Raw genomic sequence first — 57,671 nt, forward strand, 5'->3', positions numbered from 1 at the left:
GGTCAGGATTTACAAAAAGCCCCACGCTAACCACAAAGGGTGGAACTTCAGCCAAAAGATCAGCAGCTTGCTCAGGAGTCACTGACCTGGGGCTGGGTGGATAAAACACAAAACCCAGCGCATCCGCTCCGGCCTTAACTGCAGCTTGAACGTCGTCACGGCGAGTCAGACCGCAAATCTTAACACGGGTTCTTGCCTGGACAGGGCAGGAAGTCAAATCAGACATCAGTAGAAATATCCTGGGAAGAATGAACCCGAGATTGGCTACGGGTTAAATCAGTACGGTGCCATTCGGGCAAGAATTCCGGATAGGGCGCATCCAGTTCTTCATCTGCCAACAGGCTTATAAAATTAGGCCCCAAACGCTCACAGGGCAAGCCAAAATGCTCAGGATAGAGGGCAGCAACAAAGTACAAGCCCGCTGCCGGTGCAGTAATACCAGCTTGAGCTCTTTCCTTACTGGCCAGAAGCTCATTTATCCACTCGATAGGCTTTTCATGGCGGCCTATTTTTATCAGTGTACCAACAATATTGCGCACCATGTGGTGTAAAAAAGCATTGGCCTGAATATCAATAATCAAGAGTTCACCGCGACGCAGCACCTTGATAAAGTGCATATGCCGCCAAGCAATTCGAGATTGGCAGCGAATAGAGCGAAAAGCTGAAAAATCTTTTTCGCCAATGAGAAGTTGAGCGGCCTCATGCATTCGCTCAGCGTTCAAAGGCTGGTTCCACCAGGTAAGCTGACCATCCAGAATCGACGGTCGGGTTCTGTGGTTGTAAATAATATAGCGATAACGACGGGCAATCGCCGAGTGACGGGCATGGAAGTTTGCAGGAACGGGTCTTGCCCAGCGAACCCGTAATGCAGGCGGCAAGCTGGAGTTGATGCCCAATGTCCAGGCTCTTTCCGGCAAAGCAGCTTGGGTATCGAAATGCACAACCATTCCGCTAGCATGTACACCCGCATCCGTTCGACCTGCACACATCACCGAGATGGGCTCTTTGGCCAAACGACTTAAAGCTTTTTCAAGCAGGGGTTGAAGACTGGGAATGCCCTCACTTTGAGTTTGCCAGCCACGAAACTGGCTACCTTCATATTCCACACCCAGTGCAATACGACCTGCCTGGGCATGGGTTTCATCAAAAACGGCAAAAGGATCAAGCAACGCCATATCAGCCAGCTAAAGACCCCAGCATTTGCTTGGCAGTTGCCTGTTGATCAGCATCACCTTCAGCAATAACTTTTTCCAGGATTTCCTGCGCACCCTGCTTATCACCCATTTCGATGTAAGCAGTTGCTAAATCCAACTGGGTGTTCAGGTCTTCTTCGTTGCCAAAGTCCAGATCATCACCTAAGTCAGCCAAATCATCCAAGCTGCTGAAATCGTCATCCAGTGGCATATCGCTGACCTGAGGTTCCAAGAGCTCATCGTCGCTCAACTCCAAGTCATCCAGCTCTGCAAGATCACCCAGGTCATCCCAGTCTTCTTCTTTCTGAGCCGCTTTTTCCTCACCAATCAGTTCCGACAAATCACTGCTCAGTGCCGAAAGCTCTTCATCAACACCTGGGGCTCGCTGAATTTCCCGGTCACCAGCCAACTCTTCTTCAAAGTCGCCGGAGCCTTCTTCACTGATATCATCCAAAGCTGACATAAAATCATCAGCATCAGACTTGTAATCAACAGGTTCAAAATCCTGCAAATCAGTTTCATCACCGCCCAATTCCGTCTCATCCAGCGGCTTTTCAAGATCCAGCTCCAAATCCAGGTCTTCCAATTCATCATCAGCCACCTCTTCAAGGTCAGCTAAATCGTCAACCAGGTTTTCTTCAGGTTCGGGCTCCAGAGGCGGCTTTTCAGTCAGCACTTCGTCCAACTCTGCTTCCAGCTCATCCAGGTTACCCAAATCCAGCTCATCCAGATCTTTGGGGCCGTCTCTTGGGGCAGCTTCCTCGGAACCAAAAATATCGTCCAGTTCCAGATCAGCTAAGTCATCACCAGGCAACTCCAGCTCACCCAGGTCTTCAGCCTGAGCTTCCTCCTTCGCTGCTACCGAAGCGGCAGCGCCAGCTGTTGCTGCACCAGCAGCAGCTCCAGAAGCCTGTTTGATAAGCCCAGCCAGTTCTTCAGCTCTTTGCACGCTTGCTGCGGAGGGCTGTTGGGCTTTTAGCTGCTGGTGCTGCTGATTAAACGTATCCTCGTCATTTAGCTCAACCAAGACTTCCAGCAACTTAACTCTCAGGTCTTCACGTTCCGGGTTGGTAGCTAGAGCGTTTTGCAGGAAACCTGCTGCCTGCTCAAGACGACCATAAGCAATAAACATTTCTGCTTCCTGCAGAGGATCACGTTCAGCCTTGGCTTTCTTGTCACGAGGCTCTTTACTGCTGCTGGTTTCACCCATTTCTTCATCGAGCTCAGCCAGATCGTCAATTAGGTCTTCATCAAGTTCTAGGTCTTCGTAATCATCCAGGTCTTCAAGCTCACCCAACGGTTGGGCATTCAGATCACGGTTAAAGTCATCCGGGCGGGCATTACTATCCGTTAAGGAATGCAGCTCTTCCTCTCGACGACGGGCCTCTTCAATTTCAGCCTGTTCGCGTATCTGAGCAGCCAATTTACGTCTGGTCGAAACCAGAGCCAGCAACAACAGGATCAGCAAAAGAAGGATACTAATCAGGGCAGCCAGAATTAATGGCTGACGTTGCAATTCGGCCAACCAATCATCCAGAGTCGCCAGTTCTTGGCTTGCGGGCGCTGAAACCACTGGCTCGGCCACTGAGGGTGAGCCGGCAGTTACTTGGGCTTCCAGCTCTTCCAGCTGTTCATCTTTCAAACGCAATAGCTGTTGCAAAGTATCCAGCTGTTCCTGCATTTCCGAGAGACGGGTTGCCAACTCATCCTTTTCACGCTCAGCAACACTTAGAGCATCTTCACTCTGTTCGAGGCGAACTTCCAACTCCTCAATGAGTGCCTGCTGCTCATCAACCTCTTCCTGTTGACGCGCTGTTAATTGAAGGTCGCGTTCCGTTTCTATAGGTGCAGTTGCTTCCGGCTGCTCTGGCTGAGTTGTGCGGGGCTGTTGAAGTGCCGGTCTACTGGAAACCCAGGCTTGGTTTTGACGGCGGACTTCTTCTTCTGCTTGCTGGGCGGTGCGACTGCGCATCGCTGCTGCAGAGGGTATGGCCAGGGTGACCCCTGCTTCCATATCATTAATATTGCCACTTGGGAAAGCGCGCGGGTTGGCGTCGCGGATGGCCAGCATGGCTTGTTTGATGGTGATGTTGCGTGAAGGCCGGTTGCTTCTAGCAATGCTCCACAGGGTGTCAGTACGGCCTACCTGCACACGATTTTGAGCCGCACCCGTATGGGTTGAAGCCGTTGCGGTTGCCAACTCTTCGGCAGTTAAAGCAGCAGGCGTTGAATAGAGCCTTGAATCTTCCCATAAGGAGTCCAGGTGTCGATCAGCTGCAAAGCTCAGAGGAACCAGAGCAGCACCCGCAATCACCACTAAACCACGCCAAGAACGCATTTTTTTATACTTCCTCTGCATACCCTGCCCCATCTTGTTCTTTCTGCCTGAAGTCGACGCTTTCATTCCACTTTGTATGGATAAAGGGTTTTTAACAGTTTTTCAGCAGTTTGTCATCGTTGTTTGTACTTTTGTCAGTGAACAAACACACTTTGCATAAAAAATGGGCTGCAACCAGGCAGCCCATTACCTTTTTCATCCAAGTCAAGGGCTTATTGATGTAAAAGGATATGCAACATACGGCGTAGAGGTTCAGCCGCACCCCAAAGAAGCTGATCACCTACCGAGAAAGCAGATAGGTACTCAGGCCCCATATTCATCTTGCGTAAACGGCCAACGGGCACATTTAGCGTTCCCGTAACCACTGTTGGGCTGAGTTCGGCAATAGTGGTTTCCCTGTCATTAGGAATGACTTTTGACCATTGATTGTGCTCTTCAATAATTTCTTCAATTTCATCCAGGGGCACATCTTTCTTCAGCTTGATGGTAAAGGCTTGACTGTGGCAGCGCATAGCACCTATACGCACACAAATACCATCAATAGGAATAGGATTGTTATCCAACCCCAGAATCTTGTTGGTCTCTACTGAGCCCTTCCACTCTTCCTTGCTTTGGCGATTATCCAACTGCTTATCGATATAAGGAATCAGGCTGCCACCCAAGGGCACACCAAACTGGTCTGTTGGAAACTTGTCTGAACGCATGGCTTCAGCCACCTTGCGGTCTATATCCAGAATGGCTGAGGAAGGATCGGCCAGCTCACTGCTAACGCTATCACGTATTGCACCCATTTGGTTGAGCAGCTCACGCATATTCTGGGCACCCGCACCCGAAGCAGCCTGATAGGTCATGGATGTTGTCCATTCCACCAACTGCTGGTCAAACAGACCACCGAGCCCCATCAGCATCAGGCTGACCGTACAGTTACCACCCACAAAGGTTTTAACACCGGATTCCAGACCCTTATCGATCACATCGCGGTTCACAGGGTCAAGCACGATAATGCTGTCATCCGCCATGCGCAGGCTGGAAGCCGCATCGATCCAGTAACCTTTCCAACCGGCTTCACGCAAAGGACCATAGACTTCATTGGTATAGTCACCGCCCTGACAAGTCAGGATCACGTCCAGCTTTTTCAGGGCATCTAAATCAGTTGCACTTTGCAGAGGCTGACCATCAGGACCAGGTTTTCCCGCCTGAGAAGTAGTGAAGTAAACGGCTTCAAAAAGGTCAAAATCCTTTTCTTCTTGCATGCGTTGCATTAACACAGAGCCGACCATACCGCGCCAGCCGACCAGACCTACTGTTAACTTACTCATAGATACCTCAAATTCTGTTTATGGATTTACAGGGCTTTCAGCGCCTCTACAACAGCTGCTCCCATCTCCTGGGTCCCCACTTTACGCGTATCAGCAGATAGGATATCAGCAGTACGCAACCCCTGATCCAGAACCTTGCTGACAGCCTGTTCAATCTTGGTTGCCACCTCACCTTCTCCAAAAGAATAGCGCAATAACATGGCAACCGACAAAATAGTGGCAAGCGGATTGGCAACACCCAGCCCGGCAATATCGGGTGCCGAACCATGACAGGGCTCATACATACCCTTGGCATTTTCATCCAGGGAAGCAGAAGGCAACATACCAATAGAGCCGGTCAGCATCGCGGCCTCATCGGACAGAATATCACCAAACATATTGCCGGTAACAATAACATCAAACTGCTTGGGTGCACGCACCAGCTGCATAGCGGCATTATCGACGTACATGTGCGACAGCTCGACATCTGGGTAGTCCTTGGCAACCTCCTCCATAACCTCTTTCCAGAGCATGGTTACTTCAAGGACATTGGCTTTGTCTACCGAGCACACTTTCTTGTTACGCTTACGGGCCATTTCAAAAGCGACTTTACCGATACGGCGGATCTCGCTTTCCGAATAAACATAGGTGTTAAAACCTTCCCGCTCACCATTTTCCAACTCACGAATACCGCGTGGCTGACCAAAATAAATACCGCCGGTCAATTCGCGTACAATCATGATATCCAAACCAGAAACCACTTCCGGCTTCAGGCTGGAAGCATCCGCCAACTGTGGATAAAGAATCGCAGGACGCAAGTTCCCAAACAGCTTCAGCTCTTTACGCAGGCCCAAGAGACCACGCTCAGGACGCTTGGAAATATCCGGCAACTTATCCCACTTGGGACCACCGACAGCGCCCAACAAAATCGCATCAGCGGCTTTGGCTTTATCCAAAGTCTCTGGCGGCAAGGGCTCCCCCGTGGCATCAAAACCTGCACCACCAACCAAACCTTCATCCCAACTAATGTCCAGGCCAAACTGATCACGGCAAACTTCCAATACCTTCACCGCTTCGGCAGTAATTTCAGGCCCAATACCGTCACCGGGCAAAACCAGAATTTTTTTGCTCATCGTTTTTCTCTTTCAATAAAGTGTTCTTGTAGCAACCTGGAACCAGCGCTTACCAAGCTTGAACCTGTAAGTCGCGGCAAGATTGCCTGCGCCAGTGAGGCAGGATGCCGAGCGCAGGTGTCTGTTCAGGATAGAACAGCCACCTGATAAGCAGGCTGTCTTGCGTAAGCGACTCTCATTCTTTCAGGTTCAACTAAAAATCCAAGGCGTCTGTTCAGCCCGCTTCGCCTCATAGGCTTTAATCGCATCAGCATCTTTCAGCGTCAGGCCGATATCATCCAAGCCTTCAATCAAGCAGTGTTTGCGAAACGAGTCCATTTCAAAGCTCAACACCTCACCCGAAGGTGTGGTAACTGTTTGCGCAGGCAAGTCGACCAGCAGACGATAGCCTTCATTGGCTTCAACCTCTTGGAACAAGCGCTCAACTGTGGCTTCATCCAATTGAATCAACAAAAGGCCATTTTTAGGCGCATTATTAAAGAAGATATCGGCAAAACTTGGTGCAATCACAGCACGAAAGCCATAGTCGACCAGTGCCCAGGGGGCATGCTCACGCGAAGAACCACAACCAAAATTCTTCCGGGCCAAGAGGACCTCACTGCCCTGGTAACGCGGCTGGTTAAGAACAAAATCCTTGTTCACTGGCCGTTGGCTGCAATCCTGACCAGGAAAGCCTTCGTCTAGGTAGCGAAGCTCATCAAACAGGTTGGGGCCAAAACCAGTGCGCTTGATGGATTTTAAAAACTGCTTGGGAATGATCAGGTCGGTATCAACATTGGCGCGATCCAGCGGCGCAACCAGACCATTTAACTGGGTAAATTTTTGCATTGCTTTCTCCTGAAGAGAGCTATCTCAATGACTGGCTTTCAGCCGGTCATCTTGTTCGGAACGTTTGTCACATAAAGCGGCTTACGCCAGTCTCGGTGAGGATTACCTGAGTATCTCAAGTCGTGACAAGTGAGGCAGGAAGCCGAACGCTGGTGTCTGTTCAGGATAGAACAGCCACCAGGGTAACAGACACCTTGCAAAGCGACCTGCATCCAAGTCAGCCTCAGAAGTTTCTGACATCCACAAAATGACCGGCAATGGCAGCCGCTGCAGCCATGGCGGGGCTAACTAGGTGAGTACGGCCACCATAGCCCTGACGTCCTTCAAAATTTCGGTTGGAGGTGGACGCACAGTGTTCACCCTGTCCCAGTTTGTCGGCATTCATCGCCAAACACATGGAGCAGCCAGGTTCACGCCACTGGAAACCTGCTTCGATAAAAATCTTGTCCAGGCCTTCTTCTTCGGCCTGCTTTTTGACCAGACCCGAACCTGGCACCACTAAGGCTTCTTTCAAGCTGGCAGCCACCTTGCGACCTTTAGCCACTTCCGCCGCAGCACGCAGATCTTCAATGCGCGAGTTGGTGCAGGAGCCGATAAAGACCCGGTCCAGTTGAATATCGGTAATCGCTTGATTGGCCTTCAAACCCATGTATTCCAAAGCCCTTTCCCAGCTTTTACGCTGACTTTCATCAGCTGCCTGAGCAGGATCTGGTACCTTGCCTTTAATGGGCGCTACCATTTCGGGTGAAGTACCCCAGCTCACCTGAGGCTCAATGCTTGCAGCATCCAGCGTCACTACCTTGTCAAAAGCGGCATCAGCATCAGAATGCAGTGTCTTCCAGTAGGCAACCGCCTGCTCCCATTGCTCGCCTTTAGGTGCAAAGGGGCGTCCTTTAACATAATCTATCGTTGTTTGGTCACAGCCCACCAGACCAACACGGGCACCAGCCTCTATCGCCATGTTGCAGATGGTCATGCGTCCTTCCATAGAAAGGGAGGCAATCGCACTGCCTGCAAACTCCATGGCATAGCCTGTACCGCCAGCAGTTCCAATTTCACCAATCACTGCCAGAATAATATCCTTGGCAGTCACACCGGGTTGCAGTTCGCCATCCACCTGAATCAACAGGTTTTTCATTTTGCGTTGAATCAGGCACTGAGTGGCCAGTACGTGTTCAACCTCGGAAGTACCCACACCATGGGCCAAGGCTGCAAAAGCACCATGGGTTGCAGTATGTGAATCGCCACAAACCAGGGTCATGCCAGGCAGGGTCGCACCCTGTTCTGGGCCGATTACATGAACGATACCCTGACGGATATCATTGATTTTAAATTCGGTAATACCAAACTCATCACAGTTGTCATCCAGGGTTTGTACCTGAATACGTGAGGTTTCGTCTTCGATACCACTCACCCCTGCAGAGCGTTCCTTGAGGGTGGTTGGCACATTATGATCCGGGGTAGCCAGATTGGCATTCAAACGCCAAGGCTTGCGAGAAGCCAGGCGCAGGCCTTCAAAAGCCTGGGGTGAAGTGACTTCGTGCAATAATTGACGGTCGATATAAATCAGGGCAGTGCCATCGTCACGTTGCTTGACCAGATGTGCATCCCAGAGTTTGTCATACAAAGTTTGCGCCATGGTTTTTCTCCTCAAGGGCGAGCCTTTACTCGACTCTTGCGATCATCTTAATACCTATGGTTCAATAACACCAATTCATCGTTTTCATAAACAGGATAACTAGAAAGAATGGATGTTCAGTCTCTTCAAGCTTTTATTCAGGTTGCTGAAAAAAGCTCTTTTTCCAGGGCAGCCGAGGCCCTTTTTATTACCCAGCCAGCTGTCAGCAAGCGAATTGCCAGTCTTGAAGAACAACTCAATCAAAAACTTTTTGACCGCATAGGTCGCAGTATTACTTTAACCCAGGCTGGCTTTGCCCTCCTGCCTCGGGCGCGCAAATTACTGGTAGAACTGGAAGACACCCGACGCCTACTGGCTAACTTGAGTGGCGAAGTTCAGGGCCCCTTGATTCTGGCAACCAGCCACCATATTGGCCTGCATCGACTGCCTCCACTTCTTAAGAATTTCACCCAGCTTTATCCGCAGGTCAAACTGGACATGCGCTTTCAGGATTCTGAGCAGGCTTATTCTGGAGTCATTGCCGGGGAGCTGGAGCTGGCCATCGTTACACTAGCTCCGGTGCCCGACCCTTCATTAGTTGTGGTGCCTGTTTGGGAAGACCAGATGCGCTTTGTAGTTGCCAAAGGCCATCCATTAACCCGCCTGTCTGGTTTACAGCTGGATGACCTTACTCATCATGATGCAGTCTTGCCAGGCCAGCAAACTTTTACTCGCGGTATAGTTGAACAGGTGTTCAGAGAACAGGATTTAGGCCTGAATGTGACCCTGTCCACCAACTACATGGAAACCCTGAAAATGATGGTTTCAATTGGCCTGGGCTGGAGTTTACTACCCGAGACACTGATTGATGACAGCCTGGTGATATTAAATCTGGATCATCCGCCCATTACCCGGCCTCTCGGCTTTTTGTATCACCGGGAAAGAACCCTGTCCAATGCGGCCCGACGTATGATTCAGCTATTGGAAGCCGCCAAAAGCTGAGTAAACTTATCTTCAGCCATAGGACGGTAAAAATGAAAACCCTGAGCATGCTGACAACCCAACTTCATCAACTGCTCGGCTTGACCAAAGTCTTCGACCCCTTCTGCTACTAGGTCCAGGGACAGATCTTTGGCCAGCTGTATGATAGTGTTCACTATGCTCAGGCTGACACGATCCAGACTCATATCCTGAATAAAGGAGCGGTCGATTTTTAAAGTCGACAAGGGCAATTTGCGCAGATAAGAAAGACTGGAATAACCGGTACCAAAGTCATCCAGGGCAATCCTAAAACCCTTGGCCTGTAAACGGGCAAGACTTAAGAGTGCTCGCTTTTCATTCTTCATCAGACCCGTTTCAGTAATCTCCAATTCCAGCAGCTGTAGATCCAACTGGTAGCTAGCCAACAACTCTTCCAGCCATCCTGCAAAATCATCCTGCTCTAGCTGCTGTACCGAAATATTGACTGCAATCCTGGGCAAAGCCAAGCCCGCTTTACGCCAGGCAACCAGGGTTTCACAGGTTTTATGCATGACCCAACTGCCGATATCAACAATCAATCCTGAATCTTCTGCCAAGGGAATAAAGACTGAAGGGGAAATAGGCCCCATTTCCGGGTGAGTCCAGCGCAGCAGGGCTTCAGCACCAAAAACCTGGCCATTGCTCAAATCAACCTTGGGTTGAAAATTAAGGCTTAAACCACCACTACGAATTGCGGTTCGCAGTGCCTGCTCCAACTGCAGTTTGTCCCTGGCCTCCCGGCTCATTTTTTGGTCAAAGAAGCGAAATGTGTCCCGACCTGCTTTCTTAGCTTCCAAAAGAGCAGCCTGAGCATTGATCATTAATAAGTCAGCTGTATCTCCATCTTCCGGGAAAAAGGCTGCACCTATGGAGGGACTTAAAGTCACTCGATGCTCAACCAGATCAATTTCCTGCTGAAGCTGCTTTTTGATGTCGTCAGCCAGCTGACTGATATCATGGACAGACTGAAAATCTTCAACCAAAATCGCAAATTCATCGGCACCGATACGTACCAAGGTATCCTCATCACGCACCAGCTTAAGTAGCTTGCTACCTTGAACATGAATCAAACGGTCACAGTAGGTATGTCCAAGACTGTCATTAATTAGCTGAATATGCCCCAAATCCAGGGTCAATAAAGCCAGACGCTCCTGCTGTCTCCGGGCCTGACGAATTGCATGATTCAAGCGCTCGCCCAACAGGTAGCGATTACCTAACCCAGTCAGCGGGTCATGGTGGGCCAGATGCTGAATCTTGGCATCCTTGGCTCGCATTTCCGTCAGGTCATGAAAAATGGACACATAGTTTTCAATCACACCCCGAGAATTACGCACACAATTAATGGATAGCCACTGAAGATAAACACTCCCATCTTTGCGTCGATTCCAAACCTCTCCTTGCCAGCAATCCGCATCAGCAATGCTTTGCCAGATGGCATCATAAAAGGCTTGATCATGATGATTGGAGCGCAGCATCTTGGGTGTGCGACCCATAACCTCATCCGGCTGATAACCGGTAATTTCTGTAAAAGCTGAATTGACATGCTGAATCCGTGCATAGCCATCAGTCACGATTATACCCTCAATGGCATTATCAAAGGCTGTTTTGGCCAAGCGCCGCTGAGCTTCCAGCCGTTTGCTGCGGCTTAAATCATGACCAATTCCGGTAATCCATAAAGGAACCCCTTTTTCATTCTTATGCAGAATGATGGTCATGCGAACCGGCAGATCCTTACCATCCAGACTTCGAAACAGCAGTTCACCTTCCCAGCGACCTTCGCCGTTCATTAACGCTGGAAATACCTGCTGGTCTAACTGCTGGTAAACATCAGCATCATAAAAGTCTTTAACATGAAGCTTGGAACCTTCAATCTTCAAGTCTTCAGGAATAGCCAGCAGACGTCTTGCTGACGGATTGACAAAGAGCAGCTCCTGGTTGATATCAATGGTGAGAATCAGCTCTCCCGCTGCATCCAGGATGGCTTGCTGGCGACTTGAATTAACAAAACTCAAAAGTTAGGCCCACTTAGCAATTAACTTTAAGAAATCAAAGGGTAGGTTGTTTACAAAAAAATAACAAGCGCCTTTAAGAGCCAGAACCAGGCTTCCTTTTAGCAGCCGTTTCAGGACTATAAATACAAGCTCTACCCCGACCCGCATGTTTGGCTGCATACATAGCATCATCACTGCAGCTAATCAGGGTATCGGCATCTTCTCCATGTTCTGGATAAAAACTTATCCCAATACTGACACCCACTTGACGCTGAGTACCTTCCCGAAAAAGCAGCGGTTGGCTTACCACATTAATAATCGCATCAGCCAAGTCCAGCGCTTCGCTTTTTAGCCTATTGGAGCTTCTGCCGGTCATCAGGACAACAAACTCATCTCCGCCCAGACGCGCCAGAAGATCTTGGGCAGCCAGCTGTTTTTCCACTCTCTTAGCAATATCCTTAAGAACCCGATCACCTGCTTTATGTCCTAGTTCATCATTAATCGGTTTGAACTTATCCAAATCCATAAACAAAAGTGCCAGTGCCTTCCGATCTTGCTTAGCCTGAATAAGAGCTTTCTCCAAACTTTCCAGAAAAAGACTGCGGTTGGGCAAATCAGTTAACGCATCGTGGGTGGCTAGGTATTGGAGGTTGGCTTGATTTTCATGCTGTTCAGTCACATCAACCAAATAACCATACCAAACCTTGCCTTGGTCGTTGATGGTTTCAGGTGAAGCATGGAGTTCTATCCAGCGCACTCCCTTAATGGGATGACGGAAACGAAAAGAGGTTTTCAAGTCATCAAGATCTGATGATGAAATAGCCAGACTCTGTTTCAAGCCTGCCAGATCGTCAGCATGAACTGCGGAAAAAAAAGAAGACGCATCCTTTTTCAATTCATCCGCTTCCAGACCCAGTAAAGCAGAAAGCTTGGGGCCCGCCAAAGGAATGAGACTGGGCCCCTGTCCTTCCTGCCTTAATTCAAAAGGCACACCAGGCAGATGGCGCGTTAACTTATACCAGCGCTCACGGTAGCTTTCTTCAAGACGCCTTCTGGTTACTTTACGGGCAACTCCAAACAAATGAGTTAGAACCCCCTCCTGAATAACGGGGCTCAACAGCGTATTAATCCTATCCTGACTTTCAGCACCTTTTAAAGGAGTCCAGGTATCATATTCCTGCATTTCCTTGGTTTCTGCAGCCAGGCGGTAACGGGGCTCCAGTTCTTGTAACAAGGGTTCGGAAAAGCAGTCGGCAATTAAATGACCCAGCACTTCCTGCCGGGATACTTCCACTTGATCACAAAAAGCCTGATTGCATGCCAGAATCCGAAACTGCATTCCTGGCAAAACTTCCAGCAAAAACAGAGCATCACCAGCTTGCTCCCAAGCCTCTAGCCTTATATCAACTGTTTCTCCACTTGCCATAGCCTTTCCTTTTACGTCACTGCCCATTCAATGTTCTACCTTCAGTATAAGAAGGCAAGATATAGGACTGCAGTAAAGAAACGCTTTTTTATGCATCCATGACGCAGGAGTCAAAAATTTTCCCTTTACGTTAACGTAAACTTGCCCTAAAGTTCACCCATACTCAAAACACCTAAGAAAAACACAACCGCAGAGGGATGAATACCATGCAATCCATCTTCAAAGACATGAACTTCGGCCTGGACGATGAAATCAATATGCTGCGCGAACAGGTCAATGCCTTTGCCGCCGCTGAGATCGCACCCCGTGCCGCTGAAATTGATAAAAACAATGAATTCCCCAACGACCTTTGGAAGAAATTTGGTGACATGGGCCTTTTGGGCATAACCGTTCCTGAAGAGTTCGGTGGCTCCGGCATGGGCTATCTGGCTCACTCCATTGCCATGGAAGAAATCTCCCGCGCTTCAGCTTCAGTCGGCCTCTCCTACGGAGCCCACTCCAACCTCTGTGTGAATCAGATCAAAATCAACGGTAACCAGGCTCAAAAAGAAAAATACTTACCCAAGCTGTGTTCCGGTGAGCATATTGGTGCCCTGGCCATGTCTGAACCCAACGCCGGTTCCGATGTGGTCAGCATGAAACTGCGTGCCGACAAGAAAGGTGATAAGTACATCCTCAACGGCAACAAAATGTGGATCACCAACGGTCCGGATGCCAACACCTATGTGATCTATGCCAAAACTGACACCTCTGCTGGCTCCAAGGGCATTACCGCCTTTATCGTGGAGCGCGATTTCCCCGGTTTTTCCCGCCACCAGAAACTCGACAAACTGGGCATGCGCGGCTCCAACACCTGTGAGCTGGTCTTCCAAGATTGTGAAGTCCCCGAAGAGAATGTCCTCGGTGAAGTCGGCAAAGGCGTTCGCGTATTGATGAGCGGCCTGGATTATGAGCGCACTGTACTGGCCGCCGGCCCTATTGGCATCATGCAGGCCGCTATGGACATAGTGGTGCCCTATATCCACGAGCGCAAACAGTTCGACCAGTCCATCGGTGAATTCCAGCTAGTCCAAGGCAAGATTGCGGATATGTACTCCACCATGAGCGCCTGCCGCGCCTATCTTTATGCCGTAGCCCGTGCCTGTGATCGTGGCGAAACCAGCCGCAAAGATGCTGCTGGCGTGATTCTCTATTGTGCGGAAAAAGCCACCCAGGTTGCCTTGGATGCCATTCAGCTGCTGGGTGGTAATGGCTATATCAACGAATACGCTACCGGACGCCTGCTGCGTGATGCCAAGCTTTATGAAATCGGTGCCGGCACCAGCGAAATTCGCCGCATGTTGATTGGTCGCGAGATTTTTAACGAGTCGCGTTAAGAGCCTTAACAGATGCTCAACAGGCATTGATGGACTGGCAGGCATTATAAACCGGGAGACGCCCGTTCATTTGAACCTGGAAGGCTGTGGGTTGTGCTGAACAGGACCGTCTGCTGCCATGGAGGGCAGCAGCCGAGCCCTACAGGGAAGTATTTACGGGCGTGTCCGGTTCAGCATACCCCAGCCTATAAACGCTCTGAAGGCTGCAAGGCATTACTTCTCAGGACGCGTAAATACGTCCTTGTAAGCTCTGACTGCAACTTCCTGTTGCAGACAGCCTGAGAAGCAACACCTTGCATCCGCATCCAGTCGCCAGCTTGAACAGTTACTAACTAAGGATCACCAACATGAGTGTGATTAAATCGCAGATCAACACGCGCTCGCCGCAGTTTGCTGAAAAAGACGCGGCCATGCGCACCCTGATTGAGGATCTTCATCAGAAGCTCGATCAGGTGAAAGCCGGTGGCGGCGCCAAGGCTCAGGAACGTCATTTATCCCGTGGCAAACTGCTGCCGCGTGAGCGGATTGAACGCCTGCTGGATCAGGGCGCACCCTTCCTGGAGTTCTCTCAACTAGCCGCCTGGGAGGTTTATGACGACTTTGTCCCCAGCGCGGGTATTATCACCGGCATAGGCCGAGTGTCCGGGGTGGAATGCATTATCGTCGCCAATGATGCCACTACCAAGGGCGGTACCTATTATCCGCTGACGGTAAAAAAACACCTGCGCGCTCAGGAAATCGCCCGCAAGAATCGCCTGCCTTGTATCTACCTGGTCGATTCCGGTGGTGCCAACCTGCCCAATCAGGATGAAGTCTTCCCCGACCGGGATCACTTTGGCCGTATCTTCTATAACCAGGCCAATATGTCCGGCGAAGGCATTCCCCAGATTGCTTCGGTGATGGGTTCCTGTACCGCTGGCGGTGCCTATGTGCCCGCCATGGCCGATGAATCCATCATCGTTAAAGAGCAGGGCACCATCTTTCTCGCCGGGCCGCCTCTGGTTAAAGCCGCAACAGGTGAAGTAGTGACGGCTGAAGACTTGGGCGGTGCTGATGTGCATGCCAAGGTTTCCGGTGTGGCTGACCACTATGCACTGAATGATGAACATGCTTTGCAATTGGTACGCCGCTCTATTGCTCGCCTGAACTGGCGCAAGCAGGGTGAGCTGGATATCCAGCCTTCACGCCCACCGGCTTATGACCCGGAAGAGCTGTACGGCATTGTCGGTAATGATCTTCGCAAGCCCTATGATGTGCGTGAAGTCATTGCCCGGATTGTCGATGCTTCCGAATTCGATGAATTTAAGCGCTGGTATGGCGATACCCTGGTCACGGGGTTTGCCCGTATTCACGGCTACCCGGTGGGTATTGTTGCTAACAATGGCGTGCTCTTTTCTGAGTCCGCCCAAAAGGGTGCCCACTTTGTGGAGCTCTGCTGTCAGCGCGGCATTCCTCTGGTCTTCCTGCAAAATATCACCGGCTTTATGGTGGGTTCACGTTATGAACATGAAGGTATTGCCAAGCATGGGGCCAAGATGGTGACTGCCGTGGCCTGTGCCCAAGTACCCAAGTTCACAGTACTCATCGGTGGTAGCTTTGGTGCCGGTAACTACGGTATGTGTGGCCGCGCCTACGACCCCAATTTCATGTGGATGTGGCCCAATGCCCGCATCTCGGTGATGGGCGGTGAACAGGCCGCTAACGTACTGGCTCAGGTCAAACGTGAACAACATGACCGCAATGGCACTGACTGGGCACAAGAAGACGAAGAAGCCTTCAAGAAACCCGTCCGTGACATGTACGAGCACCAGGGCCATCCTTACTATGCCAGTGCACGCTTGTGGGATGACGGCATCCTCGATCCGGTACAAACCCGCGACACCCTGGGTCTGGCTATTTCCGCCTCCCTGAATGCGCCCATCAAGCCGACACGCTTCGGCGTCTTCCGGATGTAAGGAGAAATGTGATGAGTGAGCAGTCTTCAGAGAAACAGGTTTTACTGGAAATCGACAAACGTGGGGTCGCCTATCTGACCCTTAACAAACCCCAGGTGCATAATGCTTTTGACGATGCCCTAATTGCCGAGCTGCTCGACAACCTGGCTCAGGTGCGCTCGGCCCAGGCCCGAGTGCTGGTACTGGGCTCCAAAGGCAAAAGCTTCTCCGCCGGTGCTGACCTGGGCTGGATGAAACGCATGGCGGCCTACAGCGAAGAAGAAAATCGCCAGGACGCCCGCGAACTTGCGCGCCTGATGCACGAACTTGACACCCTCCCCTGCCCCACAGTGTGCCGTGTTCAGGGTGCAACCTATGGTGGGGCCGTGGGACTGGCTGCCTGTTGCGATATCGTCGTTGCCAGCGAAAAAGCCCGCTTCTGCCTGTCAGAAGTCAAAATCGGCCTCTCCCCTGCCGTGATCAGTCCCTATGTCGTGCGTGCACTTGGCGAAAGAGCCATGCGTCGCTACGCGCTGACTGCTGAAGTCATTACCGTACAAAATGCCAATCAACTCGGCCTGGTCAACGAAATTGCTGCTGAAGACGCCCTGGACGGTCAGGTGGAATACTTCGTCGAAACCCTACTGGCCAACAGCCCTCAAAGCGTCACCAAAACCAAACAACTGGTGGACTATGTCGCCGACCGCCCGGCTGACGAAACCACCCAGGACTACACCACCCGGCTCATCGCCGAAATACGCGTCTCGGAAGAAGGCCAGGAAGGACTGAGTGCCTTCTTTGAAAAACGCGCACCTGGGTGGCAGGAATAATGAGGCCTGTGGGAGCGCACTCTGTGCGCGATATTTATAGTGGGAGCGCAGTCCTGTGGGAGCGCAGTCCTGTGGGAGCGCAGTCCCCTGCGCGATCAAAATATCGCTTTCAGAGAAAGCTCCCACCTGTAGGAGCGCACTCTGTGCGCGATGATGATGACAAAGACAACTAGAAAAGAGAGGAACGCCTGATGTTCCGTAAAATCCTGATTGCCAACCGCGGCGAAATTGCCTGCCGCGTGATAAGAACCGCTCACCAACTGGGTATTCGTTGCGTAGCGGTCTACTCCGATGCCGACCGCCATGCCCTGCATGTCAAAATGGCTGATGAAGCCGTTAACCTAGGTGCTGCTGCCGCGAAGGACAGCTACCTAGTCATCGACAAGGTTATCGAAGCCGCCAAACAAACCGGTGCTGAGGCCATTCACCCTGGCTATGGCTTCCTTTCCGAAAACAGCCGCTTTGTTCAGGCCTGTGATGCTGCGGGTATCGTATTCATTGGCCCGCCTGTGGGTGCTATTGAAGCCATGGGTTCCAAATCCGCCGCCAAATCCATCATGGAAAAAGCCGGTGTGCCCCTGGTGCCCGGTTATCACGGTGATGACCAAAGTCCCGATCTGCTGAAAAAAGAAGCAGAAAAAATCGGCTACCCGGTTCTGCTCAAGGCTACAGCAGGCGGTGGCGGCAAGGGCATGCGTATTGTCGAAAAAGCCAGCGAATTTGACCAAGCCCTAGCCTCGGCCAAGCGTGAAGCCATCAACGGCTTTGGTGATGACACCATGCTGGTAGAAAAATACCTGGTTAAACCCCGCCATGTGGAATTTCAGGTCTTCTGTGACCAGCAAGGCAAGGGCGTCTACCTGTTTGAGCGGGACTGCTCGGTACAGCGTCGCCATCAAAAGGTCATTGAAGAAGCCCCAGCGCCTGGCATGAGCGAAGCCCTGCGCAAAAAAATGGGTGATGCTGCCCTCAAAGCTGCTCAGGCCATCGGTTATGTGGGTGCGGGCACGGTGGAATTCCTGCTGGATGTCGATGAAAGCTTCTTCTTTATGGAGATGAATACCCGTCTGCAGGTCGAACACCCGGTCACTGAAATGATCACCGGCGAAGACCTGGTAGAATGGCAGCTCAAGGTCGCGGCAGGACAACCTCTGCCCAAAAGCCAGGACCAACTCAGCATCAACGGCCATGCCTTTGAGGCCCGTATCTATGCTGAAGACCCGGACAAGGACTTCCTGCCCGCTACCGGCACCCTCAGCTACCTGCGCACCCCGGAAGAGAACCGCCATGTCCGCGTGGATACCGGTGTTCTGGAGGGCGATGAAGTCAGCATCTACTATGACCCCATGATCGCCAAGCTGATTGTCTGGGACAGCAACCGTGAAGCCGCCCTCAGCCGCCTGGCCCAGTCGCTGGCTGAATATCGCATTGCCGGGGTCACCACCAACACCCGTTTCCTGAAAAAACTGGCCGAAGCCGAGCCCTTCCAAAAAGCGGACCTGGACACCGGCTTTATCGAACGTCATGAAGCCCTGCTGTTTGAAGAGAAAGGCGGCAGCTATAGCCCCAACCTCTTGGCTTTGGCAGCCCTCTATGCCCTGCTCAAACTCGACCAGGAGCGCCAACAGGAAGCCGCCCATTCGCGTGATCCTTATTCACCCTGGCATGGTTTTGGGGGCTGGCGACTCAACAACAACCCCACCCTGAAACTGCGTTTTACCCTGCCAGAACAGGAAGAACCGCTGGAAATTCTGGTCGAAGCCAGTGATGCCACCGGCAGCAAGAATCTCTGGACAGTTCAGGTGGGTACTCACAAACTGCTGGTCGAAGGTCGCCTGACCAACGACCGCCTGGATGCCGTGGTCAATGGCCATCACCGTAGCGTGTATGTCGCTGACCTCAACAATCAGTTGACCCTCTTCACCGCCGATGAGCATTTCAGATGCCAGTGGCAAAGGCCTGACCTGGACAACCATGAATTTGAAGAAGCCAGCGCCAACCTGACGGCCCCCATGAACGGCTCGGTTGTCACCCTTTTGGTGGAACCCGGCCAGACTGTGAGCAAAGGCGATGCCCTGATGGTCATGGAAGCCATGAAAATGGAGCATACCCTCAGCGCCCCAGCCGATGGCGAAGTGGAAGAATTCTTCTTCGCTGCCGGCGACCTCGTCAGCCAGGGTGCCGAGTTACTGAAATTTGCGGCCACTGAGGAAGCTTGATTTCAAGATCTGTGGGAGCTCGCTCCGCGAGCGAGGTTTTCGATGATCGCCCAGGGACTGCGCTCCTACAGGAGCTTTCTGTGGGAGCTTTCTCCGAAAGCGATGAAATGCGATATTTTGATGACCGCGCTCCCACGGGGCTGTAAATATCGCGCATTGAATGCGCTCCTACAGTGGAATCCGGAGCTTTCTGTGGGAGCTCGCTCTGCGAGCGATAAGCCAATTTAAAAGCAGGAGAGAAAATGCCTTTTCCTAAACAGGTTCGTCTGGTTGAGGTGGGTGCTCGTGATGGTTTACAGAACGAGCCCAACCCGGTTGCTACTGAAACCAAGCTGGAGTTGATTGATCGCCTGGGCGCTGCCGGGGTGAATTATATCGAAGCCGCCAGTTTTGTATCGCCCAAATGGGTGCCACAGATGGGTGATGCCCGTGAGGTGATGACGGGTATTCAGCGCCGTGAAGGGATTACCTATGCCGCCTTAACACCCAACCTCAAGGGTCTGGAAGGCGCTCTGGAAACGGGTGTGCAGGAGGTTGCCGTTTTCGGTGCCGCTTCGGAAAGTTTCACCAAAAAGAATATCAACTGCACGATTGCCGAGTCTCTGGAGCGCTTTGCCCCCGTGATTGAAAAAGCCAGAGATGCAGGTATTCCAGTACGTGGCTATGTCTCTACGGTGCTGGGTTGCCCTTATGAAGGGGATATAGCGCCAGAAAAGGTGGCCGAAGTCAGCAAGACCCTGTTTGAGATGGGCTGCTATGAAATTTCCCTGGGCGACACTATCGGCGTGGGCACACCGCTCAAAGCCAAGCGAATGCTGGAAGTGGTCAGCCGCGATATCCCTATAGACAAGCTGGCCGCCCATTTTCACGACACCTACGGCCAGGCGCTGGCCAATCTTTATGCGGTGCTGGAAGAAGGCATCAGCATTATTGATTCTTCAGTGGCAGGGCTGGGGGGGTGCCCCTACGCTAAAGGCGCTTCAGGCAATGTCGCCAGTGAGGATGTGGTCTACCTGCTACACGGCCTGGGCATCCAGACCGGCATCGACCTGCAAAAACTGGCAGAAACAGGCCACTGGATTACCCAAAGCATCCAGCGACCCAACCGCTCCAAGGTAGGAACGGCACTGATGACGAAATAAATAAGAATCTGGCTCAGGGAAGAGCAAGCTTTAAAGGCGGTCTATCCAGTAATCCGGGTTACGATGTTGATGAGCCAAGGCAACAATCAATAAATGATCCGTTTCAATGGAATAAAGCACTTTAAAAGGAAACTTGTGCAGCAGGCATTTTCGAATTTCGCCTCGCTCACATGACCAGGCCTCTGGATAATCTGCAATGCGCTGAATAGCACTTTTCAACTCGGCACGAAACACTTTTCCCAAACCGGACAGCTCAAGCTCATAAAAGGCCTCAGCGTCCACTGATTCCTGTCTGGCCAGTTCCGTGAATAAAATGCGGGGCATCGTCTAGTCCTTGAACACATCTTCCATAGCAACAGCTTTCAATCGGCCTTCCCGATAAGCTTGTAAACGCTTTTCAGCTTCCCTGGCCCAGACATCACTTAATTCCAGGTCAGGACGATCCAGACTTTCGATCAAGCCTTCTATCACCGCAAATCTTTCGGGTGCTTTTAGCTTCAGTGCCTCGTCAAGAATTTCTTTGCTACCCATATTTCACCCCAATTTTACCCGGTCAGCTCAGTTTAGTTAATTTTACGCCAGGCAGCCAGCTCACCCCCGTTTTTTGCTTTTCCCACCCGGGTAGGGCTTTTTCCCGGATTTCTTGACCGCTGGCTTGCCTTTTTTATCCGGTCGGCGGTCTTGTCTTGGTGGTTGCGGTTTTTTACGTGGCGGTTTACTGGTTTTGCGAACCGAAGGCGCGGCCTGGGTGCTGGCTTCTTCGGTGGCGACAGAATCAGCAACCATCTGGTTGATCAGGGCCATTTCTTTTTTATTGAGCGGTCGCCACTGGCCCGGCTTAAGGTCGCCCAGAGTGATGTTCATAATGCGGGTGCGTTTCAGGCGGGTAACTTCATAACCCAGGTATTCAGTCATGCGGCGAATCTGGCGGTTCAAACCCTGAGTGAGAATGATATTGAAGCTTTTCGGCCCCAGTTGGCGTACACGGCAGGGCTGAGTCACGGTGCCAAGAATAGGCACACCAGAAGCCATCTTCTGCACAAAATCCGGGCCAAACGGCTTATCGACCGTAACCACATACTCCTTGTCATGGGCATTGCCAGCGCGCAGGATCTTGTTAACGATATCGCCATCGTTGGTAAGCAGAATCAGGCCTTCCGAAGGCTTGTCCAAACGCCCTATCGGAAAGATGCGGCTCTTCTTGTAGTTGACCGCATCAACGATATTCTCGGGCACTTCCGGGTCGGTAGTGCAGGTAATACCAACCGGTTTGTTATAGGCCAGATACACCGGAGCCGGCTTGGCTTTTAGCGGCTTGCCACGCACGGTAATTCGGTCTTCCGCGTTGACTCTCAACCCCATCTCCGCCACCCGGCCATTGACCTTGACCTGGCCTTCTTCGATCAGGCGATCGGCTTCCCGGCGTGAACAAATACCGGTTTCACTGATGAATTTATTCAGGCGGGTTGTTGAATCTTCAGCGTACATGGGTTGGAATTCCGGTCAAAAGTTGAAGGCGCCTATTGTGCCTGCAACCCTGACCGGAAAAAACCTTTCAAGACATGCAATCACACTTTATGCGTTGCAAAATACTCTTTGGTTAATTTGAAAACAACAGGGCTCAAGAGCACCAGAGCAATCAGGTTGGGCAAGGCCATCATGGCGTTCAGAGTATCCGCCAGCAACCAAATAAACTCTAGATTGACCAAAGCACCAACGGGAATCGCTAGTATCCAGAAAAGCCGATAGGGTTTTATGGCTTTAACACCAAAGAGATACTCAGCGCAGCGTTCGCCATAGAAAGACCAGCCCAGAATCGTGGTAAAGGCAAAAACGGCCAGAGCTATGGCAACAACATAGTTCCCCATACCCGGCAGAGCTGCACCAAAGGCCGCACTGGTCAGTGCTGCGCCAGAAATACCGCTGGTCCACACACCACTGGTAATAATCACCAAGCCAGTAATCGAACAAATGATCAGGGTATCAATAAAAGTACCCAGCATGGCAATCATACCCTGACGTATAGGGCTTTTGGTTTGAGCTGAAGCATGGGCAATAGGTGCAGAACCCAGGCCAGCTTCATTGGAAAAAATACCGCGGGCGACACCAAAACGTATCGCAGCCCAAACAGCAGCACCAGCAAAACCACCCTGAGCAGCTATGGGTGTGAAGGCATATTCAACAATCATGACAACAGCTGAAGGAATCGCTGACGCATTGATCGCTAAAACAACCAAGCCCACCAGTAGATAGGAAATCGCCATAAAGGGCACCAGAGCAGCAGCCACCCGTCCGATACGACGAATACCACCAATCAACACCATTCCCACCAAGACCATGATCACAACACCCGTCACAGCGGCAGGCAAGTTGAAGTTAGCTTCCAGCACATCAGCCACTGAGTTGGCTTGAACGGTATTACCAATACCAAAGGCCGCTATACCACCAAAAATGGCAAAAAGAGTGCCCAGCCAAGCCCACTTCGGCCCTAAGCCATTTTTGATGTAATACATGGGGCCGCCAACATGCCGACCATTTTCATCCACTTCACGAAAGTTAACGGCCAGAACGGCTTCAGAAAATTTTGTTGCCATCCCCACCAGAGCAGTAATCCACATCCAAAAAAGAGCGCCCGGACCACCCAGAAAAATTGCTGTTGCCACCCCAGCAATATTACCGGTACCTACGGTGGCAGAAAGTGCGGTCATGAGTGCCTGAAATGGAGGAATTTCACCAGAATCTGCTTCCCCTGATTTGGCTTGGGTGCCCTTGACCATCAGCTTGAAACCCTCTCCCAGCTTAAGGATCGGCATTAATTTCAAGCCCACAGAAAGAAACAAACCCACACCCAGAATAAGCACTAGCATCAAGGGGCCCCAGACCACCCCGTTGATACTGCTTACCAAAGACTCTATTGTTTCCATGTTCATCTCCTGTTTTTTATATCCAGAAGAATAAAAATATACTCCACAGGAGACTTTTTCACGTAAATTTTATTGTTTTTTGTATTTCTATTAGCTGCCTAACTTATTCAAGGGACCTGTTTCAGTTGCTTCCTCTTCTTCCGCTTCCTCTGGATCACAATCAGTGACAGCCCAAGGCTCTGCAGGCGCAGTTTTTCTTTCACCTTCGCGCGCTGCAAAGCGCTCACCTGCCAGAGCTCTTAACAAACCAAAGATCATTCCAACCACAATCACAGAAAAAGGCATAGCTGCAGTAATAACAGCCGATTGCAGGGTTTCGAGCCCGCCTGCTACCAGCAGCACACCCGTCAGCAGGGCCAGGAAAACACCCCAAAGGACACGATGCGCAGAGGGCGGATCAGCATCACCACCGGACAGGATGGTATTAATAACCAGGGTGCCAGCATTGGCTGAAGTAATCAGATAGGTGCCGATCAAGACTATCAGCAGGGTCGAGAAAACAGGTGTTAGTTGGCCAACCCCCATGCCTTCGACCGTGACAAACAGAGCTGTAGAAACATCTCTATCCACGGCTTCGACTACACCGCCGGGGCCAAACAACTCCTGATAAAGCGCCGTGCCACCAAAAAGGCCAATCCAGATAATGGTAATCCCTGTGGGTACCAGCAAGACACCCATAACAAATTCGCGGAAGGTACGACCGCGTGAAATCCGCGCAATAAACATCCCAACGAAGGGTGACCATGCCAGCCACCAGCCCCAGAAGAATACCGTCCAATCCGCTTGCCAGGAATCACCGTGGGTGACATTGGTATGAAAGGTCATACGCAGCAGGCTTTGAATATAGTCACCAGTCGCTTCGATGGTAACTCCAATCAGATACTGGGTTGGTCCCAACAGTAGCATAAAGGAAACAGCGGCAATACTTAGCCAGAAGTTCATTTCTGAAAGCAGGCGTACCCCTTTGGAAACCCCGGAAACAACCGAAGCCGTGGCGATTACCATAATTACCGCAATAACCGTTAACTGCAATTGCGTGGAGCTGGCCAGCCCAAATACCTGGCTTAACCCGGCATTCATTTGCTGCACACCCAACCCAAGCGTTGTTGCAATCCCAAAAACCGTACCGAAAACGGCCAGGAGATCAATAATATCCCCAAGGGGGCCGCGCACCTTCTCACCTAAAATTGGATAGAGTGCCGAGCGCACCGTCAGGGGTAAGTCATGGCGAAAAGCAAAGTAAGCCATCGTCAGGGCAACAAAGGAGAAGATCGCCCAGCCATTGATTCCCCAGTGAAAAAACGACAAGCGCATGGCGATAACCGCAGCATCCGCATCCGTCGTGCCTGGCATCACAAAAGGGTTATCCTGAAACTGCATGATAGGTTGGGCCACAGACCAGAACAAAATACCTACACCTGTACCCGCTGCAAAGAGCATGCTAACCCAAGAAAAGAAGGTAAACTCAGGTAATTCAGAGTCACCACCCAGGCGAACATTTTTATAACGGCCTGTGCCCAGCCAGATCATAAAGAACAGCAGGAAGGCCACCAGAATCACGTAATACCATTCCAGAAAAGGATTCAGAAAACCGCGCAGGGTTGAGATACCCGTTGCGCTCACTTCCGTATACAAGCTGCCCATAACAACCGTGACCAAAACCATAAGAATAGAAACCTTGGTCATCATGGCATTCATTCCCTTGAACAAACCTGAACTGGCCTGGTTATACATTGCTACTCCTTGTTAAGTTAGTGGCTTTCGGGAAACAATCATAGAGGTTCAGGAATAACAATGCCAATTCAACGCATTGATAAAAAAGCTAAACCTTACTTTCAAAATCAAATAGGCAGCCTTAGCAACTGCCTATTTCAACTACTGAAAAAGTGATCAGGATTTACCCGCAGTAAAGCCACCATCCACCATCAGATGAGCTCCTGTCACAAAACTGGCTTCATCGCTCACCAAAAACAAAAACGCATTGGCTACTTCTTCTGAACGACCCAAACGGCCCAGTGGATGCATACCGATTAGAAATTGCTTCAACTCATCATCCAAGGCTTCTAGCAACGGAGTATCGATGTAACCCGGGCCTATTGCATTCACACGAATACCTTTAGATGCATATTCCAACGCCAGGGTACGCGTCATATTGACCACCCCGCCTTTAGCAGCTGTATAGGCTGCTGTTTGCGACTGACCAAAAACACCCAGAATGGAGGCACAGTTAACGATACTGCCACTGTCCTGCTTTTCCATGATCTTCAAAGCAGCACGAGCTACCCGAAAAACCCCGGTCAGGTTAATCTGAAGGATCTTATCGAAATCTTCATCAGTGACCTCTGTAGAGGGGGCAAGGCCACCGATACCCGCATTATTAAACACACCATCGACACGACCGAGTTCCTGCTGCATCTTATTCAGCAAGGCATCCACTTCTGTGGTACTGGATACATCAGCTGGAATAAATAAGCAGCGACCTGAATGCTTGGCATCCAGTTCTTTAGCCAAGGCCTCACCTTTGCTAGTCGCCAAGTCCGACATCACCACGCTGGCCCCTTCCTCCAGACAGCGCTCCACGGATGCCAAACCAATACCACTTGCACCGCCAGTGATCAGAATTTTCTTATCTTGCAAACGCATGGTTTCACTCCTTATATAAGCAAACGTCTTTAGCTTATACCAAGTCATTAAAAACTTCAGGGTTATCCCCTGGGGATGCAAGCGAACCCCTGCTCGCCTATACTGGCTCAAGGATCACAATAAAATTCAAAATCACGCACTCAAGGAGCCCCCATGCGTCTTCTCATTTTTGCACTCTTTAGCTTGCTGGCTTTTACTGTTAACGCGGCCAACCTTAGCGAGAGTGATGTACAGCGCTGGATCGACACCCACCCGCAAATTCAAGCCTGGCTGGATCAGCATGAAGATCTTTTCCCTGAAGAAGCAGAAGATGATTTTAGCTTCAATATGGAGCAGATTTTTGCCGAAGGCATTCAACAACTCAGGGATGCAGGCCTCTACGATGAATTCAACAGCCAAGTTCAAAATGCAGGCTTTCGCAGCGTAGAACACTGGACTGAAACCACCCAGAGTATCACCCTCGCCTATATGGCCGTCGCCATGGAAGACAACCCCCACAGCCGCCAGATGGTTGAAATGCAATTAGAAGAAATACGCACCTCCCCCCATATCCCCGCTGACCAAAGAGACATGTACGAAGCCATGCTCAGCAGCTCACTGGAAATGATGGACATGGCAGAACAAGTCCCCACAGCCGACAAAAGAGCCGTAAGACCCCACATGAACCAACTTGATGGGCTTTTTGAAATGGCAGAGGATTATTAATCTTTAATTCAAACCGTCAAATACTGTTTAATCAGTTCATCACTTAGTTCTGCAATCTCCCCTTCAGCCAGGTTTTTGCCGCGATCCATGATGACAAAGCGGTCAGCAAATTTCCGGGCGAAGGGAAGCTTTTGTTCAACCAGAAGTACGGTGAGTTGGTCTTCTTCGATCAGTTGACGGATGACTTCCCCGATCTGTTGAACGATGTTGGGCTGGATGCCTTCGCCGGGTTCGTCGAGGATCAGTAGCCTGGGTTCCAGTACCAGGGCGCGGCCTATTGCTAACTGTTGTTGCTGGCCGCCAGAGAGGTCACCACCGCGGCGGTGGCGCATTTCCTTGAGTACGGGGAAAAGTTCGTAGATGCGTTCCGGGATTTTCTTTTGACCATCGCTGCGCGCTGCCAGGCCGGTGCGTAGGTTGTCTTCTACAGTCAGCAAAGGGAAAATCTGCCGTCCCTGGGGCACGTAGCCAATGCCCATGCGTGAACGGTCTTCCACCCGCTTGCGGGTTAATTCCGTTTCACCCTGGTAGAGCACTGAGCCATCCTTGATGGCAACCTCCCCCATAATCGCTTTCATCAGGGTGGTTTTACCCACCCCGTTGCGCCCCATGATGCAGGTACAGCGGCCCTTGGGGGCTTCCAGGGAGAGGTCTCTTAGGGTGTGGCTTTGTCCATAGTATTGGTTGAGCTGGTTGATCTTCAGCATCAGGCTTCTTCTCCAAGGTAAACTTCAATCACTTTCGGGTTGTTGGATACTTCGTCCATACTTCCCTCGGCCAAAACGCTGCCCTGATGCAACACCGTAACCTGGCGAGCAATCGAGCGCACAAAGCCCATATCATGCTCGACTACCACCACGGATTGCTTACCGGCCAGCCCCGTCAATAATTCAGCTGTGCGTTCCATTTCCTGTTCGGTCATCCCGGCGACGGGTTCATCCACCAGTAGCAGCCGTGGGCGTTGCATCAAAAGCATGCCAATTTCCAGCCACTGTTTTTGCCCATGCGAAAGGATTCCTGCTTCCTGGCGATGCAGTTCTTTCAGGCCAATCAATTCAAGCACTTCTTCAATCTGGGCACGAATATCGCCATTCATTTGTTCCAGCAAGGTGGGCAGCAGGCTTTTGTTGGTGGCACGGGCCAGTTCCAGATTCTGAAAAACGGTTAGGGCTTCAAAAACCGTAGGCTTCTGGAATTTACGGCCAATACCCAGGCTGGCAATTTCCGGTTCTGATTTTTCCAGCAGATTATGGCGACTGCCAAACCAGACGCTGCCTGCATCCGGGCGGGTTTTGCCGGTGATGATGTCCATCATGGTGGTTTTGCCCGCCCCATTGGGGCCAATAATGCAGCGCAGCTCACCATCGTCTATGGTCAGGTTGAGCTTGTTGATGGCCTGAAAACCATCGAAGCTGACACTGACATCTTCTAGATAGAGAATCGGGCCGTGACGCACATCAACGGGTGACTGCTGAGGAACCAGGAATTCAAAAACCCGATCCCGGTTCGCCATTTCCTTGAGCAGCTTCATGCAGGCACCTCCTCTTCTTTCTCTTTGGCTTGTTTACGCTGCTTCAGCAAACCAGCGATGCCTTTGGGCAGGAAAACAGTGACCAAAACAAAGAGGCCACCCAAAGCAAACAGCCAGGCATCCGGCATAACCCCGGTAAAATAGGTTTTGGCATAGTTGACCAGAAGCGCACCAATCACCGCACCATAGAGAGTTGCACGCCCACCCAGGGCCACCCAGAGCACGATTTCAATTGAAAAAAGAGGCGCAAACTCACTGGGGTTAATAATCCCGACCTGGGGGACATAAAGCGCTCCAGCCACCCCGGCCAGCATGGCGGAAACCACAAAAACGGAAAGCTGAACCCTTTCCACCCGATAACCCAGAAAGCGGGTTCGTGCTTCTGCATCACGGCTGGCGATACATACCCGCCCCAGCTTGCTGTTGACCAGTGCCCGGCAAATCACATAGCCCACGGCCAGGGCCACACCACTGATTAGAAAGAGCGCCAGCCGGGTTTCATCGGTACGCAAATCAAAGCCGAGAATATCCCGAAAATTGGTCATCCCATCACTGCCGCCAAAGCCCATTTCATTGCGGTAGAAAGCCAGCATCAGGGCAAAAGTCAGGGCCTGGGTCATAATCGACAGATAGACCCCGGTAACGCGAGAGCGAAAGGCCAAATAACCGAAAGCAAAGGCCAGTACACCGGGGACCAACATCACCATCAAGGCAGTGAACAGGAAGCTGTCTGAACCCAGCCAATACCAGGGTAAGGCATCCCAGTTCAGAAAGACCATAAAGTCTGGCAGTTCAGGGTGACCATAAACACCTCGATCCCCGATCTGGCGCATCAGGTACATGCCCATCACATAGCCACCCAAGGCAAAGAAAGCACCATGCCCCAGACTGAGAATACCCAGATAGCCCCAGACCAGATCCACGGCTACAGCCAACAGAGCATAGCTAAGGTACTTGCCAAACAGGTTGACCGTATAGGCAGATACATACAAAGGATGGTCTGCCGGAACTGCCAGGTGCAGCAGGGTGACCAGAATCATGGCCAGCAGCAGCACACCCAGAAAGATTCGTGTTGAGCGTTCGTATAAAGGTTGTGTCAGCCACATAAATTAATCTCCCGCTGCCCGGCCTTTCTGCGGAAAGAGTCCACGGGGGCGTTTCTGGATGAAAAGGATAATGAAGACCAGTACCAGGATTTTGGCGACGACCGCACCGGCCCAGGGTTCTATCACCTGATTGATAATGCCCAGCGACATACCCGCCACCAGGGTGCCCCAGAGATTACCGACCCCACCAAAGACCACCACCATGAAGGAATCAATAATGTAGGCCTGACCCAGATTGGGACCGACATTGGTCAGTTGTGATAAAGCCACACCGGCCAGACCGGCAACACCTGAACCCAGTCCGAAGGTCATCATGTCCACGCGGGTGGCCTTGATACCCATGGAACGCGCCATTGCCCGATTTTGAGTCACGGCACGCACTTCCAGGCCCAAACGCGTCCGGCGCAGGATATAAATCAACGCCATAAAGACCAGCAGGGCAAAGGCCATGATGTAAAGGCGGTTGAGAGTTAAAGACAGGGCATCATTAACAACCAGAGAACCACTCATCCATTCGGGTGTCACCACGGTACGGTTTTGTGGAGAAATTACGGTACGTACCAGCTGTTGTAGCATCAAGCTGATACCAAAGGTCGCCAGCAGGGTTTCCAGAGGGCGGCCTTTTAAAAACTGAATCACGCCTCTTTCCATGGCAATACCCACCAAACCCGAAACCATAAAACCGGCGGGTATCGATAACAGCAGTGCTAAACCCGGTTGACCTGGGAGAAGCTGCTGCATCGCCCAAGTGGTATAGGCACCCAACATGATCAACTCACCATGGGCCATATTGATTACACCCATAACCCCAAAGGTAATCGCCAAACCTATAGCGGCTAGAACCAGAACAGAGCCCATGGATAAACCAAAATAAAGCGTTTCTGCCGTACGATTCATTTTCAGGCGCTGCTCTATGGCACTCAGAGCGGCCTGGGCTTCTTGAGCCAAAAGTGGGTTTTCTTCCTGGGCCGCTGCACGACTCAGGGCAATGCGGGCATCGGTGTTCAGGCTGCCATGCAATTCAGCCACGGCATCCAATTCGCCCTGTTCCAATTGATAAATCGCCAGTGCCAGACTTAAACGTTGTTGAACACGGCGGTCGGTTTCCTGTTCGATATGCTCAGCCAGAAATTCAGCCAAAGCCTCATCCACCTCGCCCACCAGACGCTCAGCAGAAGCCCGGCGCAGACTAAGATCTTCGGAATAAAGGTCAGCCACAGCAATCAGGCTGCGAATTTGATTACGCAAGGAGTTGTTAATACTGATTCGATTCAATTCGCGGCGGGAGATTTCTCCCAGGTCTTCCTGGGTTAACGCATCTTCCACAGGCCAACTCCGGCCACGGTTATTCAGGACCACGACAAAACGACCCTCATGGGTTCTTTGCAGGCTGCCATCCAATAAGGCATTCAGCCAGTAGCGGGTTCGTGGGTCTTCACTGATCGCCAGTTCACTAATCGCTTCGCCCTTATCAGCAAAGGAACGAACATCCAAGGCTTCCAGCAAGGCACCCGCTCTGACATCTTCTTCTGCAATAGAGAGTGAGGGTAGCCAGGTAAGGAAGAGTAAGAGGCAGGCAAGCAAAGGCTTCATGGCCATATCCTTCATTCAAAAAATTCAAATTCAATGCAGCAGCTTTTGTTTACCCTTGTCGCTCCCGAGGTAGCGACAAGGATTCAGCTAGCCTGGGTATTATTCGCCCAGAGCTTCTGCAGCTTCTTCTGCTGCCCGGCTACCCCCACAACGACCGGTTTTGACGTTGTAGTTACCGCAGCTCATGGGAGCACGCCAGTCAGAAACCAGGTCACGTGAACCAGGCAGGAAGTCTGACCAGGCATCACCTGCAACTGTCCCTGGTGTTTCCCAGACGACATCAAACTGGCCATTATTCTGGATTTCACCAATCAGAACCGGCTTGGTGATGTGGTGGTTGGGCATCATTACCGCATAGCCACCGGTCAGGTTGGGTACGGTAACCCCATAGATGGCATCACGAACTTCATCAACATCCGTGGTTCCAGCTTTGCGTACTGCTTCCTTCCACATATTGAAGCCAATGTAATGGGCTTCCATGGGATCATTGGTGACCGCTTCTTCATCACCTGTGTAATCAATCCAGGCATCAATGAAGTCATAGTTGGCATCGGTATCGACACTCATGAAGTAGTTCCAGGCCGCCAGGTGGCCGACTAGAGGGCCGGTATCGATGCCGGACAATTCCTGCTCACCAACCGAGAAGGCAACAACGGGAATATCGGCTGCATCAATACCCTGGTTGCCCAGTTCACGGTAGAAGGGCACATTGGCATCACCATTGATGGTGGAAACCACTGCAGTTTTCTTGCCCTGGCTACCAAAGCGACGGATTTCAGCAACGATGTTTTGCCAATCCGAATGACCGAAAGGTGTGTAGTTGATCATGATGTCATCTTCTGCCACACCAAATTCTTCCTGAAGATAAGAGGCCAGGATACGATTGGTCGTGCGGGGGTAAACATAGTCCGTGCCGGCCAGCACCCAACGCTCAATACCGACTTGTTCATGCAGGTAGTTCACTGCAGGAATAGCCTGCTGGTTGGGAGCGGCACCCGTGTAGAAGACATTTTTGGACGACTCTTCACCTTCGTATTGCACTGGGTAGAAAAGCAAACCATTGAGTTCTTCAAACACCGGTAATACGGCTTTACGGGAAACAGAAGTCCAGTTACCGAAAACCACATCCACTTCATGTTGATCAAGAAGTTCACGAGCGCGCTCGGCAAACAGGGGCCAATTGGACGCTGGATCAACCACCACGGCTTCAAGCTCACGGCCCAGCAAACCGCCCTGGGCGTTTTGCTGCTCAACCAGCATTTCAATGGTGTCTTTCAGGACGGTTTCACTAATCGCCATGGTGCCAGACAAAGAGTGGAGAACGCCGACACGAATAGGATCTTGGGCAAAGGCCTGACTGCTACCCAGGGTTGCTAAGGTCAGTGCCGTACCCAGGCTGGTGGTGACGGCGAGTTTTTTGAGTTGATTCAATCGTTTCATCTTGTTGCTCCGCTTCAGCTGTTTTGGGAGAGATCATTAGAATCGTTGTTACTGGCATCCAAATGCCTGGCTCTTGCTTCCTGCAGCATATGTATTGTTATTTTTCTGACTTCATCCCGACTGACGGCAATATGTGCTGCCATCAGACGCTTGGCATGATCGGCACGATGGTGAGCAATGGCCTCTAAAATGGCGCCATGCTCCTCATAAGTGGCTTCAATACGGTAATCTTTGGTGAAATCCAGGCGACGAATAATGTGAATTCGTTCACTGATATCTCGGTGAATCTGGTGCATTTCCCGGTTACCTGCAGCGGCAACCAACTGGCTGTGAAATTCCCTATCTTTTTCACTGAGGCGTATATCGGTGATCCACTCACTGGCATCGGCTAACCAGAAATCACGTAGCTCCTGCAGGGGTTCAGGTGTTTCAGTCATTGCGCAAAGACGATCAATCGCCGCTTCCTCCAGTAGAATGCGCACGTCATACAGCTCTTCAAATACTTGAAAATCAAAAGGCTTGACCTGCCAGCCACTGCGAAAATGCACATCGACATACTGTTCCCGACGCAGGCGATAAAGGGCTTCGCGCACGGGAGTGCGGCTGGCCTGAAAACGCTCAGCAATATCGGCTTCACTGAAAAAGTCACCCGGCAGAAGCTCAAAGTTGAAGATCATGTCTTTGATCTGACCATAAATTCGATCCGCCAGATTTTCCCGGCGATTGTTTTTGGGGTTCTTGTTCAGGAAGTTTGCCGGGCTCATCAGACCAACTCCTCAGCCTGTGCTTTTGCCTTATCGGTATCAATGACCGCCAAAAGCTCGCCAGCCCTCACGGATTTACCGGGTTCGCAGCTGAAGGAATCCAGCTCTCCAGCAACCGGGGCCTTGATGGCGACTTCCATCTTCATGGCTTCCAGTACCAAGAGGGTTTCTCCGGCTGCAACCTGAGCGCCAGGTTCAACCAGCAGTTTCCAGACATTACCGGCAATTTCTCCTGTCACTGCGGTCAAGTTGGCAGCCAGGCCTTCACCCGTCTCCGGCTCTTCTGCCTGAGTAATTGCAGGGGGTGCAATATCTTCAGCCTTCCAACGACTGACTTCTTCAGTAAAGGCTGCTTGCTGGCGTTCCTTGAAAGCAGCAATGCTGCCCGCTTCTTCTTCCAGGAAATTCAGGTAGGCCTTCACATCAAAGGTTTCCTGCTCAATGCGGCATTCAAAACGTCCCTGACGGAAGTCTTCTCGCAGAGTATCCAGTTCTTCTTCGGTGACGGGGTAGTAGCAAACCTGGTCAAAGAAGCGCAGCAACCAGGGCGCATCAGGTGCGAACTGACGGTTTTTCAACCAGGTATTCCAGATCGGCAGAGTACGACCGACCAGTTGATAGCCACCGGGGGAGTCCATGCCGTAGATACACATGTACATGCCGCCAATACCAACGGTGCCCTCTGCGGTGTGGGTGCGGGCCGGATTATATTTGGAGCTGAGCAAGCGGTGACGGGGATCAACCGGAACAGCACAGGGCGCTCCCAGATAAACATCACCCAGGCCAAGAACCAGATAGCGCGCCGAATAAAGGGTTTTCTGAACATCCTCTCGGCTGACACCATTAATGCGGCTGATAAAATCAACGTTATTGGGTAGCCAGGGTGCATCCTCCTTAACTGTTTCCCGATAGCGTTGCACGGCTTCCAGAGTCGCTGTGTCTTCAAAAGCCATCGGCAGGTGCAGTACCCGAGTAGGCAGCTTCACCTCACGCGGATCTTCCAGGGTGGTTTCCAGCTTCAACAAGAGTTCAATCAAATCTTTTTGATGCAGTTGATGACCGTCATAACGAATTTGCAGAGAGCGCACCCCAGGGGCCAGCTCTTCAATACCTGGTAGTTGGCGACTTTTCAGTGCTTCCATTAGCAGATGCACTCGAATGCGGGTGGTCAAGTCCAGCAGGTTCTCGCCGTATTCCATCAAGATGTAGCTGTCTCCAGCCTGACGATAAACTACTTGGGGGCGCTCTTCAGTCGCAGGCAGGGTAGCCAGAACGCAGGGTGAGGCCTCAGCTGGGGTTGTTGCTTCGGGCTTCAGTGCCAGAGCAGCTGCTTGGCTGGCCGGCAACTCATGCCAAGCTGCAGGCGTTGGCTCTAGCTGATCGATAGCTGTTTGCCACTGACGATCCAGCTCCAGAGCCGTATCAAAACTTAAGGGCACAAAGCGAATTTTGTCGCCAGGCTTAACCTGACCTACCTTCCATAATTCAGCCTTGGCGATAGTCACTGGGCAGACAAAACCACCCAGGCTGGGGCCATCCTTCATCAAAATAACAGGGCTATCACCGGTAAAGTTGACCGCGCCTATGGCATATTCACAATCATGGACATTGGATGGATGCAGACCCGCTTCCCCACCATCACTTCTGGCCCATTCCAGAACCGGTCCCACCAGGCGCACACCCAGGCGGTTGGCGTTATAGTGAACTTCCCAGTCAGTGGCAAAAAAGGTTTCAAAAGAGTCCTGAGTAAAGAAATCCGGAGCGCCATGAGGACCAAGGAGCACACCAATCTGCCATTCCTGAGCATAGTTCGGCACTAGGCCTTGCGGTGCTTTAGCCGGTGCTTGCAGGGCCGGGGTTTCAGGTAGAATATCCAACTGGTCCCCAGCGCGAAGGGTGCGCCCACAAAAGCCACCAAACTGGCCCAGAGCAAAGGTGGAGCGACTGCCCAGATAAACGGGCACATCCAGACCACCGCGAATCGCCAGATAAGAGCGGCAGCCCTGTTTGCCCTGCCCCATATCCAAAACCTGGCCGGCCTTGACGGCCACAGCCTGCCAGCCGGGCAAAGGCTCACCATCCAGAGTGGCCGCATCACAGGCACCGGTAACCGCAATCAGGCTATCGACATTGAATTTCAGGTTGGGGCCAACCAGAGTCGCTTCCAGGCCAGCGGCATCTGCTGGATTGCCCACCAGACGATTAGCCAGGGCAAAAGCCTTGTCGTCCATCGGGCCAGAAGGAGGAACCCCGATATCCCAATACCCCAGGCGGCCCGGCAAGTCCTGAACACTGGTGTAGGTGCCAGGGCTGAGGATTTCCAGACTACGGCTGGTATAGCTGAAGCTGTCCAGTGCCTTGGTGGAAACCTCTCCTGCAGCAAAGGCTTCATCAGCCAAAACGGCTCTTAAATATTCCAGGTTGGTAGGAATACCATAAAAACGGGTGGCTTCCAGCGCTGCGCGCAAACGTGTCAGAGCCTGCTGGCGATCCTGCCCATAGGCAATGATTTTGGCAATCATCGGATCAAAGCCGGAGGAAACGTCACTGCCATTTTCGACACAGCCATCCACTCGGATGCCTTCCATGCCTTCAGGCAAAACCACTTCACTCAGGCTACCCGGACTGGGTTGAAAGTTTTTTAGTGGGTTTTCGGCATAAACCCGCACTTCCATGGCGGCACCCTCAGGGTCTATGGGCTGCAACGCTTGCAGATCGGCCTGACCCGCTGCGACAGCCAGCATCTGCTCAACCAGATCCAGGCCAGTGGTCAATTCAGTCACCGGATGCTCCACCTGCAAACGGGTATTCACTTCCAGAAAATAAAAGGCATCCTTGCTGGTGTCATAGATAAATTCGACGGTTCCCGCACTGCGATAATTGACGCTTTTACCCAGGCTGGTCGCGGCGGCAATCAGGGCATCACGTGTTGCTGTCGGCAGGCGAGGTGCTGGCGTTTCTTCAACCACCTTCTGATGGCGACGTTGCAGGGAGCAATCCCTTTCACCCAGGGCAATAACTTCACCCTGACCATCACCCAAGAGCTGCACTTCAACATGACGGGCCTGATCAATACAGTGCTCTACAAAAACACTGCCATCGTTAAAATACTGCTTGCCCAGACGAATAATGCGCTCATAGGCTTCACTCAATTCTTCGGCACTTTCACAGCGGGTCATGCCAATGCCCCCGCCCCCAGCGGTGCTTTTTAACATCACCGGGTAGCTTATTCTTTCTGCTTCTTCGAGCGCCTGAGCTTCACTTTGCAAAAGATCACTACCCGGCGTCAGAGGCACACCCGCGGCTTCAGCCAGGGCACGGGCCCGATGTTTCAGGCCAAAATCACGAATCTGCGCCGGTGTTGGGCCAATAAAAGTAATGCCTTCAAAGTCACAACGCTCGGCAAATTCAGCGCTTTCCGACAAGAAACCATAGCCAGGAAAAATGGCCTGGGCACCGGTGTTTTTAGCCGCAGCCAGAATCTTGTCCATATCCAGATAGGTTTCATCCGCGCGCTGCCCTTTTAAAGCTACAGCCACATCGGCATCACGCACATGCAGAGCGTTACGGTCATCTTCGGCATAAACGGCAACACTGCGAATACCCAAGCGTTTGAGGGTTCTTATCGCCCGACAGGCAATTTCACCCCGATTGGCAATCAGAACAGTAGAAAAATAGGGAGAGGTAGCAGCCTTCATGCGGAGGCCTCCTTTTGCTTATTGAGTTCAGCGATATAGGCGCGCCAGCCGCCCAGGTGGGTGATGTCGGTTGCACTCTGCAGAGCCAGGGGTTCACAAATAAAGCCTTTCACCACCCGACCATCTTTCAAGGTCAGATTGCCGATCCCTAGGGGCTGAGGAATCTCTTCAACAAAAGCACCGAAATGCGCCAGGGGAAGATCCCAGAGCTCCACCTTGATGGCAGCACCCTGATCAGCCACTTTCACCAAACCTGGTTTGGGCGGTGTGGTATTGGCCAGGGCATAAAGCCGATAATCCGCAGCGGTTTCGGTTGCTTCCACCAGGCGCGCATCCCGGCTGGTGAGCTGAAAGTTCAGAGGCATACCCGTCAGGTGGGCACCGACAACAGCTAGGCGAACAGCACCGGGCGCAGGTGGGCGAATTCTTTGTGAAGGGGTTGAGTACTCACGTTGGGTTGCACCCAAAGGCAAGGCTTGCTGGGCCTGCCAGCGCTGACCAAATTCAGCCAAAGCTCTATCTTGCCAAGCAGTTGCAATCAGGGTGATTCCAGCGGGCAAGCCGTCATCACGAAAACCTGCTGGCAAGGCCAGAGCACTCAAGTCAGCCAGGTTAGTGAAATTGGTGTAGGTACCAAACTGGCTGTTATAAACCAGAGGCTCCTTCTCCATTTCAGCCAGGGTTCTAATTGTTGGAGAAGTGGGCACCACCAGAGCATCCACCTCTGCCAGTTGCTGCTGAATCTGACGACTCAGTTCCTGGCGACGATACTCGGCAGCAAAATAGTCCAAAGCGGAAAAATCAACGCCCTGGGAAACTATCTTGTAAACGCTGGGATCAATAGCACTGGGGTCTTGATCCAATAGCGAGCCCAGTGCATGGGTTCTTTCAGCAACCCAGGGACCCTGGTAGAGCAGAGCAGCTAGTTCACTGAATGCAGAAAAATCAATTTCCACCAACTCAGCCAGGGTTTCCAGTTCAGCACGCGCTTTAGCAAAAGCTGTTTGCATCTGGCGATCACCAAAAAACTCCAGATTTGCAGGAATTGCCAGACGGGGACGTTCGGGTAGAGCAACAGGGGTGGTCTGGGGATGAGTGCGGGACCAGGGGTCACTGGCATCAGGTGTAGCGCCAGCCGCCAACTCAGCTACCTGTAAGGCATCTTCAACCGTCAAGGCGAAAACCGAAACACAGTCCAGAGTGCGGCAGGCCGGCACCACCCCGGAAGTCGACAACCAGCCTCGGGTGGGTTTCAGGCCGACAATATTATTAAAGCCCGCTGGCACCCGGCCTGAACCGGCGGTATCTGTGCCCAGAGCAAAGGGCACCAGACCACGAGCAACCACCGAAGCCGAACCGGAGCTGGAACCACCGGAGACATAATCAGGATTAAAGCTATTGGGAACCGCCCCATAGGGTGAACGGGTGCCCACTAGGCCAGTAGCAAATTGATCCAGATTGGTTTTGCCGATCAGGATGGCGCCGGCTTGCTTCAGCTCAGCCACCACCTGGGCATCCTTTTCCGCCTGATAACTAAAGGCTGGGCAGGCGGCGGTTGTCGGCCAGCCCTTGGCATCAATATTATCCTTAATGGCAAAAGGCACCCCCATCAAGGGAAGCGTTTCACCAGCTTGCTGACGCGCTTCAAGCTGCTGCCAGTCAGCTTCCAATCCTGACACTTCGGCCAGTGCAATCCAGGCTGTGTCTTTTTCCTGGTCCTTCTTTAAAACAGCTAACAAGGCTTGCAGTCGTTGCAAGCCCTGACCATCCTTTTGGGCTGCCTGCCAATCGGCTAAATTCCAGCCACTTGTTTGTAGGGGGTTGTGCATGGGTCATCACCTTGTGCTCTAACTTGTATACAAGACAGAGCACAAGAGATGCCAGCCACAGGAAATTCATTTTAATTCAGAAGGTTAAAGGAATTTATGCATGAAAATGCTATGCAAAAAAGAAGCGATAATGCACCAGCAGCTAGCAACCCAGGCTTGGGTTGCACCATAACGATTAAAGATGAAGATTCATCCAATCAGCTGCTATCACCAGAAAACTGAGCAAAGACTTCAGCTTCCGTCATAGTTTTGGTGGGGTTGGCAAAACGATAATGCGACGGCTTGTGATCGATGAAAATCTGGTCCGCAAACTCCCAGTCCTGCCCCTGATCCATCAAGCCAACCGGAAGCGCGTAAAAGGGTTGATCCTTCAAACGATAGAACAAATGCGTCCCGCAGTTTTTACAAAACCCCCGCTCAGCCCACTCGGATGAGGCATAGGTGGCAATCTGAGCTTCCCCTTCAAAACTGACCTGATCCTCACATTCCACAGCCATCATAGGTCCCCCACCCCATTTACGGCACAGACTGCAATGGCAGGCACCATAATGGTAGCTTTTTGGTGTTGCGCTTACCCGGACAGATCCACACAAGCACTGCCCACTGAGTGTTGGCTCACTATTCATGTTTGGTCTCCTTAGTTAATCAGGCTTTTTAGCTTAGCTCACTGTAAAACCAACTGCTGCTCAACCCCCACAGCCTGAGCAAAAGGGGTGCTATGGCTGACCAGAAGCAGGCTGCCCTTGAACTCGGCAAGCACCTGGGCCAACAGAGACTGGCTTTCCAAATCCAGATGATTGTCAGGTTCATCCAGCAAAATCAGTTGTGCTGATTCCGGCCCCATCAGGCAACAGGCAAGGGCCACTTTCAGGCGTTCACCGCCACTCAGATCACTGACCGGCAGTAAGGCCTGATCTCCCCTGAGTCTTAACCAGGCAAGTCGGTCTCTATAGTCTGCTTGAGTCCAGCCCGGATTCAGGCGCTGAAAGTTGGCCAGAGCAGTTTCTTCTCCATTCAGCAGGCTCAGCTTTTGATCTAGCAGCCGCAGGGAACCACGGCGCTGCACTTCACCGGACAGAGGTTCCAGCAGGCCACTGATAACTTCCAAAAGTGTTGATTTACCGCGACCATTGGCACCCTGCAACCACCAGCGTTCACCGCTTTGAATTTGCCAGTTCAGTGGCCTGAGTGCTGTGACTCTGGGTAAAAGAACCTCATTCAGTGCCAGCAGACAGCCACTAACCGGTTCAGGCTCCGTTAATGGAAAAGCCAGTGGCCTCTCGTGTCCCAGAAGCGCCTCAGCCCGTTGAAGGCATTGCTGTTCCTGGTTGATTGCAGCCTGGTGTTTTTGTGCAATTCGTCCACCCGTTGCTTCACTGCGTTCTTTACGGGCATCCAGCAATACCTTGGGCAGGTCACCCTTGCGTGCCTTGGCACGCCCTTTAGCCGCGCGCTGTTCGTGGCGCTCGCGTTCGGTTTGTAGTTGCTGCCGTTCTTTCTTTAAAGTCAGGCGCGCCTGGTTTTTGGTCTGACGAGCCTTTTCCAGCAGCTGCTTGCGAGCTTCCTGATAGTCAGCAAAACCCAGGCGATAAGGCTGTAACTGGCCGGCACGCAATTCCAACAAGTGTGTAAAGGTCGCCAGCAAGGCCTGATCATGGGTGATGACCAGAGTGCCTCCACTGCGTTGGCTGATCCAGTTTGCCAACCAATCGCGCCCGGCTTGATCCAAATGGTTGGTGGGCTCATCCAAAATCAAGTAACTCGACGGCAAACGTGCCAGTTTAAACAGGTGTAAACGAGTACGCTGACCACCACTCAAGGCACTGACCGGTGCATCCAGCAGGTCAACTCCCAACTGAAACTCGGCCAGCTCCACTTCCAGATCTTCTTGCAGCGTCCAGCGTTCTTCAAGAATCGAGAGATCATCCACCTGGCCTTTGCCACTGAGCAAACGCTGCAGAGCATTGAGTGCAGCATCCACTCCCAGGAAAGCAGCAACACTTTGATGATCCTCCTGCTCTGCAGCCTGTTGCGGCAAGAAGGCCACGGGCACCCGGCGCTCCAGGCTACCCTCTTGAGGCTTGCGCACACCCGCCAGGCATTCGGCCAGAAGGGTTTTGCCGGCACCATTGGGGCCAATCAAGGCCACTGGCTCTGAAGTCAGGTGAAGATCCAGCGCAGCAAAAACGGGGGGATGGGGTTCAAAAGCAAGGGTCAAACCCCTTGCGGAAATGCAGAAATCGGCCATAAACAACACCTCTGTAACACCAAAAAAAGAAAGGGGTTCAGAGTGCTGAAATCATTGGCATAACTCCTGATTGAAGAAAAGTCTTGGTGACGGAAAAGAAGCCTAGCAAAGTGAAGCAGGAATCGCAATCAAGTCAGAGAGCCATCAAAGCGATGGCCTCACGGGCTTTTTAAAATGCTGGCGGGCCTTTTCTGCCTTTTCACGAAAAGCACAGCCTTTGGCATGATCATTAATCAAACCCATGGCCTGCATAAAGGCATACACCGTTGTTGGACCAACGAACTTCCAGCCTTGCTTCTTCAAGGCTTTGGAGAGGGCAAGGGATTCTGGTGAAGTTGAAGCGGTTTGGGGTTCTGGCAGCATTTCGGCTTCAGGCTCATAGCTCCAGAAAAAAACCGCCAGGGAGCCTTCCTGTTCGACCAGCTCTTGTGCTCGCCTGGCATTGTTGATCACGGCTTCGATTTTGCCACGGTGGCGAACAATACCCTTATCCTGCAGCAAGCGTTCAACATCACTGGCATCGAATTCAGCCATCCGCTTGAAATCAAAGCCTGCAAAAGCCGCTCGGAAGCTGTCTCTTTTGGCCAGAATCGTGCGCCAGCTCAAGCCCGACTGAAAGCTTTCCAGACACAGCTTTTCAAATAGCCGAACATCATCGGCAACCGGGTAGCCCCATTCATTATCATGGTAGGGGAAAAATTCAGGAACACTGCCACACCAGCCGCAGCGCGGCTGACCATCAGGGCCTTTCACGATAGAAGTCATTAACAGTTCTCCTGAAAAAAACTTACTTTATTGGGGTAACAGTGAAATCGCGACCAGAAGCATAATACTTCCAATCAGCGTATCAAAAATACGCCAAGCACGAACCGATTGGAGCTTAGGACCCAAATAACCTCCAAAGAAGGCAAGAGAAAAAAACCATACAGCTGAAGCCAAGGCAGCACCCACTACAAAAACCTGCGCATAAGCCTGTTGGGCACCCACACTACCGATCAAAACCAGGGTATCAAGATAGACGTGAGGATTAAGCAGCGAAATAGCCATTGCCTGACCAGCCACTTGCCAACCTGTGGTCGTTACTGCCGATCCCTGAACAACCAAGCCACCAGTCCCCTGCCATGCCCTCCAAAAAGCTTGGACAGCCAACCAGCACAAGAGTGCAACTCCCAACCAGGTCATGATCGGCACCAAGCCAGGAATTAAGGCTTGTAAGGTATCAATACTATAGACGCCCAAAGTAATAAGTAGCGCATCCAGACTGCAACATACACCAGCGATTATCCAGGGATGCTCACCTCGCATACTCTTATTCAGTACCCAGGCATTTTGAGCACCTATCGCTACGATGAGCCCCAAGGCAATGCCAAAGCCTGTGAAGAAAGAAACCAACACCCTACCCACTCCATCCGCTCAATGAGCCATCAACTTAAGAGCTGGCAAGCCATTAATCCAACGAATAATTCTTATGATATATTAATTTGATTAATGTACCGGTGGAGCCCTTTGATGCTTGATTACCGATTATTGGAAGCTTTGGCAGCGGTTATCGAAACCGGAGGTTTTGAAAAGGCCGCCCAAAAACTGCACCTGACCCAATCTGCAGTAAGTCAGCGCCTGCAACAGCTTGAAAGAAGACTGGGACAACCCGTGGTTCTGCGTAGCTCACCACCTGTCGCAACACCACTGGGCCGACGCCTGAACAACCACTTGCAGCAGGTTAAGCAACTGGAGCTGGGATTGATTGAAGAAGCCCAGGATGAACCTCTCAAGGTGCGTTTAACTGTTAATGCAGATTCGATGGCAACCTGGCTGGCTGAAGGCTTGGCCGCCAGCTCCTTGAGTTCACAAATGGATTTTGATTTAGTCGTTGAAGACCAGGAAGTCGGGTTAAATCGTATGCGCAATGGTGAAGTCATGGCTTGCATCTGTGCCGATTCTCAGGCAGTGAATGGTGGCGCTGTGAGCCCTTTGGGGGTATTGCGCTATCGGGCCCTGGCCAGCCCTGACTTTGTCGAACGCCACCAAACCCGTCAGTACCCTCACCAGCTAGTCGAAGCGCCTTGCCTAATCTTCAACCAGGATGATCGCCTGCAGCACCGCTTTCTTGAAAAGCTCAAATTACCCGCTCCCAAGCGACAGCATCGCTGCCCTTCTTCAGAAGGTTTTGTACAAATGGCCTTAATGGGACTGGGCTATGGAATGCTACCCGAGATACAAGTCCAGGATGCCCTCAAGGAAGGCAAACTAATCGATGTTGCCGAAACCTTTCATTTGGATATTCCCCTCTACTGGCACTACTGGCAAACCGAAAGCGCTGCCTTGGCAGAACTTCGTAGAGCAGTTATTGAACATGCCAGCAAGGTATTAAACCCTGTTCATCCATATTCCAACAAGCCGGATGCCAGAAGCTGAGCAGTTTTAATTTGCTTGAATTAGTCGTAGGCATACTACTATTACTATAACTTTTAAAAAGAAGTCAATTTATATTATGGTTTTATATCTCTAGAAATAGAGAGTGGCTTTGCCATGCCACTGGACTTCGACACGAGTTTATAGCCACCTGATTCACCAGCTTGACCGAATGCTGAAAGAGTGGCCTGAAGAATAGGTATGGCTGATTTTAAAGCCCGCCCCAACAGCCATAGCGACCATTACAGTTTTTATACCAGCGAGTAAACTCTTTATGAGAAGCTGGTGCAGGTACTGCAGTGAAGAATACCCCGTTCCAAAATCATCAATTGAAATAATGATTTTCAAGTTATCCAGTTTGGCAAGCTCTCCCAGAGTACGCTCCATATCCAGCATTAACGCCCCCTCTGTAACCTCTAGTTCCAAGGTTTCACCCTGCAAATCATAAAAGGATGACTTGAGTTCAATACTATTTTCAAAAGAAATCACTACCAGAAAAAGCACTTAAAGTATTCCAATTCCTTAAATACCCAGATTTTATCAATTTCTCACTCCTGAGCTAGCAAAATTGTTCTGCTGTTTCCTGTTCATTAGATACTAAGCTAAGCAGCTTACAGTAAAATAGCAAGTCAAAAGCATCAAAAGATTTAAAATTTCTGGATACTTTTTAGCTTATTCTGATACATGGCTTTATCGGCCAGATTGACTAGCTGCTCTATATCAGCGGCATCATCAGGATAAATGGCATAACCCAGGCTGATACCGGGCGTAATTTGTTCACCTTCCCTTAAAAAAACCGGTTTAATCACTTTATCGAGGAGTTGCTGACAAAAATTGGCTGCCGCTTGGTGATCGTGAAGGCCAGGCAGTAGAATTATAAATTCATCGCCACCAATTCGTGCCAGCGTATCCCTTGGTGTGACACTGGCTTGCAGACGCCTCGCCAAAGCAATAAGGATGTCATCACCCGCCAGATGTCCCCAAGTGTCGTTAATTTGTTTGAATTGGTCCAAATCGGCAACGATCACAGTAAAGCTACTAGCCTCTTGATCTGCTTGTTTCTGAGCCTTAGTAAAGTGCAGTTCCAATAATTTACGGTTAGCCAAACCAGTCAGAGCATCATGGTTGGCTTGGTATTCCAAAAGCTGATGACTTTTTTGTAGCTCCTGGTTTGCTTTTTCAAGGGCTTCGGTTCTTTCAACCACTCGCCGTTCCAGATGACGCTCCTTTTCTTCCAAGGCTTCAACCATTTCCTGGCGCAGTTTAATGGATTGAGCCTGGGCTTCATCTCTGGCTTTTTGAATAGCATTGATACGATCAGCCAAAGCCAGAGCAAGCAGCAGCATCTCCAGCGCTGAGCCAACCAGCAATGCATTGGAGGTCAGAAAATTCGAAGGCAATACACCCAGGTTGTGCAGAGAAATAACCAGAACACCAGTTAACAATGCCACCCAGGCCAAGACAAAGTAACGAGCACCCGGCTGCCGGTAATAAAAGCTCACAGCCCCCATTACTAGGGCTGAGATCACAAACACCAGCGAAAGAAGATTAACAGCTACAGCGGCAAAATAATAAGACCAAAAAACAGCGGTAAGAAAAACAGTGGCATACCCAGCACTGATTAAGGGCATTAGCCAATTCAAACGCAGGCGCCGGGGCGTATCTCCCAAAAACCCCCGTACAAAAAGAGCTCCAAAAAAACCAGCCAGAGCAACCCCACCGGTTGGTGAAAGATTGGTTAAATAAGCATTGTCCGGCCAGAGAAATTGCCCAGAAAAACCAGCCAGCCCAGCCTGGCCAACTGCCAGAGCACTAATAAAAGCCACATAGGTTAAATACAAGGGGTCGCGCAAAGACAGATACAGAAAGAGGTTGTAAATTAACAGAGCAACCAGTAAGCCATAGTAGGCACTGAGAAGCGAGTAGCTGAGCTGATCTTGTTGCCAAAGTGCATCTGGCTGCCAGAGAGTGACGGGAACGCTGAGCGTACCTTCAGAGGCCACTCTTAGGTAAAGACTATAATCCTGCGAAGGTTGAAGTGCTAATTCAAAAACATGATGGCGATGCTGAAAGGGTTGCTCACTGAAAGGAAGCAGGTCACCTGATTGTTGCTCCTGGTAAACCTGATTATCTTCAGAGATGTACAAATCAACTCTATCCAGCGATGCATGAGCAACTTCCAGCAACCAACGTTCCGGCAAATCAGCAGGCGTAGAAAAGTGCAAGCGCAACCAGATTTCATCACGCGTTAAACCAAAATTGGTTCCTGCAACTGAGTCAGCTTGGGATGGCTGAAACGCCTGTTCAGCATCCAAAGCCCTTGCCTCCTCTAAAGTTAAAGGCTCACCCGAATGGCGATAAACTGAAAAGTGGCCGGATAAGGACTGTTGTTTTTGTGAGCTAATTATCAGGTTGGCAGCAGAAGCCTGATGAGCAAAGCTGATCAAAGAAAGCAACAGTAAAACCTTAGCGGTCAAAACCAGCCAGGTTAGGCAAAAAAAACAAGGTTTCAGTAGCTTGTGGGTTGGTTCCAAAACAGTCCCTGGTCCATTAGATTTAAATACAAGCAAGAAACGATATACTGCTACTCAATCCAATGTATTGCAACATTTAGTAACTAACTACAAACACTACAGCCTGGGTTCAAGAGCTCAGCCTGCCTCGCAGTGCCTTTATTTTGCCCCGTTGAGTTTTCTTATCAACTCGACGACGCTGGGAAGCTTTGGTCGGTTTCGTTGCACGGCGGGGTTTAACCGGTTTAGTTGCATCCTGAATCAGCTCTTTTAAGCGCTGCAAGGCATCTTCCTTGTTCAACTCCAAAGTGCGATAACTTTGCGCCTTTATAACAATCACACCTTCCTGAGTGATGCGCTGATCAGATAGCCTCAACAAACGCTCTTTATAGTAAGGAGGCAAGGATGAGCGCCGAACATCAAAGCGGAGATGCACCGCCGAGGCAACCTTATTAACATTTTGGCCACCTGCACCCTGGGCGCGAATAGGCTGGAATTCAATTTCCCAGTCAGCAATCTGAATATCGGGTGTAATTTCGAGCAAAGGAACCTCTAAGGGTGAGAAGAGCCATATAAAACTGAGCGAAAACCCGCCTATTACAGGCACTTGATTTAGCGGATTGTCAGACATTTTCAAGCCTTCCTCAACCTGAAGTAAAAACCCCTTCCCGCTTTTTCTTCTCCAAGACCTAGTCTGACCGGACCTTAACAGGATGTAACGAAAAATTAGACTTAAGTGGCGTAGCAATTGCTACGACTCTGAGCCTCTAGCTACCAGAAAAATATAGCCATCACTAGTACTGTCAGAATTGCCTTCAGGCTGGTTCATCATCAATCCATTTTATTTTGTTATCAATTTTTGTCATCTTTAGAAGTGCAGCTTGCCACATTGGACCAACTTTTCAAGACAACCATAAAAGTAAAAGGGATATTGACCACCACCAACTTGTTTTAATGCACTTTTCCCGCTTTCTGCTCAATCTCCTGCTGCAATGCCTTGCGCAAGCCCAAAGCAAAACCAAGTTCAGCAACAACGAACAAGGGACCAACAAATAGCCACCACGATCAGCGGTATGCCAGCATAATGAGTCCAGATATTGCGTTGATCACGATGATATAAAGCATACTGGCTTCAATGTTCAGTCAGGGTTTTCATTGTTTTTTTCTCCGATTGAATTCAAAGCAGGCAACTTCAGCTTTCTAAGCTGCTCAATAGTGGTAGTAGCGCCACCACACACAACCACCAAAATATTATTAAACTCATCAAGCTCTGGTATTTTTTCATAGATTGCTGCCAGGCTGGCACCACAAGCAGGCTCTACCAGTAGACGGTGGTCATCAAGAAAACGTTCGCAAGCAGTTAACGCGCTTTGATCTGAGACCAAAACACTCTGGATAGAATGCTTTTTGGACCAATCAAAAGCTTGCTCACAAACACGTTTGGCACCCAGTGAAGTAGCAACACTTGTTATTTGATCTAACTCCACAGTATGCCCAGCATTGAGAGCTGCATGAAAAGATGCTGCACCCATTGTTTCTACCGCGAACACTGGAATATCCTGCCACCCGTTACGGTACAGCCCTTCAATGACCCCGGACATCAGCCCACCACCACCAACGGAAAGTACAAGCGCGTCAGGTTTAAGGCCAAAGTGAAAAACCTCATCAATTAAAGTCGCGTGACCCTGCCAAAGCAAAGGGTCATCAAAGGGATGCAGAAAAGCATCAGATTCACGAATCAGAGATTGCGTATAAGCATTGGCTTCTTGCCAAGAAGAACCCTGAACGATGACCTCTGCTTTCTCCAGCTCCAAAAGCGCCTTGGCTCTCTCACTCGTTGTTTCAGGCACTACAACCACAACCGGAACACCAAGACGACGACCAGCATAAGCAACAGCCAAACCAGCATTTCCACCCGATGAAGAAATAAACCTTCGAGCACCTCGGGCCAAATAGGTTTCACAAGCAAGGCCAATGCCTCGAAGCTTAAATGAACCCGAAGGCTGCATTGCATCAAGCTTAAGCCACACTGATCGTCCAGAAGCAAAACTCATTGCTCGGGATTCAATCAGTGGCGTTTCTATGTGTAATGTCATAAAAATCTATAATTCCTACAGCCTACCAAGTTATAAAGAGCCACCTCACTTGGCTAATTGGTGACAGCGATATACCACTTGGGCTTAATGCGTCCGAAATCTTTACGGACATTTGATTTAAGTGCTTTCTTGGAATCCAGTACCAAGGCACCGGATGAATGGCGCACAAAAACAACCCAATGCCAGAAAGGCTTGCCACCCTCTAGCCTCCATTTAATAGCCAAAAGGGCTTTGTCAGGAAGCTGCTCCCAGGACTCAAACTCAGTTTCCTCAGAAGCAACTGAAACGCCCAACTCACCCAAGAGTTTGCGCACATATCCCGTATCTGACCAGAGAGCTTTATCTTCTGCATAGATACCCAAAGCTGCGGCTTTTTGCCTGGCTTCGTGGTAGGAAAGACCGGCAAGCACTGCACTGGCCGCAATTCCACAACCTGAAATTTCTTCTTGAATGACTGGATTCATAATTCAACCAATGACCAAACTGCGTTGCTGGAAATGAATAACCTACCTTTGGACACTTGTTTCTATTAACTCCATAAACACACGCCCCAGTTGAGCGATGGAAGCATTTCTATCCTCAAATGACGCCTCTGTTTCAGTGATATAGAAAGCCACAAATACCGGACTGCGCTCGGGTGGCCAAATCACCGCAGTAATCGATCTGGAACCATACCCACCCGCACCTGTTCGATCACCAATAATCCAGCCATCAGGTACGCTTGACCGGAACAAAGCATCTGCAACCTGGTTATCGATCAACCAAGTCTGCAATTGATTCCTGGATTCTGTTGATAACACTGCACCTAATAACAAGTGTTCAAGATTACTAACCATTGCCTTTGGCGTCGTTGTATCCCGCTCATCACCGGGTGTTGCCTGATTAAGTTCCGTTTCCCAGCGATCCAAGCGCGTCACACTATCGTCTAGCTGCCTGGCAAAGTTAGTAATACTTTCAGGCCCACCCAGGCGCTGTAAAATCAGGTTGGCTGCCGTATTATCGCTCGTTGTCATCGTAGCTTCGCAAAGTTCAAAAAGCGTTATGTCTCGAGTATCTGCATAATTCTCCAAAACTGGCGAATAGGTGACCAAATCAGCTGATGAAACACTGACACTCGTTGAAAGCTGCTCACTTCCTTCATCGACACGCTGCAACAGGGCTGCACATGCCAGTGTTTTGAAGGTGCTAGACAGTGCGAAACGTTGGTCAGCGTTGTACTCCCACTGCTTTCCCGTTTCTGTATCCTGTGCAAAAAAACCAATACGGGCATCAAGATTGCTTTCAATACGCTTAAGCTCAGCAAGCAGGCCATCATCTTCGGCCATCAAAAAAGAAGAAAAAATCGATAGGCAAAACAGTAAAACGAAACAGGATGCAGTTACCCTGTAATTCATGCATCTTCTCCTACTAGTGGTTTAATTATGCATCGGATTCTGACCAAACAGCATATTCATTTCCATTTGGATCAGTGAAGTGAAATCTTCGGCCACCTGGGAAAGAGAAGATATCCTGCACCACCTTGCCACCTGACTCAGTGACTTTCTCAGCCGTAGCTTCAAGTTCCGAGCTATAAAGAACGATGAGTGCACTCCCCCGTTCGGGTGTAGCTACTTTATCAGACTTGTAAAAGCCGCCATCTAATCCGGCATTTTGTATAGCTACATATTCGGGACCATAGTCGACAAAGGACCACCCAAAAGCCGAAGCAAAGAAGGTCTTCGTTACTTCAAGGTTTGTTGAGGGTATCTCGACGTAGTTGATTTTTCCTGTTTCTTTCATGACGTTCTCCGTAAGCAAAACGACCCACCGATCAAGTTGAAACAACACTGTGCTCTTTCAGATGTTAGTTAGCGGGTTGATTAAGCATTACTCTTAAGCGGTTATGCGGACGGCGCAACTGTCGCAGTGAAGCGGAGACAAGGTCGTCCGAGTGCCGTGTTTGGTTAAATTACTAGCGTTCACCCTCAAGGCCACGCCATACCCGGAGAATAATGATGACGCTGGTATGAACTGAATATCGAACGACGTATTTTCCGAAAACCATATCTCGAATAGAGTCAGGCATCGGTGCCATTTCAACTGGTGCGCCCATTTTGGGGTAGTCTGGAAGTAATTCGATTTTGCCAACCAGTTCGGTGGCAATCCTGGATGCTACCGACGGGCTGTGCACCGCAATAAACTCCCTGAGGCGTTTCAAATCATCAATGGCTTCGTCCGTGTAAACCAGTTTCACTTACCTGACCTCGGCGCATCCTGCTCGTTTTCAGTTCCCCAGCTATTAAGCCAACTGTGAACCACGCTGGCATCAACAACCTTGCCTCGGGCAGCAGACTCCATAGCCTCTAACGTTTGCTTCCACCGCTCTTGCTCAAGCTGCTGCTTTTCTATGTATTCCGACAAGGCCTGGTTGATCACCCAGCCTTTGCTCCGGTTCAACCTGCTGGCGATTGCTTCCAGATGCTGCTCGACGTCTGCTTGAAGACGAACTGTGGTGACGCCCATGGCTATACCCTCGAATTTAACGACTACAACGTATTACAGCATAGTCTACAAGGGTAGGCAAAAAATTTAACGCCCGGCTCATGCGCCTGCTTGTAGCCGATTGTCAAATCATTTTATGTACGCTATTCTGTACATGGACAACACCTCGTACAGGAGAGCCCTTATGGATGCCATCAGCTACACAGCCGCTAGAACCAACCTGGCAAAAACTATGGAACAGGTCTGTGAAGACCATTCCCCGGTGATCATCACCCGGAGCAAGGCGCAATCCGTGGTAATGATCTCGCTTGAGGACTACGAGGCGCTACAAGAAACTGCATATCTGCTGCGCGCACCAAAGAACGCCCGTCGTTTGCTGGAATCCGTTACCGAGTTGGAGCAAGGCGGCGGCCAAGAAAAGGAACTTCTTGAATGAAGCTCATCTTCTCCGAAAATGCCTGGGAAGATTATCTTTACTGGCAGAAAGCTGACAAAAAACTCCTGAACCGAATCAACAAGCTAATCAAGGAGACGAAACGCGAACCGTTCGACGGCATCGGTAAGCCGGAACCCCTCAAGCACAGCTTAGCTGGTTACTGGTCCCGCCGAATTAACGACGAGCACCGCATGGTCTACAAGGTCACAGATGACGCATTGCTCCTGGCCCAGCTCCGGTACCACTACTGATTTAACGGCAGTTTGATGGCTCATGATGCGTTCTTTCTGAGTTATCATTTGTGGCAGAATATTTTATATTAGGGACTTATTCGCATGTTCCCTAGGTAAAAATCTGCCATAGGTTCAATGGATTGCAAGGTAAAGAGCTTTCGTCATTGCCGTCCCCATTCCTTTCCACCCATTTCTACCAACCGAGACGCGGCTCGTCGAAAGGAAAAGACGAGCTCATTGGTCGCCGATAATTGTGCCAGTGACACGCCACTTCGACCCGTCGCCGACCACTCAAATTCTTCACCCTCTTTGGTGCGAATCATGGTCGTCGCAAAGGAACTCGAGTTTCCCCCCTTCTCACTGACAAACAATTCTTCATTTCCATCACTGCTTTCAACTTGCGCTTCAAACTCGACAAATAATTCATCAAGCGGGACTTTTGCCGCCAGCACCAAGCGGGTGCGAGATTCATAACACACGTCAATGAGGGTCACGAATCGTCGCGCTTCGTCGAGGTGATTGACGTCTAATTGCGGCACCCGGTCCATGATGAGGACCTGAAATCGGTCGCAGAGGGAAATATAATCAGCCGCGCCGAGTGGTTGGTAGCATAACTCGGAAAAGTCAAACCAGGCGCACCGGTCATTCAATCGGGCGACCTGGGCGGTGCGACCGAAGGATACGTGAATGGCCTCGGCCTCAGTTCTGGATGCAGTGCCACCAAATATTTCTTTCAACTGCGCCTGCATGTTGTTATCACTATTATTGTCGCCGTGAACATCCTTGTTTGACCAAAAATAGGATTGACCATCAGCTCGAGTTTCGAGTCGATAATCCTTGGCGGAATCCTCCATGGAGATAATGTCGAACCTGTGTTTTAACATGTCTATGAATGGCAAAAAGAGGGATCGGTTAATGCCTCCCTCATACAAGGCATCGGGGGAGCGATTCGAGGTGGCCACCACCACGACATTCCAATCCAATAATAATAAAAAAAGTCGTTTCAAAATCATGGCATCGGCAACGTCTGTTACTTGAAATTCATCGAAACAGAGGAGTTGGGCTTCCTGTGCCAATTGCTGCGCAATGATGGGTATCGCATCATCTTGTGGGTGCTTCTGTTTGTAGACAAAGATTCGATGATGGACATCTAGCATGAATTCATGAAAGTGGACGCGGCGTTTGGTAATTTTTACGTGTTTGAAACTGTGAGTGTCATTATTACAGCAAGAATCATCAGGAACATTAACCGACGCGTAAAAGAGATCCATTAGAAAGCTCTTGCCGACCCCGACCGGTCCATGAATGTACATGCCTCGCGGTGGTGGACCAAAAGACCACAAATGGAATTTCTTTCGAAGAAAGGACTGAGCGGATGCCAAGGATCGCCTCAGTAACAGTAACAGCGGACTGCTGCTTGTAGAGCTGCTCTCTGACGGTCTGCCGGTGCGCACGGGTACTGGTGGGAGCGAGGTAAGAGACTCGTGCAGGGCATCGAGTTTTGCCGCCAGAGCGACTTGCGCGTCATCTCGTCGCACCTCCTCCGCATCCACCTTGCGTTTATACGCCGCTGTCACGGGGCCTGTCGGGAGGGACCGCCGAGCAACGCGATGTTGTGCTGCCATATTCTTCATCACCGTCTTCATCATCAACATGATGAGTTTTTCAACATGGTAAGGAAAGTACGATCAAGTCCGCTTCTTCCCGCTTTTTTCGATTGTCTCAGGTCTAGGGACTTAATTCGCAATTTACCTCGTCGGTTTCCCCAGTATCTTCGAGGAGTTGCGAATGCGTATAAGAGACCCTTTCCTCCTCTCGGGTTTCCGAATCTAGTCAATCACACAAAAGCCCAGTCAGACCTTCCTCTTGCCAGGGTCGTTTACGTGTGAGTCGGCTAGCCACCGCATCATCTAATGCATCGAAATGCCTTAGGAGCAGTCGGTTCGTGCGAGGTGATAACACTAGATCTATTCCTCTATCTGTTTAACGAGCCTGTAGAAAAACTCATTTCCAGCCAGCTTTCTCTACCAACAGCTCGTGCTCTGTTGTTCATTTTCGATTGCCGGTTTTTGTCGGCAACTAACTTTTAATTCTGTATTTTCTGGCCTTTTCAGGCTTAGGCCTCTGTAAGCCAGCCGTGATAAGGCTTACAGCACCTGTTTCTGGGGCTGGCCCACAGCCCCTATTCTGCCGTTTTAGTGAACCAACTTGCCATAACCAGCGAGCTTTTCAATGTTGTGGATCAGGCAAAAGAGTTGCCACTGACCTTGTACCTTGGCCTTGCCTCTCAGACTGAAGCGATTCAGTCCTTTATTGGTGCCGATGTTGCCGAAAACCGGCTCTACAACCGACATACGATGGCTGTAAATTTGCTTGCCTCTAGGGCTATCCACACGGTGTTTCATCCAGTCGGTGTAGCTGGGTGGCCGTTTGTCATTTAAAGGGAAGCAGACCTGGCGTCCAGCACCTTTACGGTGGTCGGCTGCTGCCGGGTTTTTCATGCACAGGTGCTTTTTCTTGCAGTGCCGACATTGCAGCAGCTTGCCTTCAAAATAGGCTGTCAGTTGCCCCTGGTCGTTGGCTCTTGTACCCCGGTGGCTGATCTGGTTGCCAGCAGGACAGATGCAAGTCAGGTTGATGGGATCGAACTGGAACTCGCTGGCCGGGATGAGTTGTTTGGCTTTGGGTTTGCCGGGTGTCTGGTGGCGTTTGCCGTATTTGTCTTTCTGGTGAGCGAACTTTGGATCACGGCTTCTAAACTGGTTGTCAGGGATGTAGGCGTTGATGCCATTCTGGTGCAGGTATTTCATGTTGGCTTCGTTGGCAAAGCCGGTGTCAGCGGTAACGATGATGCCTTCTTTATAGAGGTTGTTGCTGAGCTTCAGGCGTTGATAACGGGCTTTAATTTTCTCAAGGATCGGCTGTAGGGTATGGTGCTCTTGCCCTTCCCCGAAGGCCTGGGCATCAATGATAATTTGATGCTTTTTGTCGACGGAAGCCACGCCGTTATAGCCCTGGATGGTGCCCTTGCTGGTCGTCATTTTGGCCGATTGGTTGTCGGTGATGTTGCTTTTGACTTCCTTGCCTCGTTTACTCTGCCCCTTCCTTGGGGTGTTGCTCTTTAGGAAGCGATCAACCTTTTCAGCGGCTTCGTTCAGGGTCAGGATGGTTTGAGCTTTACGGATGTCCTGATCCAGTTCTTCTTCACTCTCCCAGGTGTCTCGATCCTGATGTTCATTCAGATGGTGGCGAATCAGGCGTTTGAGTTTTTGGCGCTTTTGCTCAAGCTCTTTAAAGGTGCCTGACCATTCCTTGGCCGCATTAGAGCGCATTTTACAGCCATCAATGGCAAAGAGTTCATGGCCGAGTAAACCTTGCTGATCACAAACCAGCAGCACCTGCTCGAATAGGTCTTCAATGGCCTGCGGCTGGTTACTAATAAAATGAGCAATGGTGGTGAAATGCGGCACGGTATCGCACGACAGGGCTTTGAAGATGATGTTGGTTTCGCAGCACCACTGAATCTGTCGGCTGGAGGTGATGCCTTTGGAGTAGGCAAACAGGATGATTTTGAGAAGAATCGCCGGATCGTAAGCCGGTCGACCTTCTTTGTCATTCTTGTAAGGCTGGTGGAAAGCCGAGAGATCGAGCTTTTCAGAGATCAGGTAATGCAGAGCAAATTCGAAGGTGCCTGGTTGGATTTGTTCAAGATAGTTGATCACCACCATCGACATCTGGTTGTAATCGTAATGCTTAAATCGAGCCATCCCCATGCCCTCTTTACCGGAAAACCTGATCAAATCATAGTTCAGGAGGTTTTTCTACAGCCTGAACGCCGCGCACACGGGCGACAAAAACGCGCCAGCGGGTTTGGCGTCCCAGCGACCAACGGGAGCGAGTGATGCGCATTGTTAGGCCTATATTGGGTGCCGACTGACATTTTTTACAATATAACGTTTGATCTCGCCATTGGCTGAAACGACTGCATCTGCTTGAAAGTAAAGTAAACCCTCACGTCCCAAGTTGTTCTCATGTTGAGACCAAGTAATCATTTCTTTTTGGTCTTCAGAGCTCTTGAGGCTAACATTAAAAGAAATCGTCTTGTTTTCTAGCCTGTCAAAGAACCGTCCCCAACCTGTAAGGTTATTGTATTTAGTTACGTTGCCAAATATCTGGTGGGGCGCAGGTATTGTTTGCGGTAACAAGTACAAGGCGGTTCTCGAATCGAAGGATGCTAATAATTCACCTCGTGGGCGCGTAACATTAAGCAATATTACAGGCTCTTTGCGAATTGGTCGGTGAACATCGGATAGTGGTGACTCCAACGCTGCTGGTAACTCGGCAATCGTAGGTTCGATACGTTTTAAAAGAGCCCTTGAATGGGCTTCATTTTGGCTCGTCTTGCCAACGGCTTCATTAAAAGCATACTTAACAAAATCATAAAATATCCCGCTGGATATTGCTCCAGCAGAAAAAATTACGGCTTCGTATATAAAACTGCCGCGTTTCGGAGTCTTTATGTAAAAATCGGCACCATGAGCTGCGTCCCCATGTGTCCGAACCTCGCCGTTCAAGTATGCATGTGTCACTATTGATGTTGCTCGTGCAATTCCACCCAGCGCCACAGAAGCATCATAAAGATCTAATCGTCCTGTATCGGCAGTTCCACGCTCATAACGAAATTTAACTATCAACTCAGCCAATTTAAATCCCTTTGGTATCTAATTATTTGTAATTGCAACTCGCCTAACTCTTAAGCGGTTATGCGGACGGCGCAGCTGTCGCATAACCGCATGTTGAACGGCCGCTGGCTCAGAGGTAGGGACTAGGGAATTTGCTTTTTAAGATCCGGCTTTCCCTGGCCTTTTGGTTCCGGGCGAACGATCCCTTCACGATGTTTTTTTCGCCACTTTTAAGTCTTTTTTGAACGACAGTAGCTGATTTCTACTTTCTTTTTACCTGTTTTGCCTTTTAGGCGCAAGTCGACCGGTCAGCCCAGATGTGATCAGGGCGTTTTCTTGGGATTAGTCGTGCGCCTATCTCTTTTCAGCTGCTATTAATGGCTTTGATTGTATTGCTGCTTTCATTCTCGGGTGTGTAGGCTGCCATCCTGCTGATGGGACTCTGGCAGTTGGGGCAACAGCGTAATGTCGGTTGATTTTCTGTCTGCTCCGGTTGCTGTTTCTTGTGCTGAGGTTTGATTTGTCTTCGGATGCAGGCCAGCCGTTTGGCTTTGATGGCATTGGCCAGGTAGCCATAGTGGCGGATGCGCATAAAGCCTTTAGGCAGTACATGCAGCAGGAAGCGGCGAACCAGTTCCTGTGGTGCCAGTTTAAGGCATTTGGAGCCACCAGAGTCCTTGTAATCCAGGTATTGGAGAGTGACCTGGTTTTCATTCCAGCCCAGGATGCGGCCATTGCTCAAGCCGATGCGATGCGTGTAGCGAGCCAGGTAGTTGACTAGGGTTTTCCGGTAGTGAAGTGCCGATTTACTGTAGACCACCCAGGGCTTTTGCATCAGGCGATTCAGTTGTTGGTTGATCTCATTTTTTGAGACGCTGGCTAACAAGCCTTGCTGCCAGGCTTCACGGATACGACTAACCATTTGGCCTCGGAAGCGATTGGATAAGGCTTTCACGGGCAGCAGGTAGTTTTTGTTATGTGTGTGCCAGCGAGCTTGATACTTCAGGCTTCCTGCAGGCACCAGGCAGTGCAGGTGAACATGGCGGGTGAGCTGTTGACCCCAGGTGTGCAGAACAGCTGTCATACCCAGCTGGCCCTTGAGTTTGCGTTCGCCCAGGGTTTTCAGGCTATTCCAACAGCTCTGGAACAAGAGCCGATACAGGCAGCGTCCATGCTGACCGATCCAGGTGTTCAGCTCATGAGGCAAGGTAAACACCAGGTGGAAGTAAGGAACCGGTAACAGTTGGCTCTGCTGTTTTTCACACCATTGCTGGCTGGCATGGCCCTGGCACTGAGGACAATGACGATCACGGCAGCTGTGATACCAGGTCCAGTGATGCTGGCAGGTTGGGCAAGCATAATGCTGACCGCCCATGGCGGCCGTTCGACAGTCCGTAATATGATGCAGCACTTGCCACTGTCGTGGCGTGGCCTGGATATCTTGCTGCCTTTTGCAGTGTTCAATGATGGCGGCCAGGTTCAGGGCATTCATGCCGCCCTCCCCAACCCACAGAGCAGGTCTTCGGTCGGGTTGCGAGCTACATCCATCAAGGCAACCCATTGCAGGTAGCGAAAGGTGGTTTGCAGGTGCTTGTGCCCCAAAAGTGCTTGCAAGCGCGGCAAGGGCATTCCGTTCAGTAGTTGGTGTGTGGCAAAAGCATGGCGCAAACTATGGAAGCAGACTCGCTTGCTGATGCCTGCTGCTTGCGCAGCCGCTTTCATGTCCAGTCTTAAGTATTTGCTGTCTAAAGGGCGATTCTTGTACTGACCATAGATGATGTAGCTTTCTGGCCTGAAGGCCCTCCAGTAGTCGCGCAGGTTCTGTTTGAGGCTTTCTGTAAAAAGGACATAGCGATCCTTCTGACCTTTGCCCTGCCGAACCTTGATACGGTTATGGACACCATCCAGATCCTGAACCTGAAGGGCGCTGACTTCACTGATGCGCATTCCGGTCGCGTAAGCCAAAAAAGCAGCCGCTCTGGGTTTGGGGC

The 57,671-nt window shown here is 50.7% G+C and carries 51 protein-coding genes (2 of these 51 cut by a window edge); 10 read left to right on the forward strand and 41 right to left on the reverse strand.

Going from position 1 to position 57,671, the window contains the following annotated elements; all coding sequences use genetic code 11:
* From BM185_RS13130 to leuC, 7 genes are all read right to left on the reverse strand, one after another.
* Positions 1-226, reverse strand: the start of a protein-coding gene (locus BM185_RS13130) for a phosphoribosylanthranilate isomerase (protein ID WP_091964678.1). The gene continues 422 nt to the left of window position 1, outside the view; 226 of the gene's 648 nt are visible here — the first part of the coding sequence; the start codon lies at positions 224-226; its stop codon lies off the left edge, out of view.
* The gene (gene truA / locus BM185_RS13135) at positions 219-1,175 is read right to left on the reverse strand and encodes a tRNA pseudouridine(38-40) synthase TruA (RefSeq protein ID WP_091964680.1); all 957 of its coding nucleotides are present in this window, start codon (positions 1,173-1,175) and stop codon (positions 219-221) included. Before truA ends, BM185_RS13130 begins: the two co-directional genes overlap by 8 nt.
* A 1-nt stretch (position 1,176) precedes the next feature.
* The gene (locus tag BM185_RS13140; RefSeq protein ID WP_177203571.1) at positions 1,177-3,531 is read right to left on the reverse strand and encodes a FimV/HubP family polar landmark protein; all 2,355 of its coding nucleotides are present in this window, start codon (positions 3,529-3,531) and stop codon (positions 1,177-1,179) included.
* Between the two features lie 212 nt (positions 3,532-3,743).
* Positions 3,744-4,850 (reverse strand): aspartate-semialdehyde dehydrogenase, encoded by a 1,107-nt coding sequence (asd, locus tag BM185_RS13145; protein ID WP_091964683.1) that lies wholly within the window; start codon positions 4,848-4,850, stop codon positions 3,744-3,746.
* A gap of 26 nt (positions 4,851-4,876) precedes the next feature.
* Positions 4,877-5,962 carry a 3-isopropylmalate dehydrogenase gene (leuB, locus tag BM185_RS13150; RefSeq protein ID WP_091964685.1) on the reverse strand — a complete coding sequence of 362 codons (1,086 nt, stop codon included), beginning with the start codon at positions 5,960-5,962 and terminating at the stop codon, positions 4,877-4,879.
* 189 nt (positions 5,963-6,151) lie between these two features.
* Positions 6,152-6,790: a 3-isopropylmalate dehydratase small subunit gene (gene leuD / locus BM185_RS13155; protein WP_091964687.1), complete on the reverse strand. Its 639-nt coding sequence runs from the start codon at positions 6,788-6,790 to the stop codon at positions 6,152-6,154.
* Between the two features lie 223 nt (positions 6,791-7,013).
* On the reverse strand, positions 7,014-8,429 hold the full coding sequence (gene leuC, locus BM185_RS13160; protein ID WP_091964689.1) for a 3-isopropylmalate dehydratase large subunit: 1,416 nt from the start codon (positions 8,427-8,429) through the stop codon (positions 7,014-7,016).
* Between the two features lie 108 nt (positions 8,430-8,537).
* Between leuC and BM185_RS13165 the strand changes: the two genes are divergently transcribed.
* Entirely contained in the window at positions 8,538-9,410 is an 873-nt protein-coding gene (locus BM185_RS13165) for a LysR family transcriptional regulator (protein ID WP_091964691.1), read from the forward strand.
* Here the strand turns inward: BM185_RS13165 and BM185_RS13170 are convergent.
* Positions 9,383-11,440 carry a sensor domain-containing protein gene (locus BM185_RS13170; protein WP_091964693.1) on the reverse strand — a complete coding sequence of 686 codons (2,058 nt, stop codon included), beginning with the start codon at positions 11,438-11,440 and terminating at the stop codon, positions 9,383-9,385. The two genes, BM185_RS13165 and BM185_RS13170, sit on opposite strands and share 28 nt — an antisense overlap.
* A 73-nt stretch (positions 11,441-11,513) precedes the next feature.
* The gene (locus BM185_RS13175; protein ID WP_177203572.1) at positions 11,514-12,845 is read right to left on the reverse strand and encodes a diguanylate cyclase domain-containing protein; all 1,332 of its coding nucleotides are present in this window, start codon (positions 12,843-12,845) and stop codon (positions 11,514-11,516) included.
* 206 nt (positions 12,846-13,051) lie between these two features.
* Between BM185_RS13175 and BM185_RS13180 the strand changes: the two genes are divergently transcribed.
* The 5 genes from BM185_RS13180 (at position 13,052) to BM185_RS13200 (ending at position 20,346) form a co-directional block, all read left to right on the forward strand.
* Positions 13,052-14,221 (forward strand): isovaleryl-CoA dehydrogenase, encoded by a 1,170-nt coding sequence (locus BM185_RS13180; protein WP_091964697.1) that lies wholly within the window; start codon positions 13,052-13,054, stop codon positions 14,219-14,221.
* Between the two features lie 347 nt (positions 14,222-14,568).
* The gene (locus BM185_RS13185; protein ID WP_091964699.1) at positions 14,569-16,176 is read left to right on the forward strand and encodes a carboxyl transferase domain-containing protein; all 1,608 of its coding nucleotides are present in this window, start codon (positions 14,569-14,571) and stop codon (positions 16,174-16,176) included.
* Positions 16,177-16,187: 11 nt separating this feature from the next.
* Complete coding sequence (locus BM185_RS13190) at positions 16,188-16,985, forward strand: enoyl-CoA hydratase/isomerase family protein (RefSeq protein WP_091964701.1); 798 nt, start codon at positions 16,188-16,190, stop codon at positions 16,983-16,985.
* A gap of 191 nt (positions 16,986-17,176) precedes the next feature.
* Positions 17,177-19,204, forward strand: a complete 2,028-nt coding sequence (locus tag BM185_RS13195) for an acetyl/propionyl/methylcrotonyl-CoA carboxylase subunit alpha (RefSeq protein ID WP_091964703.1) — start codon at positions 17,177-17,179, stop codon at positions 19,202-19,204.
* A 242-nt stretch (positions 19,205-19,446) separates the two neighbouring features.
* Positions 19,447-20,346 carry a hydroxymethylglutaryl-CoA lyase gene (locus BM185_RS13200; protein ID WP_091964705.1) on the forward strand — a complete coding sequence of 300 codons (900 nt, stop codon included), beginning with the start codon at positions 19,447-19,449 and terminating at the stop codon, positions 20,344-20,346.
* Positions 20,347-20,376: 30 nt separating this feature from the next.
* On the opposite strand, the gene BM185_RS13205 is transcribed toward BM185_RS13200, so the two are convergent.
* From BM185_RS13205 to BM185_RS13230, 6 genes are all read right to left on the reverse strand, one after another.
* Positions 20,377-20,670 carry a type II toxin-antitoxin system RelE/ParE family toxin gene (locus BM185_RS13205; protein ID WP_091964707.1) on the reverse strand — a complete coding sequence of 98 codons (294 nt, stop codon included), beginning with the start codon at positions 20,668-20,670 and terminating at the stop codon, positions 20,377-20,379.
* A 3-nt stretch (positions 20,671-20,673) separates the two neighbouring features.
* Positions 20,674-20,877, reverse strand: a complete 204-nt coding sequence (locus tag BM185_RS13210) for an addiction module protein (protein WP_091964709.1) — start codon at positions 20,875-20,877, stop codon at positions 20,674-20,676.
* A 60-nt stretch (positions 20,878-20,937) separates the two neighbouring features.
* The gene (rluF, locus tag BM185_RS13215) at positions 20,938-21,834 is read right to left on the reverse strand and encodes a 23S rRNA pseudouridine(2604) synthase RluF (protein WP_091964711.1); all 897 of its coding nucleotides are present in this window, start codon (positions 21,832-21,834) and stop codon (positions 20,938-20,940) included.
* An 80-nt stretch (positions 21,835-21,914) separates the two neighbouring features.
* Complete coding sequence (locus tag BM185_RS13220) at positions 21,915-23,270, reverse strand: alanine/glycine:cation symporter family protein (protein WP_091964713.1); 1,356 nt, start codon at positions 23,268-23,270, stop codon at positions 21,915-21,917.
* A gap of 90 nt (positions 23,271-23,360) precedes the next feature.
* A complete protein-coding gene (locus BM185_RS13225; RefSeq protein ID WP_091964715.1) occupies positions 23,361-25,004 on the reverse strand; it encodes a BCCT family transporter in 1,644 nt (547 codons plus the stop codon).
* Between the two features lie 156 nt (positions 25,005-25,160).
* Positions 25,161-25,913 (reverse strand): SDR family NAD(P)-dependent oxidoreductase, encoded by a 753-nt coding sequence (locus tag BM185_RS13230; protein ID WP_091964717.1) that lies wholly within the window; start codon positions 25,911-25,913, stop codon positions 25,161-25,163.
* Positions 25,914-26,066: 153 nt separating this feature from the next.
* On the opposite strand from BM185_RS13230, the gene BM185_RS13235 reads away from it, so the two are divergent.
* Entirely contained in the window at positions 26,067-26,618 is a 552-nt protein-coding gene (locus BM185_RS13235) for a hypothetical protein (protein ID WP_091964719.1), read from the forward strand.
* Between the two features lie 8 nt (positions 26,619-26,626).
* Here the strand turns inward: BM185_RS13235 and urtE are convergent, their stop codons facing one another.
* The 12 genes from urtE to BM185_RS13295 form a co-directional block, all read right to left on the reverse strand.
* Complete coding sequence (gene urtE / locus BM185_RS13240; protein ID WP_091964721.1) at positions 26,627-27,325, reverse strand: urea ABC transporter ATP-binding subunit UrtE; 699 nt, start codon at positions 27,323-27,325, stop codon at positions 26,627-26,629.
* Positions 27,325-28,149: an urea ABC transporter ATP-binding protein UrtD gene (gene urtD, locus BM185_RS13245; RefSeq protein ID WP_091964723.1), complete on the reverse strand. Its 825-nt coding sequence runs from the start codon at positions 28,147-28,149 to the stop codon at positions 27,325-27,327. Before urtD ends, urtE begins: the two co-directional genes overlap by 1 nt.
* Positions 28,146-29,255: an urea ABC transporter permease subunit UrtC gene (gene urtC / locus BM185_RS13250; protein WP_091964725.1), complete on the reverse strand. Its 1,110-nt coding sequence runs from the start codon at positions 29,253-29,255 to the stop codon at positions 28,146-28,148. The genes urtD and urtC overlap by 4 nt, the downstream gene beginning before the upstream one ends.
* 3 nt (positions 29,256-29,258) lie before the next feature.
* Positions 29,259-30,863, reverse strand: coding sequence for an urea ABC transporter permease subunit UrtB (gene urtB / locus BM185_RS13255; RefSeq protein WP_425434215.1), 1,605 nt, complete (start codon positions 30,861-30,863; stop codon positions 29,259-29,261).
* An 84-nt stretch (positions 30,864-30,947) separates the two neighbouring features.
* Complete coding sequence (gene urtA, locus BM185_RS13260) at positions 30,948-32,288, reverse strand: urea ABC transporter substrate-binding protein (RefSeq protein WP_091964729.1); 1,341 nt, start codon at positions 32,286-32,288, stop codon at positions 30,948-30,950.
* Positions 32,289-32,302: 14 nt separating this feature from the next.
* The gene (locus BM185_RS13265) at positions 32,303-33,052 is read right to left on the reverse strand and encodes a GntR family transcriptional regulator (RefSeq protein WP_091964731.1); all 750 of its coding nucleotides are present in this window, start codon (positions 33,050-33,052) and stop codon (positions 32,303-32,305) included.
* Complete coding sequence (gene uca, locus BM185_RS13270; protein ID WP_091964732.1) at positions 33,052-36,750, reverse strand: urea carboxylase; 3,699 nt, start codon at positions 36,748-36,750, stop codon at positions 33,052-33,054. The genes BM185_RS13265 and uca overlap by 1 nt, the downstream gene beginning before the upstream one ends.
* Positions 36,747-38,579 (reverse strand): allophanate hydrolase, encoded by a 1,833-nt coding sequence (gene atzF, locus BM185_RS13275; RefSeq protein ID WP_091964734.1) that lies wholly within the window; start codon positions 38,577-38,579, stop codon positions 36,747-36,749. The genes uca and atzF overlap by 4 nt, the downstream gene beginning before the upstream one ends.
* A gap of 197 nt (positions 38,580-38,776) precedes the next feature.
* Positions 38,777-39,205 (reverse strand): GFA family protein, encoded by a 429-nt coding sequence (locus BM185_RS13280; RefSeq protein ID WP_091964736.1) that lies wholly within the window; start codon positions 39,203-39,205, stop codon positions 38,777-38,779.
* A 38-nt stretch (positions 39,206-39,243) separates the two neighbouring features.
* Complete coding sequence (locus tag BM185_RS13285) at positions 39,244-40,827, reverse strand: ATP-binding cassette domain-containing protein (protein WP_091964738.1); 1,584 nt, start codon at positions 40,825-40,827, stop codon at positions 39,244-39,246.
* A 144-nt stretch (positions 40,828-40,971) separates the two neighbouring features.
* Entirely contained in the window at positions 40,972-41,592 is a 621-nt protein-coding gene (locus BM185_RS13290) for a DNA-3-methyladenine glycosylase I (protein WP_091964739.1), read from the reverse strand.
* A gap of 27 nt (positions 41,593-41,619) precedes the next feature.
* On the reverse strand, positions 41,620-42,222 hold the full coding sequence (locus tag BM185_RS13295) for a LysE/ArgO family amino acid transporter (RefSeq protein ID WP_218149450.1): 603 nt from the start codon (positions 42,220-42,222) through the stop codon (positions 41,620-41,622).
* Positions 42,223-42,336: 114 nt separating this feature from the next.
* Here BM185_RS13295 and BM185_RS13300 point away from each other — a divergent pair, with 114 nt between their 5' ends.
* Positions 42,337-43,242: a LysR family transcriptional regulator ArgP gene (locus tag BM185_RS13300; protein ID WP_091964741.1), complete on the forward strand. Its 906-nt coding sequence runs from the start codon at positions 42,337-42,339 to the stop codon at positions 43,240-43,242.
* 153 nt (positions 43,243-43,395) lie between these two features.
* Here BM185_RS13300 and BM185_RS13305 read toward each other — a convergent pair whose 3' ends face one another.
* The 9 genes from BM185_RS13305 to BM185_RS13350 form a co-directional block, all read right to left on the reverse strand.
* Positions 43,396-43,743, reverse strand: a complete 348-nt coding sequence (locus BM185_RS13305; protein WP_091964743.1) for an EAL domain-containing protein — start codon at positions 43,741-43,743, stop codon at positions 43,396-43,398.
* Between the two features lie 143 nt (positions 43,744-43,886).
* Entirely contained in the window at positions 43,887-45,695 is a 1,809-nt protein-coding gene (locus BM185_RS13310; protein WP_177203573.1) for a diguanylate cyclase domain-containing protein, read from the reverse strand.
* Between the two features lie 187 nt (positions 45,696-45,882).
* On the reverse strand, positions 45,883-46,383 hold the full coding sequence (gene arfB, locus BM185_RS13315; RefSeq protein WP_425434217.1) for an alternative ribosome rescue aminoacyl-tRNA hydrolase ArfB: 501 nt from the start codon (positions 46,381-46,383) through the stop codon (positions 45,883-45,885).
* Between the two features lie 508 nt (positions 46,384-46,891).
* Positions 46,892-47,848, reverse strand: coding sequence for a serine/threonine dehydratase family protein (locus BM185_RS13325; protein ID WP_091964747.1), 957 nt, complete (start codon positions 47,846-47,848; stop codon positions 46,892-46,894).
* A gap of 53 nt (positions 47,849-47,901) precedes the next feature.
* A complete protein-coding gene (locus tag BM185_RS13330; RefSeq protein ID WP_091964749.1) occupies positions 47,902-48,312 on the reverse strand; it encodes a hypothetical protein in 411 nt (136 codons plus the stop codon).
* A gap of 42 nt (positions 48,313-48,354) precedes the next feature.
* The gene (gene bla, locus BM185_RS13335) at positions 48,355-49,242 is read right to left on the reverse strand and encodes a class A beta-lactamase (protein WP_091964780.1); all 888 of its coding nucleotides are present in this window, start codon (positions 49,240-49,242) and stop codon (positions 48,355-48,357) included.
* A 25-nt stretch (positions 49,243-49,267) separates the two neighbouring features.
* Complete coding sequence (locus BM185_RS13340; RefSeq protein ID WP_091964828.1) at positions 49,268-49,627, reverse strand: VOC family protein; 360 nt, start codon at positions 49,625-49,627, stop codon at positions 49,268-49,270.
* Between the two features lie 172 nt (positions 49,628-49,799).
* On the reverse strand, positions 49,800-50,081 hold the full coding sequence (locus tag BM185_RS13345; RefSeq protein ID WP_091964786.1) for a type II toxin-antitoxin system RelE/ParE family toxin: 282 nt from the start codon (positions 50,079-50,081) through the stop codon (positions 49,800-49,802).
* Positions 50,078-50,350, reverse strand: coding sequence for a CopG family ribbon-helix-helix protein (locus tag BM185_RS13350; protein ID WP_091964788.1), 273 nt, complete (start codon positions 50,348-50,350; stop codon positions 50,078-50,080). The genes BM185_RS13345 and BM185_RS13350 overlap by 4 nt, the downstream gene beginning before the upstream one ends.
* A gap of 163 nt (positions 50,351-50,513) precedes the next feature.
* Between BM185_RS13350 and BM185_RS13355 the strand changes: the two genes are divergently transcribed.
* Positions 50,514-50,765, forward strand: a complete 252-nt coding sequence (locus BM185_RS13355; protein ID WP_091964790.1) for a type II toxin-antitoxin system Phd/YefM family antitoxin — start codon at positions 50,514-50,516, stop codon at positions 50,763-50,765.
* Complete coding sequence (locus BM185_RS13360; RefSeq protein ID WP_091964792.1) at positions 50,762-51,016, forward strand: Txe/YoeB family addiction module toxin; 255 nt, start codon at positions 50,762-50,764, stop codon at positions 51,014-51,016. The genes BM185_RS13355 and BM185_RS13360 overlap by 4 nt, the downstream gene beginning before the upstream one ends.
* Positions 51,017-51,159: 143 nt before the next feature.
* Here the strand turns inward: BM185_RS13360 and zapE are convergent, their stop codons facing one another.
* From zapE to BM185_RS13385, 5 genes are all read right to left on the reverse strand, one after another.
* Entirely contained in the window at positions 51,160-52,653 is a 1,494-nt protein-coding gene (zapE, locus tag BM185_RS13365) for a cell division protein ZapE (protein WP_091964794.1), read from the reverse strand.
* Between the two features lie 540 nt (positions 52,654-53,193).
* Positions 53,194-54,765 carry an IS1182 family transposase gene (locus BM185_RS13370; protein WP_091964796.1) on the reverse strand — a complete coding sequence of 524 codons (1,572 nt, stop codon included), beginning with the start codon at positions 54,763-54,765 and terminating at the stop codon, positions 53,194-53,196.
* A gap of 150 nt (positions 54,766-54,915) precedes the next feature.
* Positions 54,916-55,701, reverse strand: coding sequence for a DUF7946 domain-containing protein (locus BM185_RS13375; RefSeq protein ID WP_091964798.1), 786 nt, complete (start codon positions 55,699-55,701; stop codon positions 54,916-54,918).
* A gap of 343 nt (positions 55,702-56,044) precedes the next feature.
* Entirely contained in the window at positions 56,045-57,172 is a 1,128-nt protein-coding gene (locus BM185_RS13380; protein ID WP_143089482.1) for an IS91 family transposase, read from the reverse strand.
* Positions 57,169-57,671, reverse strand: the 3' portion of a protein-coding gene (locus tag BM185_RS13385) for a tyrosine-type recombinase/integrase (protein ID WP_091959801.1). The gene runs 349 nt beyond the window's last position; only the last 503 of its 852 coding nucleotides appear in the window; the start codon falls outside the window, past its right edge; its stop codon occupies positions 57,169-57,171. The genes BM185_RS13380 and BM185_RS13385 overlap by 4 nt, the downstream gene beginning before the upstream one ends.

The sequence above is a fragment of the Marinospirillum celere genome, assembly GCF_900112235.1.
Classification (GTDB): Bacteria; Pseudomonadota; Gammaproteobacteria; order Pseudomonadales; family Halomonadaceae; genus Marinospirillum; species Marinospirillum celere.

Coding starts and splice junctions, on each gene's coding strand:
- truA (WP_091964680.1), bottom strand. CDS start 1,175: ATGGCGTTGCTTGATCCTTTTGCCGTTTTTGATGAAACCCATGCCCAG.
- BM185_RS13140 (WP_177203571.1), bottom strand. CDS start 3,531: ATGCGTTCTTGGCGTGGTTTAGTGGTGATTGCGGGTGCTGCTCTGGTT.
- asd (WP_091964683.1), bottom strand. CDS start 4,850: ATGAGTAAGTTAACAGTAGGTCTGGTCGGCTGGCGCGGTATGGTCGGC.
- leuB (WP_091964685.1), bottom strand. CDS start 5,962: ATGAGCAAAAAAATTCTGGTTTTGCCCGGTGACGGTATTGGGCCTGAA.
- leuD (WP_091964687.1), bottom strand. CDS start 6,790: ATGCAAAAATTTACCCAGTTAAATGGTCTGGTTGCGCCGCTGGATCGC.
- leuC (WP_091964689.1), bottom strand. CDS start 8,429: ATGGCGCAAACTTTGTATGACAAACTCTGGGATGCACATCTGGTCAAG.
- BM185_RS13165 (WP_091964691.1), top strand. CDS start 8,538: ATGGATGTTCAGTCTCTTCAAGCTTTTATTCAGGTTGCTGAAAAAAGC.
- BM185_RS13175 (WP_177203572.1), bottom strand. CDS start 12,845: ATGGCAAGTGGAGAAACAGTTGATATAAGGCTAGAGGCTTGGGAGCAA.
- BM185_RS13180 (WP_091964697.1), top strand. CDS start 13,052: ATGCAATCCATCTTCAAAGACATGAACTTCGGCCTGGACGATGAAATC.
- BM185_RS13185 (WP_091964699.1), top strand. CDS start 14,569: ATGAGTGTGATTAAATCGCAGATCAACACGCGCTCGCCGCAGTTTGCT.
- BM185_RS13190 (WP_091964701.1), top strand. CDS start 16,188: ATGAGTGAGCAGTCTTCAGAGAAACAGGTTTTACTGGAAATCGACAAA.
- BM185_RS13195 (WP_091964703.1), top strand. CDS start 17,177: ATGTTCCGTAAAATCCTGATTGCCAACCGCGGCGAAATTGCCTGCCGC.
- BM185_RS13200 (WP_091964705.1), top strand. CDS start 19,447: ATGCCTTTTCCTAAACAGGTTCGTCTGGTTGAGGTGGGTGCTCGTGAT.
- BM185_RS13205 (WP_091964707.1), bottom strand. CDS start 20,670: ATGCCCCGCATTTTATTCACGGAACTGGCCAGACAGGAATCAGTGGAC.
- BM185_RS13210 (WP_091964709.1), bottom strand. CDS start 20,877: ATGGGTAGCAAAGAAATTCTTGACGAGGCACTGAAGCTAAAAGCACCC.
- rluF (WP_091964711.1), bottom strand. CDS start 21,834: ATGTACGCTGAAGATTCAACAACCCGCCTGAATAAATTCATCAGTGAA.
- BM185_RS13220 (WP_091964713.1), bottom strand. CDS start 23,270: ATGGAAACAATAGAGTCTTTGGTAAGCAGTATCAACGGGGTGGTCTGG.
- BM185_RS13225 (WP_091964715.1), bottom strand. CDS start 25,004: ATGTATAACCAGGCCAGTTCAGGTTTGTTCAAGGGAATGAATGCCATG.
- BM185_RS13230 (WP_091964717.1), bottom strand. CDS start 25,913: ATGCGTTTGCAAGATAAGAAAATTCTGATCACTGGCGGTGCAAGTGGT.
- BM185_RS13235 (WP_091964719.1), top strand. CDS start 26,067: ATGCGTCTTCTCATTTTTGCACTCTTTAGCTTGCTGGCTTTTACTGTT.
- urtE (WP_091964721.1), bottom strand. CDS start 27,325: ATGCTGAAGATCAACCAGCTCAACCAATACTATGGACAAAGCCACACC.
- urtD (WP_091964723.1), bottom strand. CDS start 28,149: ATGAAGCTGCTCAAGGAAATGGCGAACCGGGATCGGGTTTTTGAATTC.
- urtC (WP_091964725.1), bottom strand. CDS start 29,255: ATGTGGCTGACACAACCTTTATACGAACGCTCAACACGAATCTTTCTG.
- urtB (WP_425434215.1), bottom strand. CDS start 30,863: ATGAAGGATATGGCCATGAAGCCTTTGCTTGCCTGCCTCTTACTCTTC.
- urtA (WP_091964729.1), bottom strand. CDS start 32,288: ATGAAACGATTGAATCAACTCAAAAAACTCGCCGTCACCACCAGCCTG.
- BM185_RS13265 (WP_091964731.1), bottom strand. CDS start 33,052: ATGAGCCCGGCAAACTTCCTGAACAAGAACCCCAAAAACAATCGCCGG.
- uca (WP_091964732.1), bottom strand. CDS start 36,750: ATGAAGGCTGCTACCTCTCCCTATTTTTCTACTGTTCTGATTGCCAAT.
- atzF (WP_091964734.1), bottom strand. CDS start 38,579: ATGCACAACCCCCTACAAACAAGTGGCTGGAATTTAGCCGATTGGCAG.
- BM185_RS13280 (WP_091964736.1), bottom strand. CDS start 39,205: ATGAATAGTGAGCCAACACTCAGTGGGCAGTGCTTGTGTGGATCTGTC.
- BM185_RS13285 (WP_091964738.1), bottom strand. CDS start 40,827: ATGGCCGATTTCTGCATTTCCGCAAGGGGTTTGACCCTTGCTTTTGAA.
- BM185_RS13290 (WP_091964739.1), bottom strand. CDS start 41,592: ATGACTTCTATCGTGAAAGGCCCTGATGGTCAGCCGCGCTGCGGCTGG.
- BM185_RS13300 (WP_091964741.1), top strand. CDS start 42,337: ATGCTTGATTACCGATTATTGGAAGCTTTGGCAGCGGTTATCGAAACC.
- arfB (WP_425434217.1), bottom strand. CDS start 46,383: ATGTCTGACAATCCGCTAAATCAAGTGCCTGTAATAGGCGGGTTTTCG.
- BM185_RS13325 (WP_091964747.1), bottom strand. CDS start 47,848: ATGACATTACACATAGAAACGCCACTGATTGAATCCCGAGCAATGAGT.
- BM185_RS13330 (WP_091964749.1), bottom strand. CDS start 48,312: ATGAATCCAGTCATTCAAGAAGAAATTTCAGGTTGTGGAATTGCGGCC.
- bla (WP_091964780.1), bottom strand. CDS start 49,242: ATGAATTACAGGGTAACTGCATCCTGTTTCGTTTTACTGTTTTGCCTA.
- BM185_RS13340 (WP_091964828.1), bottom strand. CDS start 49,627: ATGAAAGAAACAGGAAAAATCAACTACGTCGAGATACCCTCAACAAAC.
- BM185_RS13350 (WP_091964788.1), bottom strand. CDS start 50,350: ATGGGCGTCACCACAGTTCGTCTTCAAGCAGACGTCGAGCAGCATCTG.
- BM185_RS13355 (WP_091964790.1), top strand. CDS start 50,514: ATGGATGCCATCAGCTACACAGCCGCTAGAACCAACCTGGCAAAAACT.
- BM185_RS13360 (WP_091964792.1), top strand. CDS start 50,762: ATGAAGCTCATCTTCTCCGAAAATGCCTGGGAAGATTATCTTTACTGG.
- zapE (WP_091964794.1), bottom strand. CDS start 52,653: ATGTTGATGATGAAGACGGTGATGAAGAATATGGCAGCACAACATCGC.
- BM185_RS13370 (WP_091964796.1), bottom strand. CDS start 54,765: ATGGCTCGATTTAAGCATTACGATTACAACCAGATGTCGATGGTGGTG.
- BM185_RS13380 (WP_143089482.1), bottom strand. CDS start 57,172: ATGAATGCCCTGAACCTGGCCGCCATCATTGAACACTGCAAAAGGCAG.